A 56,799-nucleotide genomic window follows, 5' to 3' on the forward strand; every position below is an offset into this window, starting at 1 on the left:
TGTCCGTCGGCTGGCAGGCCGGCTACGAGGCGGCCGGCGGTCAGCCGACGAGCTGGGCGGCCCGCTGGTGCGAGACCCCCATCAGGTGGCCGACGTCCCGCAGCGTCAGGCCCTCGTCCCGCAGTACCCGGGCGGCCCGCTGGTTCAGTTCGGCGGCGGCACGGTTCGCGGCCGCGGCGGCGGCCCGCTGGTCCTCGGCGCCTCGCATCGCCTCCCAGAACGCGTCGGGCAGCACCGGGGCCACTTCGATGCCGAACGAGTCCTCCGGCAGCCCGGACAGGTAGGCGATCGCCTCCCGGATGTCGTCGGCCGCCTGGTCGAGACGGCGCACCTGGGAGACGGCGCCGACCTCGGCGCACTCGGTCACCCACCACGGGCCACGGCCGCGCTCGGCCGTGACCGTGAACGTTCTGCGGCTCATCGCCACCACCCCTTCCCGCCGAGTTCGTCGGCGAACTGGTCGAAGAACTTGCCCGCGGTCACGTCGTCGACCTCGTTGTGGCGGCCGAGGGTGCGGGTCGTGTCTCCGACTTGCACGGCAGTGTGCCGGGTCAGTTCGCGGGTCTCGAATCGGAGGCCCCGCGCCTTGGCTGCGGCCTTGATCTTCTTGAGCGCTGCCTTGCGATTCACGAGTTTAGTCTAGCCCGGACTTGCAGGACAAGTCAAGCCCGCACTAGCGGTATTCGAGAGGGGTTTCAATTGACCGCCAACACACTCGACCAGCTCGACCAGATCCCGGCACTCGCAGCCGAGGTCCTCCTCACCACCGGGGCGAAGAACCCCAGCGGACACGCCCCAATTCGCGGCCACCGCCAAGACGCGCCCCCAGCGCCCGCGGACCAACCCCGTGGTACCGTAACCTGACAGATGGCGGGCGGAGCACGCCCAGAAACCCGAGGCCCCGAGCACCACAAGCCGAGGCCTTCACCATGACAACCCCATGGCCTACGTCGTCGACCACATCCTCCCGCTCTCCGCCGGCGGACCCGACACCATCGACAACAAGCAGCCGGCGCATCGGGTGTGCAATCGCCAGAAATCGGACAAGGTTTCCGGGATAAGCACGTCACAAGCGATGCGGATGCCATTCGTGCGCGATTCGACATTCGCAGAGGGACCACAGGAGCAACGGGAACAGACTGGGAAACGAGCACGGGCCCAGGGGGGATCCCCTCCGGAGGGCCCCAGCGGGCATCTCCGGCCAAGGCGGTATCCCCCCGGGCCGTCCTGGTCCGCAGCCGGAGGTGATCCGCATGACGCTGGTCAACTCAGCCCGCCAGGGCAGGCTGCCGGGGCTGAAGCGGCTCCGTGACATGCTCGCGGCCCAGCTCGACGAGTGCGATTCGAACCGCGACTTCGCCGCCCTGTCGACACGACTCATCGACGTGCTCGCGCAGATCGACGAGCTCGAGCAGGCGGCAGGGAAGAAACCGGCTGCACGCAAGGAGACCGGACTTGACGAGTTCACGCGCCGGCTCGAGGAACGCCAGCAGGTTCGGCGTCGAGACGCCGCCAAGGGTCCGCGTCGCGCCACCTCGTCGCGGTGACACGTACGGAGACCTGGCATGCTCCCTCGCCTCCTCCTACGGCCTCATCCCGGATGACTGGCAGGAGCTCGTGTTGTCGGACTGGCTGCGGGTGCGGGCCGGGCGGTGGGTGTCGCTCGACTGCGGGCTCTCATGCCCGCGGCAGAACGGCAAGAACGCCATCCTGGAGGTGTACGAGCTGTTCGTCACGGTCGGGCTCGGCCGGCGGGTGTTGCACACCGCGCACGAGGTCAAGACGGGCAGGAAGCACTTCCGGCGGCTCCGGTACTTCCTCGGGGAGCGCGCCGCCGACCCGGGGGCCGAGTTCCAAGAGCTCAACAAGCTCGTGCGCGAGATCAGGAACGTGAATGGCCAGGAGGGGATCTACCTGACGAACGGCGGCTCGATCGAGCTCGTCGCCCGCTCGAAGTCGTCAGGGCGCGGCTTCACCGTCGACACGCTCGTGTGCGACGAGGCCCAGGAGCCGACGGACGACGAGCTGCAGGCCATCAACCCCTCGATCTCCGCCGCGCCGTCCGGCGACCCGCTCGGCGACATCGCGCACATCCTGGGCGAGCTCCTCAAGGACCCGATCGGGTACCCGAAGCGCAAGGTTGGGGGTTCGACTCCCTCTGGGCGCGCAACGAGGGGCCCGCGCGGATCCGCGCGGGCCCCTCGTGCGTCCCGGAGTCTTCGGTGCGCCCGGGGGCGGAGCGGTTCAGGCGGTGATGACCACCGCGTCCCGTCCGGCGTCGTGGCGGCGGGCCAGCGCGTGGCGGCGGCCGTAGCCGGCGTAGATGACCAGGCCGATCACCATCCACACGAGGAAGCGCATCCATGTGGCCAGTGACAGGTTCATCATCATGTACAGGCAGGCCAGTACCGAGACGATCGGCAGCACCGGCGAGAACGGCACCGTGAACGGGCGCTCCAGGTCGGGTCGGGTGCGGCGCAGGATCGGGACGGCCGCGCTGACCACGACGAAGGCGAACAGCGTGCCGATCGAGACCATGTCGGCCAGGGCCCGCAGCGGGACGAAGCCGGCCAGCGTCGCGACGAGGATCGTCGTGAGGAGGATGACACGGTAGGGGGTGCCCCACTGCGGGTGCACCCGGGCGATCGCCATGGGCAGCAGGCCGTCGCGGCTCATGGCGAAGGCGATGCGTCCCATGCCGATGATGTCGACGAGGATCACCGAGGTGAGTCCGCAGATGGCGGCGATCGCGATGAGCGCGCCGGCCCAGCCCAGGCCCACCGACTTGAAGGCCTCGGCCACCGGGGCGCCCTCGTCGATCTCGGTGTACTTGACCATGCCCGTGACGACGAGGCAGACCGCCACGTACAGGGCGGTGCAGATGCCCAGCGTGCCGAGCACGCCGCGCACCAGGTCGCGCTGCGGGTTCCTCGTCTCCTCGCCCATGTTGGCGACGACCTCGAAACCCGAGTATGCGAAGAAGACGACGGCGGCCGCGGTGAGGATGCCGGCCACGCCGAAGGTGGACGGCGAGACGCCGGTGACGGCCTGGACCAGGCTCGTCTCCCATCCGGTCCGGCCGTTCTCGGTCGTGGACACCGGGTCGGGAATGAACGGCCGGTAGTGCGCCGCCCGGATGAAGAAGACGCCCACCGCGATGATGAAGATGCAGATGGTCACCTTGATGATGACGAGGGCGTTCGTCACGCGCGCCGACTCCTTGGCGCCGATCATCGCGATGAGCCCGAGCAGCACCGCGATGAGGATGCCGCCCACGTTGACCGTCGACGTCTCGCCGAAGAGGGCGTCCGGAAGGTTGAACAGCGACTTGAGATAGCCCGACCAGCCTCGCGAGACGACGCCGGCGCCGAGCGCGAACTCGAGGACGAGGTCCCAGCCGATGATCCAGGCGAAGATCTCGCCGAGCGTCGCGTAGGCGTAGGTGTAGGCCGAGCCGGCGGTCGGCACGGTCGAGGCCATCTCGCAGTAGCACAGCGCCGCGAGCAGGGCGATGAGGCCGGCCAGTGCGTACGAGATGGTGACGGCCGGGCCCGCGTGGTCGCGGGCCTCGATGCCGGTCAGGGTGAAGATGCCGGTTCCGATGACCATGCCGATGCCCAGCCCGAGCAGGTCCCGGACGGTCAACCGGCGCTTGAGGACGCCGGGGGAGGCGGCGTCGGCGGCAGCGTCCTCGGACTGCTGGGCGATGATGTCCTCGATCGGCTTCAGACGAAGCACTCCATGTCTGCTCACCTGCTCACGGTAATGCCTTGACGTGAAGACATCTTCGCCGTCCACGTTAATTTCGGGGTCGGGGCGTGACCGAGGGCCGACGTGGAGGCCGGCCGGCTCGTGGGGTCGGCCGGCTCGTGGGGTGCTGGTTGGTGCCGGCCGGGGCCTGGACCGGCTCGTCCCCCTTCCGCTCCCACCTCGGTCTTGTGTTCGCACCTCGGACGTGCCCCGGGCGTCAACGTGAGGGTGAGATGGGAACGGACACGGAGCCGGTTCCGCGGGTGATGGGCGCCCCGGACGGGCGACCGGCCCTCACCAGTCGTACATGCCGCCGTCGCGCAGGCGGTTCACCGGCAGCGACCTCGGCTCGTACGGGTAGCGGGCCGCCGCCTCCTCGTCGAACTCGACGCCCAGTCCCGGGGTGCCGTCGAGTGTGATGACGCCTCCTTCGAGTCGGTAGTGGGGAGTGAAGACCCGCCAGGTGTCCTCGGGGTAACCCATGTACTCCTGCATGCCGAAGTTCGGGATCGTCCAGTCGAGGGCGAAGTTCGCGGCCTGGCCGATGGGGGAGATGTCCGAGGCCCCCTGAAGCCCCGAGCGGACGCCGTAGACGTCGGCGAGCGCCAGGATCTGGCGCAGGTGCGTCAGCCCGCCGCCGTGGGTGACGGGGATGCGGATGTAGTCGATGAGACGTTCGGTGATCGCGTGCTGGCAGTCGTGGACGCTGTTCCACACCTCGCCGACGGCGATCGGGCAGCTCGTGAGGGAGCGGACGGTGGCGAAGGCCCGCTGGTCCTCCTCGGGAGTGGGGTCCTCGAGCCAGAACATGCGGTAGGGCTCGAGCCGGCGGCCCATCCAACCGGCCTGGCTCGGACTGAGGCGGTGATGACCGTCGTGCAGCAGCTCGAAGCCGTAGCCGAGCTCGTCGCGGGTGGCCCTGATGAGTTCGGGCAGGAAGTCCAGATAGGCGCCGGTGTCCCACTCCTCGACGTCCGGAAGGACGCTGCTGGCCGGCTCGTACTCCTCGTCCCCCCTGGCGACGCCGTAGGCGGTGGGCACGCCGGGCACCTGCGCCTGGACGCGGAGGGCCCGGTATCCCTCGGCCAGCCTGGCGGCCGCGTCGGTGAGGGCCGCCTCGACGGTGTGACCGGTGCAGTGCGGGTAGGCGGTGATGAAGTCGCGGGCCCGGCCGCCGAGCAACCGGTGGACGGGCACCCCGAGGGCCTTCGCGTTGAGATCCCACAGGGCCTGGTCGATGGCGGAGATCGCCGACATCGTGACGGGTCCGCGGCGCCAGTAGGCGCCCCGGTAGCAGTACTGCCAGATGTCGTTGATGCGGCTCGCATCGGCCCCGACGAGGGTCGGGGCCACGTGGTCGGCGACATAGGACGCGACGGCCAGTTCGCGGCCGTTCAGCGTACCGTCGCCGTAGCCGACGAGGCCGTCGTCCGTGGCGATGCGCACCGTGCAGAAGGCGCGACCCGGCGAGCACACCAGGACGTCGACGGACTCGATCCTCATGGTTCTCCTCGTGAAACGATTGGTTCACCCAATGGAAAGCATAGTGCCCTCGGACCCGTCCGGCGAGATGGCCGCACCCACCTCCTCATCGGTCGGGCCCGGGTCGGGCGCGGCCTGGGCGTTACCCGTGACGGGGCGTGGTGGTGGCCCGGGCGCGCGGAGCCGGGGCGCCCTGCGCGGCGCCGCCAACATTCCCGGACGGTCTGGCCCGGGCGTGCGCGGCCGGGGCTCGGACCGGCGGCACATGGGGCGGAGTTTCCCGTTCGGACCTCGACGTGTGCGGTCGGGGTCACCAAGGGTCTCTGATCGGTGGGGAATCGGGGCGGGCCCGGGTCGGGCGGGGCCGCGCAGGATCATGCCCCAGGACGAGCGGCGCCCCGGCGGTCGTCCCTTGTCGGGCGTGCGCCCGATCATTGGCCTGGCCCCGTGACCGAGAAGCGCACGGCGGACGGGGGCGCGGCGGGTCCCGTCGCGTCGGCGACGATGCGGGCCGTCGTCCTCGAGGAGCCCGGACCGGCGACGAGGCTCCACGTGCGCGAGCTTCCGGTGCCCGAGCCGCCTCGGGGCTGGGTGCGCATCCGCGTGCGGGCCTTCGGGCTCAACCACTCCGAGCTCATGACCCGGCTTGGGCTGTCGGGCGATGCGGTGCACCTGCCGCGCGTGCTCGGCATCGAGGCCGTCGGGCAGGTCGACGTGGACACCACCGGGACCCTGGCGCCGGGCACGCGGGTCGCCACGATGATGGGCGGCATGGGCCGCGAGTACGACGGCGGCTACGCGCAGTACACCTGCGTGCCGGCCGGGCAGGCCATCGCCTTCGACTCCGGCCTGGACTGGGCGACGCTCGGCGCCGTCCCCGAGATGCTCCAGACCGCGTACGGCTCGCTCACCACCGGCTGCGACGGGCGGGAGGGTCAGAGCCTGCTCATCCGTGGCGGTACGACCTCGGTCGGCATGACCCTGGCGGTGCTGGCGAAGCAGCGGGGCATGACGGTGCTCGCCACGGCGCGCCGCCCGGAGAGCGTCGCTGGCCTGGTCTCGCTCGGCGTCGACCACGTGCTCGTCGACGGCGGGACCGTCGCCGCCGAGGCGCGGCGGCTCGTGCCCGGCGGTGCCGACTGCGCCGTCGAGCTGATCGGCGCCACGACCTTGCGCGACACCGTGCGGGCGCTGCGCCGCGGCGGCGCGGGGCGTCCCGGGGGCGTGTGCTGCTTCACCGGCATGGTCTCGCACGAGTGGTCGCTGCAGGACTTCTACCCCATCGACTTCCTGCCCAACGGGGTGCGGCTCACCGCCTACTCGGGCGAGGCCGCCGACCTGCCCGCCGAGGTGCTCCAGCGCTTCCTCGATGACGTCGCGGCGGGCCGGGTGCGCGTGCCGATCGGGCGGGTCATGGGGTTGGACGAGGTGCCGGCGGCCCACCAGCTGCTCGAGGACGGCGCCGCCGGCGGGAAGATCGTCATCGTCGTCTGACCCCGGCCCGCCGCGCCTCCCTCCGCGATCACGGCTCTCCCGTCTCCCGGTCCCGGCGTCCCCTTCTCGCCCCGTTCTCCCGCCCCGTTCGCACCGCACCTCCCGTCCTCCCGCTCCCGCCTCACTTTCGGTCCCCTGCGTTCGCACCGCACTTTTACGCTGACACCCGGGATATGTCCGAGGTGCGAGCGCAAGAGTGAGGTGGGGGCACGAATGTAGAGGTGCGAGCGGCAGGGCGACGTGCATCGCGCCTCCAGGCCGAACGCTCCGCAGACGACCGGCACGGGCCGGGTGGACGGGGATGCCCGCATCTTCCGGAGGGACGAGGGTGCTTCCGCGGGTGGACGGGGATGCCTACCCAGCTCCTGGAGCGCCGGCCCCGCCTGCGGTGCTCCCCCCGGGTGGACGGGGATGCCTACGCCGCTGATCTGGGAGCAGGGCATTGACCGGTGCTCCCCCGGGCGGACAGGAATGCCCGTGCCTGCCGAACGGCCCCGGGCCCGTAGGCTTGGGCCATGAGTGAGCGCAAGAGTGTTCTGGTCACCGGTGCGACCCGCGGCATCGGCCGCGCGATCGCCGAGGAGCTGGCCGGCGACTGGCACGTCGTCGTCGGCGGGAGGCGCCCCGATGCGGTGCACGCCCTGGTCGAGTCCCTGCCCAGCGCCGAACCCTTCATCGCCGACGTGCTCGACGGCGACGCCCTCGTCGCGGCCGCCGCGCCCATCACCGAGCTCGATGCCCTCGTCCCGTGCGCAGGGCAGACCACGCTCGGGCGCATCGCCGAGCTCACCCCCGAGCAGTGGCGCGCCGAGTTCGAGCTCAACGTCATCGCCCCGGCCCAGCTGACCCGCCTCCTCCTGCCGGCCCTGCGCGCCCGCAGCGGCCACGTCGTCTTCATCAACTCCGGCGGCGGCTTCCACACCCGCGGCAACGACGCCTGCTACTCGGCGTCCAAGCGCGCCCTCATCGCCGTCGCCGACGGCCTGCGCGCCGAGGAGGCCGGTGTCGTGCGCGTCACCTCGATCCACCCCGGCAAGGTCGACACCGACATGCAGGTGGCCATGCAGGCCGAGCTCGGCAACCCGTACGAGCCCGAGCGCTACCTTCGTCCCCACGACGTCGCCCGCACCGTGCGGCTCGCCCTCACGATGGACCCCGGCGCCGTCATCGACATGCTCTCCGTCAGACCCACCCGGTGACGCGGATCTGGGCCCACCGGGGCGCCAGCAGGGCCGCGCCCGAGAACACCGTTCCCGCCTTCACCGCCGCCGCGGCGCTCGGCGCCGACGGCGTCGAGCTCGACGTGCAGCGCACCCGCGACGGCCGGCTCGTCGTCTGCCACGACGAGCAGATCGACCGGACGAGCACCGGCCACGGCTGGATCCGCGACATGAGCCTGGCCGAGCTGCACCGCCACGACTTCTCGTGCGGCCGCGCCGACTTCGCCGGCACCCGCATCCCCACGCTCGACGACGTGCTCACCGCCCTGGCCGGCACCGGCCTGAGCGCGAACATCGAGCTCAAGAACTCGGTCGTGTCCTATCCGGGCATGGAGGCCGAGGTGGTCGAGACCGTCGAGCGACTGGGCTGGGGCGGCCGGGTGATCTACTCGTCGTTCAACCACGCCTCGATGCGGCTCATGGCCCGGATGGGCGAGCGCGTCGGCCTGCTCTACGACGAGGTGCTGCGGAGGCCGACCAGGTACGCCCTCGACCTCGGGGCCGCGGCGCTCCACCCCTCGGGGAGGGTCATGGCGATCGCGCCGCACACGGTGCGCAAGGCCCACCGCAAGGGCATCGAGGTCAACGTGTGGACGCTCGACCGCCCCGAGCAGGTGCGCGCCGCGCTGGCCCTGGACGTCGACGCGATCATCACGAACACGCCCGACGCGGCCCTCGGCGTGCGCGATGCAGCGGGCGGGAGCCTCCGGCCCGACAAGGGGACCCGAGCCAGGACCTCGGACTGTCAGCTGTCCCGGCGGCGCGCCTGACTGTCCCGGCGGCGCGCCAGTTCGGCGGCGCAGGCCGCCAGCAGGGGCTCCGGGTCGGGCGTCAGCCCGGTCATGAGCTGCACCTGACCGATGCCCTGGAAGACGAGCAGGTCGATGCCGTCCACGCTGACCCGGCCCGCCGCGGCGGCCGCCAGCGAGAGCGCGGACGGGTGGCGCTCGTAGAAGACGTCGAAGACGACCGGGGCGGCACGGACGATCCGCGCGGCCTCGGCGTCGGTGAAGTCGACCGGTGCGATCGACAGCAGCAGATCGGCCCGGTCGGTGCCCAGACCACCGGGGGCCGACAACTCGCCCCAGCCGACCACGTCGAGGTCGATGCCGTGGCGGGCGGCCACCTCGTCCAGGCTGGCGTGGGCGCGCTCAAGGCTGCGGGCGATGACCTCGGCGTGCCGGACGCCGATGCGGGACAGGGCGGCCAGCCCGCTGCGGGCGGTGGCGCCCGCGCCCACCAGGATCGCGCTGTCGGCGCTCGTCAGGCCGCGGTGCGCCAGGGCGCCCGTCATGCCGGGCACGTCCGTGTTGTAGCAGCGGTTGGACTCCCGGCGGCTCGTCCGCCGGGACCCGTCAACGGCGCCGAAGATGATCGTGTTCGCCGCGTCCAGCGCCGTGACGAGCGGTTCCGGTGTGCCGTGGGCGATGATCGCGGACTTGAACGGCATCGTCACCGACAGCCCCACCCAGCTGGAGTCCAGGCCGGACAGGAACTCGTCCAAGTGCCCGGGCTCGACGTCGATCGCCTCGTAGCTCCAGCCGCTCAGGCCGAGCGTCTCGTAGGCGGCCATGTGCAGGGCGGGTGACAGCGAGTGCGCGGCGGGGTGGCCGATGACGGCGCAGCGGTGCTGCACGGAAGCGGTCCGCTGTGCTTCCCGCCCGGTCATCGTGTCCCGCCCAGGCGCTCGTCGATCTCGGTGCGCAGCCGGACCTCGAGGCCCCGAGAGGCCCGCGAGATGTCCACCGCGTTGCGGCTCGGCCGGGCAGGGAGGGCCTCGCGGGCAGGGAGGGCCTCGTCCGCCCCGCCCTCGTCGACGACCGGCCGAAGGCTCTCGGCGATGCAGCCGCCGATGCGGGCCGGGTCGGCGGAGGCGTACGAGGCGCGGTCGTACGGGGCGCGCACCTGGTCGGCGGTGCCATGGGCGAGCGCGATCCCGTTGCGCCCGGCGAGGGCGAACTTCGACTCCGGTTCGGGGGTGCCCCCGGCGCGCGGGTGCGGTTCGGCCTTCGGCAGGCCGGCGACGAAGGGGCTGATGTGCATGGGTCAGGACCTCACTGTGGCAGAAGCGGACGGGTACCCGGACACAGACTCTACGCAACCGGACTCCCATCGGCCCGCGCCCTGACCGCGGAGTGGATCCTCCTCGGCCCCGCCCCGCGGTCCACGGGTTCAGTCCACCCCGGGGTTGCGGAACAGGCCGCACCCGAGGCGGCAAGAAGTGAATCGCCCCGCCCCGCACGCCTCCGCACCGGAGTCGACGACGGCATGGCCGACTACAGTTGGCGTGCACCCGGATCGCCTGCACAGCAGCCGCGACAACAGGAGGAACCCATGGCCACGTACCTGTGCCTCGTCGCCGGGCGCCTCGACGACGTGCTCACCAGCCTCATCGTCGACGACGAGTCCGGCGTCGTGCGGGTCGCCGGGCGCACCGCCACCGGCCCGCGCCCCATGCCCGTCGTCGTCGACGCCGCCCGCGCCCTGGTGCACGTCGGCAACGGCGGGGACCCGCACAGCATCACCACCGTGACCTGGGCGCCCGACGGGTCGACGAGCCCGGTCGCCACGGTGGACTGCCCGATCGCCCAGACCTACATGAGCGTCGTCGGCGACCTGCTCATGGCCGTCAGCTACGCCGGTTGCGAGTTGGCCTGCGCGCGCCTCGGCGCCGACGGGCTCGTCGACGCCTCCAGCTGGCAGGTGGTCCGCACCGGCCATCAGCCTCACTGCATCGTCCCCAGCCCCGACGGCCGGCACGCCTACCTGAGCCTGCTCGGCGAGGACCGCCTCGCGGGCTTCCGCGTCGCCGGAGGCCGGCTCGTGCCCGACGAGTCCCTCGGCGCCCGCCTCGACCCCGGGGCCGGGCCGCGGCACATCCGTCTCTCGCCCGACGGCTCCTCGCTCTACGTCACCGAGGAGTTCGGCGGGCGGGTCGTCCACCTGCGCCGCGACTCGGACAGCGGGGTGCTCGAGCCCAGCGGCAGCACCATGGACTGCGTCGCGCCGGAGGCCGGGCTGCGTCGCGGTGTCTTCGTGCCGCCCGGGCGCCGGCCCGCCGTCGACGAGTCCGAGCGCCGCATCTGGGGCTCCGACCTCGTCATCGCCCCCGACGGCGCCTGGGCGGTCGCCTCCGAGCGCCGCGCATCGACGCTCACCATGGCCGCCCTCGGCCCCGACGGACGCTTCGGCGCCCGGCTCGCACGGATCGTCACCCAGCCGCAGCCGCGCGGCATCGGCCTGATCGGCCCGCACCTGGTCATCGCGGGGGCCGAGCTCGGCGACGCGGCGAGCATCCACCGGGCCGGACCCGAGGGCCTGAGCGAGCTTGCCGTCGTCGACGGCCTGGGCGGGCCCGTCTGGATGGAGTCCGTTCCCCTCGACCCCGCGTGACGGGGAGCGCGAGTGGCCGCCGTGAAGCGGAGTTTCCTCACCGACCTCGGCCCAGCGTCCGGGATGCGCGGCCCCGGTGGGGTCGTCGACGCCGCCAGTGCGAGGCGCCGGCGGGGAACGCCCCGAGGGGCCGTGGTCGCGCGGGGCGCGGCGGCGGGTTCGTTCTGACCGGCAGCCCGGTGCCGGTCTGCCCGGCGACCGGATCGTCGTTCGCGCGCGCAGGGATGGGGTGCGGGCCGTGCTGATCGCGGCGGAGGTGAGTGCTCGCCGTTCGTGCGCGGGGATGGGGTCTTTTGCTCCCCGTCTCCCCCCAGCAGGGGGCCAGCCGATGATTCGCGCGCGGGGAGGGGCCCGCCTCAACGACGCACTCGCCGCCGAACGTGGCCCGATGATTCGCGCGCGGGGAGGGGGCGGGGTCGGCGTGGACGGCGGCGAGGCCGGTGCCCGATGATTCGCACGCGCGGGAAGAGGCCCTGGCCGACCAGAGGGGGGCTCGCGGACACTGGACGATGATTCGCATGCGCGGGGAGGGGCCTTGGCGGGGCCGGCGTCGTCGAGGCTCGCGCGCACACGCGCCGGGAAGGGCCCCTCGGGAGGCGGATGAACCGCTCCCGAGGGGCCCTTCTGCGGTGCCCGGTCCCCCTGTCCGGTGCATCGCCCGACCGACCAGGGCGTCCTGCCGGCCTCCGGTCGGGGTCGTCGTGCCGACCCTCGGTCAGGGCCTGCCAGCTGGTCGGTCGGTGGTCGGGACCTGCCGGCCGGTCAGTCGGCGGTCAGGGCCGCCGAGGGCGCGACCCGCACCGCCCGCGCCGCCGGCGCCAGCGAGGCGAGCCAGCCGGCCAGCAGGGCGACCGCCGCGATGAGGGCCAGCCTCGGCCACGGCACCTGGATGGCCAGGGGGATGCCGGGCGAGGCCAGCAGGGCCTTCGCCCCGGTGATCCCGAGAACCACGCCGAGTGCCAGCCCGATGACCGTCGCCACGGCGGCCAGCGTCACCGACTCCCAGCCGACCATCTGACGCACTTGGCCCTTCGTCATGCCCAGGGCCCGCAGCAGCCCCAGCTCCTGGGTGCGTTCCAGCACCGACAGGCTCAGCGTGTTGCCCACGCCGACCACGGCGATGATGACGGCCATTGCGAGCAGGCCCATGGCGACGAGCAGCACCGCGTCGATCATCTGCTGGTACTCGGCGCGCTGGGCGGCGCCGCTGTTGATCGAGGCGTTCTTCAAGGCGTCGATCTGACCGATACGGGTCGTGACCCGCTGGGCGTCCGCCTTGTCGGCGTAGCGCACCCAGGCGGTGTTCGCGGCGTCCGGCGACAGCTGCGTCATCGTCGCCGGCGTGACGACGAGGGCATCCGAGTACGAGGAGTCGACGTCGGCCGTCAGCTCGACGCTGCGGCCCTCGTGGCTCACCGTGACCCGCTGGCCGTCGGTGAAGTCGGTGTCGTTGGTGCGGAACGTGCCGTCGGCGAGACCCTCGTAGCGCTGCGGGACCCGCGAGATCCCGGCGGCCGCGGACGAGACGCCCACCACCTGCACGTCCCTGTTCGTCCCCTCGTCATCGGCCTGCGCCTGGACGGTGGGCACGAGCTCGGCGGCGGAGACGTCGGGGACGTTGCGGATCTGGTCGAGCACCTCGTCGCTCACGCCGTCCGGGGCCTCGACCACCGCGTCCTGCGGGAAGTGCGAGCCGAGCTCGCGGTCGACCGTCGCCTGGGAGCAGGCGGCGCCCACCGTGAGCACGCCGATGAGCGTGACGCCGACGAGCAGGGCGTTCGCCGTCGCGGCGGCCCGGCCGGGATTGCGGCGCGAGTTCGCGACGGCCAGGTCGCCGGGGACGCTGGCGCGCCGCAGCGGCGCGCCGATGAGCCTGGCGAGGGCCGGGATGAGGCCGCGGCCCAGGACGATGACGCCCAGGAAGGCCAGGCCCGCGCCCGACATGGCGGTGAGCAGGGTCGCCGTCCTGCGGGCCTCGTCGTCGCTCGTGCCCGCCGCGTGCCAGCCGGCGACGAGCAGGGCCGCGCCGACCAGGAGGAGCAGGCCGCCCAGTACGCCGCGGACGACGCCGAACCGCTTGGCCCTGGTGGTGGCCAGCTCCGGGTGGAGGGCGGCCAGGGGCGCCACTCCGGTGGCCTTGCGGGCCGCGCCGAGGCTCGACAGGAGCGTGATGAGGATGCCCACGACGAACGGCGCGACGAGGGCCCCGACACTCGCGGTGAAGGGCACCTCCATGGCGAACGCGCCCTGCCCGAGGCGCAGGAACAACCATGTCAGGCCGGCGCCGAGGACGACGCCGACGGCCGAACCGAGGGCGCCGAGCACGAGGGCCTCGCCGAGCACGGTGGCGAGGACCTGGCCCTTCGTCGCGCCGACGCAGCGCATCATGGCGAGCTGACGGGCGCGCTGGGCGACGAGGATCGAGAAGGTGTTCGCGATGACGATCACCGAGACGAACAGGGCGATGCCGGCGAACACGAGAAGGAGGTTCGTGATCGACTGGGACTCGCCGGTCAGCCGGTGGATCTCGTGCTGCATCTGCTCCTCGCCGGTGCGCACGGTGAGACCGCCGTCCTTGACGACGCCCAGATCGGAGAGGGTCGTCCGCAGGGCGGTGGGGTCGGAGCCCCGGACCATGAGGGCCTCGTAGCCGGGGATGCCGGTGATGGCGACGGCGCCGGTGTCGGTGGCGTAGACGTAGTCGCTCCGCGATGCGGTGTCGGAGTCGACGAAGCCGACGACGGTGGACTGCCGGGGCCCCTTCTCGTTGGCGTAGCTGCGCGTCGTGATCTGCTCGCCCAGCGTGATGCCGTAGCTGTCACGCATGTGGGTGCTGATGGCGACCTCCTCGTCGGACTGGGGCAGGCGGCCCTCGGCGAGGCTGGTCCCGTCCTCGAGGCGCGGCAGGTTGTCGACGCCGATCTGGGCCTGGGCCCCGGAGCTGGTGAGCACGGCGTAGCTCCGGTAGAGGGCGCGGGTGCCCTGCACGCCCGGGGCGCCGTTCACCGCGTCGATGACCGACTGGTCGATGACCGATTCGGAGGCGGACGAGGAGTTCCCGTCGTCGGGCGGGGTGATGACGGCGGCGGCGTCGCCGATCTCGCGGCCGGCGAGCTGACGCACCGAGGCGTTGAGCGAGGATCCGAACAGCAGGGCCGCGGTCACGAAGGCCACGCCGAGGACGATGGCGATGCCGGCGCTGAGCAGCCGGCGGGGCTGGCGCAGCATCAGTGCTCACCGCCCTCGGCCGGGACCGGCTGACCGGCGGCCTGAGCGGGACGTCCGGGCATCGCATGGAGGGGCTTGTCGGCGATGATCCGACCGTCGGCCAGCTGGAGGAGCCGGTCGGCGTAGCCTGCGGCGTGCGGGTCGTGGGTGACCATGACGATCGTCTGACCGAGCTCGTGGACGCAGCGCGTGAGGAAGTCGAGGAGCTCGTCGCTGGAGGCCGAGTCGAGGGCGCCGGTCGGCTCGTCGGCGAAGATGACGTCGGGGCGGGTGATGAGCGCGCGGGCCGCGGCGACGCGCTGGGCCTGGCCGCCGGACAGCTCGCCGGGGCGGTGTCCCAGACGCTCGGTGAGGCCGAGCACCGTGACGATCGTGGTGAACCACTCCTCGTCCGGCTTGACATGGGCGAGTTTGAGGGGGAGCAGGATGTTCTCGCGGGCGCTCATCGTCGGCAGCAGGTTGAACGACTGGAAGATGAAGCCGATGCGGCGTCGGCGCAGCAGGGTGAGCGCCTTGTCGTTGAGGGAGGTGGCGTCCACCTGGCCGATGACCACCCGGCCCTCCGTGGGGGTGTCCAGCCCGGCGGCGCAGTGCATGAGCGTCGACTTGCCCGAGCCCGAGGGGCCCATGATGGCGGTGAACTGGCCGCGCCGGAAGTCGACGGTCACGTGGTCGAGCGCCACGACGCGGGTGTCGCCCTGCCCGTAGACCTTCGTGAGCTGCTCGGTGTGCACCGCAGCCGTCGTCGGCTGCGCGATCGTTGTCGTCATGGTGATCCTCTTGTCGGAATGCTTTGCGACGAGGGGAATCACTCGCCGCCGGTGATCCCATCGTTCTCGGGCCCGGCGTGCCCGCACATCGGGCGCGGGGCGGGTTCGCGGTTCATACCGGGGAGGGAGCCGTCGTCGTCGACTCGTCCGATCGGAGGAGGAACGGGCGTCCGGGCCGACTACGGGGAGGAGGGGCCCTCGGCCCGATCGGCGTGGTCGGGCCCGACCACGCGCGCGTCGGCGGTGGCGCGCCGCCCGTCTCAGCCGCGGGGCTGGACCATCCCCGCGTCGTACGCGAAGACGACCATGTGCACGCGGTCGCGCAACCCCAGCTTGGCGAGGATGTGGCCCACGTGCGTCTTGACGGTGGCCTCGCCGAGGAAGAGCCGCTCGGCGATCTCGGAGTTGTTGAGGCCCTGACCGACGAGCGTGAGCACCTCGCGCTCGCGCTCGGTGAGAGCCTCCAGCCGCTCGCGGGCGCCGCCGCCCTGGTCGGCCCTGGGCAGCGTGGGTACGAAGCGCTCCAGCAGCCGCCGGGTCGCGCTCGGGGCGACGACCGCCTCGCCTGACGCGACGGCCCGGATGGCGGCCAGCAGCTCCGCCGGCCCGGCGTCCTTGAGCAGGAAGCCGGAGGCGCCGGCCTGCAGGGCCGAGTAGACGTACTCGTCGAGGTCGAAGGTGGTCAGCACGAGCACCTTCGTGTCGGTGGCTGAGGTGATCGACTCGGTGGCGGCCACCCCGTTGAGGTGAGGCATGCGGATGTCCATGAGGACGAGGTCGGGGCGCGCATCGGAGGGGGCTCCGACGACCGCGTCCACGGCGGCCCGGCCGTCGCCCACCTCGCCGACGACGGTCATGTCCTGCTGCGCGTCGAGCACCATGCGGAAGCCCGCCCGGACCATTTCCTGGTCATCGGCGAGCAGTAGCGTGATGATGTTCTCGGTCATGAGTTATTCCTCGTCAGATCGGTGATTCTGCTCAACGGGGCCGGCGCGCCGGGCCCTTCGGCGCCGGTGCGCCGATCGCTCGGCGGACCGTCCTCGTCGACCGGGATGATCGCGAGCACCTCGAAGCCCCCGTCGAGCCTCGGCCGCGCCGCGAGCGTACCCCCGAAGGGGGCGACGCGTTCGCGCATCCCGATGAGCCCGTGGCCGTGTCCGTCATCGGCGTCGGCGCCGTTCCCGTCGTCGCGGATGCTGATCATCAGGCCCGTGCCGGAGTGCGTGAGGTGCACCCAGGCGTGCGCGCCCGGCCCCGCGTGCTTGATCACGTTCGTCAGGGACTCCTGGACGATGCGGTAGGCGGCCGTCTCGCGGGCGGGGCCGAGCGGGGCGTGCGCCTCGGGGGAGCCGTCGACGGCGTAGTCGATGTCCAGCCCGGAGACCCGCGTCGACTCGATGAGCTCGTCGACCTCGTCGAGCAGTGGCTGGGGGGCCATCTCGGGCGCCTCGCCCTCGCGGAGCACGCCGACGAGCGCGCGCGTCTCGCGCAGCGCCTCGCGGGAGGTGGATGCGATGCGGGCCAGGGCCTCGCGGGCCAGTTCGAGCTTGGCGGCGGCGTCGCCGGGCTGGTCGAGCGCGTAGGAGGCGCCGTCGGTCTGGACGACGATGACGCTCAGCGAGTGGGCGACGACGTCGTGCATCTCGCGGGCGATGCGCGAGCGCTCCTGCTCGGCGGCCAGCTGCGCGAAGCGGTCGCGTTCGGCGGCGATGGCGTCGGCGCGGTCCTTGAGGGTGCGCACCGTCGTGAAGCGTTCGCGGGTGAAGGCGCCCAGGAGCCAGCAGACGGTGACCGAGGCGGCGAGCATCACGAAGAGGAAGGTCATGATGCCCACGACGTCGTGAGGGCCCGACCCGTCGCTCTGCGAGCCCACGGCGGCGCCCGTCGTCCATTTGATGGCCGCGGCGAGCGAGGCGGCGACGCCCAGGGCCAGCCACAGCCTGCGCGCCCGCTCGCTGCCGTAGGCGGCGACGGCGAACATCGCGATGAGCACGAAGATGTTCGGGAACATCGGGATGGGCACGACGGCGAGTTGCACCAGGTGGGGGACGACGAGCAGGGTGCACATGAGCGCCGGCCGCGTGCGGCGCCAGATGAGCGGTGCCGCGTACGAGACGCCCCAGGCGATCATGAGGACGTGGTTGAACGCGGTGCTCGGGAAGTAGCCGAGAGGATTCTCCTGCTCCTCCGCGGTGAAGAGGGAGAGCGTGTTGCCGAGGGTCGGCTGCACCAGGATGAGCGCCCAGATGACATCGCCCGCCATCGGGTGCAGGCCGAACCAGTTGGCAAGGCGTTTGATGATCCTCACGCGGCAAGACTACGGGCGGGCCCCTCGTCGCGGATCCACCCGTCGGTTGAGGCGGTGCGCGTTCGCGTGTCGGTCGGGGACGGGCCGGTCCTCCGCTCCCACCTCGTCGTCCCGTCTCTCGCCGTGTGCGTCCCGCCTCCCACCCCACTTCTGCGTTCGCACCCGGGTTGTGTCCGAGGTGGGAGCGCAGAAGTGAGGTGGAGCGCAGAAGTGAGGTGGGAACGACGAGGGTCGGGCCGGGGCGGCCCTCACTCGGCCAGGCCGTAGAGGCGGTCGCCGGCGTCCCCCAGGCCCGGGACGATGTAGCCGCGTTCGTTGAGCCGCTCGTCGATCGAGGCCACGACGAGCCGGCCGTCGACGTCGGTCGAGTCCATGAGCCCGCGCACGCGCTCGATGCCCTCCGGGGCGGCCAGCAGGCAGATGCAGGTGATGTCGGTCGCGCCCCGTCGGGCCAGGAAGTGCACGCAGCCCGCCAGCGAGCCGCCGGTGGCGAGCATCGGGTCGAGCACATAGCACTGGCGTCCGGACAGGTCGTGCGGCAGCCGTTCGGCATAGGTGGTGGGCTTGAGCGTCCGCTCGTCGCGGGCCATCCCGACGAAACCGACCTCCGCCGTCGGGACGAGGCGGGTGAAGCCCTCGAGCATGCCCAGGCCGGCGCGCAGGATCGGCACGACGAGGGGCTTCTCGCTGAGCCGGACGCCGGTCGTCGGGGCGACGGGGGTGGTGATCCCGGCCTGTTCGACGCGCACCTGACGGGTCGCCTCGTAGGCCAGCAGGGTCACGAGCTCGGCGACGAGCAGGCGGAAGGTCGGGCTCGACGTGCTCTCCTCGCGCAGGTGAGTGAGCTTGTGAGCGACCAGAGGATGATCAACGACGCGCAGTTCCACGGGCCCGAGTGTCCCATACACTTGGGTTACTCGGTGCGCGGGGCATGGGCGCCGAGCGGGGAGCCCCGGGCAACCGGTGCCGGCTGGGCCATACAGGAGGTCGACATGGCTGAGGACATGACGAGGGATTTCGACGACGACGAGGATGCCGAGGAGCTCGACAGCCTCGATGATCGCGACGACGCCGACCGTGGTGTCATCTCCGATGACTACGACGACCTCGACGACGATGAGGACGAGGACGGCCTCGACGATGACGACACGGACGACGATGACGACGAGGACGACTACGAGGACGCCACAGCCGACGAGATCGACTTCGTGGCGGCCCTCTACCGCGAGGACGGCGCCCCCGTCGTCATGCCGCTGTCCGACGCCTGCGCCAACGACCTCGACGAGCTGATCGCCCAGCTGCGCCGCATGCCGGGCGACACCGGCGCGGTTGGCGTCGCCAGCGTCAACGGCGAGTTCTTCGTCGTCGGCCGCTGTCGCGGGCGCCAGGTGCAGGTGCTGTTGTCCGACTCGCTGTCGAGCAACGACTGGCCGCTGGCCCGCGACGTCGTCGACTACCTCGGACTCGACGTGCCCGACGCCGATGACGACGACGAGGACTCCGAGCCGGTCGGCGACCTCGACATCCTGGCCGACCAGGGCGTCTCCGAGTTCGACATGGAGAACATCCTCGACGACCTCGACGAGGACTCCGGCGAGCTGGCGCACCGCGTCATCGAGAAGATCAAGTTCGCCCCCCAGTTCGACCGCGTCATCCACCTGTGAGGCCGGCTCCCGCGCCCGGGCGGCGGCGATGAGCCGCTGGGGCGCCGCCATGTCCGAGGCGCTGGCCGCCGCCCGCGATGCCGGCGCCGCCGGCGACGTTCCGGTCGGGGCCGTCGTCCTCGGGCGGGACGGCGCGGTCCTCGCGACGGCCGGCAACCGCCGCGAGCGCGATGCCGATCCCACCGCCCATGCCGAGGTGCTCGCCCTGCGCGCCGCCGCGAGGGCGCTCGGCCGTTGGCGGCTGGACGACTGCACGCTCGTCGTGACCCTCGAGCCGTGCACCATGTGCGCCGGGGCGCTCGTCGCGGCGCGGGTCGGGACCCTCGTCTTCGGCGCGTTCGACCCGCGGGCGGGCGCGGTGGCCTCGCTCTTCGACGTCGTGCGCGACCCGCGGCTGAACCATCGCCCGCAGGTCGTGAGCGGCATCATGGTCGGACCCTGCTCGGCCGTCCTCGACGGCTTCTTCGCCGACCGCCGCTGAACCGGCCGCCGTGCGCCCGGCGGCCCCGGTCCTGGCGGGCCCGGCACCGGGCCCCGGCCGCGCACGGGATTTGAGCGCGGGCCTCCCGGATCGGTATCGTTGCCCCTGGTGACGTGTCTGAGCGGCCGAAAGAGCTCGCCTCGAAAGCGAGTGTGGTGCAAGCCACCGAGGGTTCAAATCCCTCCGTCACCGCCACTGGGTCCCCCGCTCCGGCGGGGGATCCTCTGCGTGCCGGGCGAATCGTGGGCATGACGTGCAGTGGAGCCGATCTGTCAGTCGGCTCCGTCATCATGCGTCCATGACTGATGCCGATCGTGAACTCCAGGTCTTCGAGTCCGAGGACGGGATCCTGCTCTGGGGCGTGCCGGAGGCCCTCGCCCTGGTCGACGAGGACCCTGCTCTCACGACCCGGACGATCGGATCGTCCAGCCTCGTGGCGCGCCTCGGGACCGTGCTCGGCGGAACCAGTGCGCTGATGACCGAGAGCGGACGCTGGCTCCGGCTCGACGACGCCTCCGTCGCCTACGTCAGGCGGCACGGGGTGACGAACCTGTCCCGCGGCGTCCTGCGTACCCGTGATCTTGCCGGAGGCGAGGGAACCCGGATAGCCAAGCATCTGCGGTTCAGCAGCGTGAGTCTGGCCAACCCGGCAGGGACGGCGGTGCTGTCATCCATGGCGACCCAGATGGCCATTCAGCACTCACTCGAGCAGATGCAGCGGTGCCTCGAGCAGATCGACGTGAAAGTGGGTCGGCTCATCGAGGCGGACAGAACCAGGGTGATGAGCGAGCTCGACGGATTCGCCGGAGCTGTCCGCGAGGCTGAATCGCTCCGCGTCGCGACCGGTACGGTCTCAGCGACGACGTGGTCCAAGGTCGAGAACAACTCGACGCCGCTCAGGGCCCACCAGAGTCGGGCCATCCGGGAACTGAGGTCCTTGGCCGACGAGATCGAGGGGTGCGGAAAGGATGTGGACAGGCTCGCTGATGCGCTGACGCGCGCGGAGAGGGAGACCACGTTCTGGATGAAGGTTCTTGCGAGGACGATCCTCATCCAGGACGAGCAGTACTGCGTGGAGCTCGAACGAGTGGCCTCGGACACCCCGGACGAGCTCGAGGACCACCGTCGGGTCATCGTCACGGTGCGCAGTGAGCGGACCGCGAGCATCATCGAGGCCCTCGAGAGCATCAGCGGGTCGATCGCCAGGAGCGCCGAGTTGTCGAATGCCGGCTGTGTCATGAACCCCATCAACTCCGGCAGGGTGACCCGGCATGCGAACCGGGTCAACGAAATCATCGACGCCTTCGCCTCCAGAGCCGGTGTCGAATTGAGCGGTTCACGACAGCTCGACGGCAAGAAATGGTTCCGGGCCGTCGGGGGTATGGCCGGCGACGCGGCCGGCGGGGCATCGAGGCTCGTGCACGGCGTCGGGGCGCGCGCTGGCAGATTGCACACCGCTCTCGACGACGCCGTGGTGGCACGGGCGAACAGGATCTTGGACGAGCGCAGGTCCGAGGCCGAGCTCGAGAGGCTGCCGCCCGTACGCGAGGATGCGGCCGGGGACGGGGAAGATCCTCGGTCGGGCGGAACTCGTTCCATCTGACGGGTGGGGGACTCCGCCCCGCGCGGGCGGGGATGATCCCGCTGTTCCGCGTTCCATCTGGCGGGTGGGGAACTCCGAGGGGAGCCCGGTGGCCGCCGTCCGGTCGCCCCTCCCGGGCGGCGGCGCGCGGCGTTGAACCATCCTCATGGGGCGTTGAACCATCCTCATGGGGCGTTGAACCATCCTCATGGATCGGGGGCTCCGGTAAACTTGCCGCGCATGGTGCCGCTCCGTCGCACCGGTGCCCGGCCGGCCCGCGTCGCAATGGGCCGCCCAGGACGCGCCAACGGCGGCTCCGGCGCTGGTCATCGAATGTTTGGAGGCGGAATGCATGGCACTGGCTGAGTCCCGCGTCACGACTCGGCGCTCGCTGCCGGTCGGCATCTTCTCGGTGGTCGTCGCCATCGTGCTCATCACCATCGCCGTCATCTGGTTCCGGTTCGGCACGCCGACGACCTCCATCATCTGGATCGTCCTGGCCGTGCTCGAGATCGTCATCGCCGTCCTCATGCTGCGTCCCATCACCTTCCACGTCACCGTCGACGAGGACGGGGTGCGCAACGAGGGCCACGCCCCGTGGTCCATCGACCGCGCCAGCATCGCCAACGGCGGCGTCATCGCCGCCAAGCACCCGACGATCTGGGTGCGACCGGTGCCCGATGCCGCGCTGAAGCGCTCGCTCGGTTACACGGAGTCCACCATCGTCCCCGAGCGGAGCTACCTGGCCCCCGTCCGGCGCTCCCAGGCCGAGAGCCTCGCCCGCGCGCTCGCGTCGATCGGTCTGCAGGCCGGCCGCAAGGCCGTCCCCGAGGAGATCAACAAGATCGGCGCCTTCAGGGTCGGCTCCACCGCCATGGGCATGACCGGCGTCGCCGCCGCGGCCGCTGGCCCCGCGAGGGCGTCCGCCGAGCCGGACGAGGCCCCCGCGCACGCCATCGGGGCGGCCGGGGCGAAGACCGCCCCGGGTCGGGCGCCCGATCCCGCACCCGCCGCGCCGGTGGCGTCCGCCGAGCGGACCGCGATCATTCCCGCCGGGCGGACCGCGGCCGTGCCGGCCGCCCGGTACGCCGACGTCCCCGATGCGGCGACTCCCGACCAGGGCCCTCCCGCGGCTCCGGGCCCGGACCCTCATGCGCCCTCCGGCCGGTCCCCCCGCGCGGCCTCCGAGCAGGACGACGTCATCGAGGCCACCGAGCCCATCGGCTGGCCGGGCCCGTCCCGGTCCGGACCGCCGGACGGGGTGTCCGGGCCCCCCGCCGGCTCCGAGCCCATCGGCTGGCCCGTCGGGGCCCGCCGGGCCACCCCCGAGGAGGACGCGGCCTGGTTGTACGGGGACAAGGCCGCCAGCACCGTCGTCACCACCGAGACGCGGGCGCCGCAGCGGGCCCGGCGCGAGGGGCGGGCGGCCGTCCGCCGGCCAGGTGCCGGGCGGGACGAGTCCTACCATCCCCGTCGGGCCCGGCGCGCGGTCCTCGGGGCCGTCGAGGATCTCGAGGACGAGCGCCCCACCCGCCCGATGCGGGCCATCACCGACGACATGACCCGTGAGGAGGCCTTCGGCGCCGAGCCGGAGCCCTCCAGCTGACCCGGAGCAGACAGGGGGGAGGAGCCCATGGCCGCAGCGGACCTGACACTGCTCGTCGCCGCCGCCGTGGCGCTCGTGGCGATCGCCGCCGCCCGCCTGGGTACTCGTGCCGGGCTGCCCGCCCTGCTCCTGTTCCTCCTCGTCGGCGTCGCCCTCGGCAACGCCGGCTTCGGCATCCGCTTCGACGACGCCTCGTTGGCCCACGATCTGGGCTTCGTCGCCCTCGTCCTCATCCTCGCCGAGGGCGGTCTCACGACCTCCTGGAAGCAGATGAAGCCGGTCCTCGGCGTCGGTCTGTCCCTGGCCGTCGTCGGCTCGCTCGTGACCATCACCGTCGTCGGCCTGTTCGGCTACTTCGTCCTGGGGCTGCCGCGCGCCGTCGCCTTCCTGCTCGGCGCCGTCGTGGCGCCCACCGACGCCGCGGCCGTCTTCTCGGTGCTGCGCGGGGTGTCGCTGCCGCCCAGGGTGCGGGCGGCCCTCGAGACCGAGTCCGGCTTCAACGACGCCCCCACCGTCCTGCTGGTCATCGCCGGCACCGAGCTGGCGATGGGCAGCAGTCCCTCCGGCGGCATGCCCGGCCTGGCCGGCGAGGTCGTCGGCGAGCTGGCCATCGGCGTCGCCGCGGGCCTCGTGATGGGCTGGATCGGCGTGCAGTTCCTGCGCCGCCTCTCGTTGTCGAACTCCGGCCTGTACCCGCTGGCCGTCATGTGCTGGATCCTCGTCACGTACGGCCTGGTCGGGTTCATCCACGGCTCCGGCTTCGCCGCCGTCTACGTCTGCGCCGTCGCCCTGGGCAACGGGCAGCTGCCGCACCGGCACGCCACGAAGTCCTTCGCCGAGGGCATCGGCTGGGTCGCCCAGATCGGGCTGTTCGTCATGCTCGGCCTGCTCGTCCACCCCTCGACGATCAGCCGGCCCGACATCGGCGCCGGCGTCGCCCTCGGCGTCGTCCTGACCCTCGTCGCCCGCCCGCTGGCCGTCTACGTCAGCACCGTCTGGTTCGGCACCGGCTGGCGGCACCAGGCCTTCATGAGCTGGGCCGGCCTGCGCGGCGCGGTGCCGATCATCCTGGCGACCGTCCCGATGGCGGCCGGCATGCCCGGCTCCGACGTGCTCTTCGACGTCATCGTCGTCTTCGTCGTCGTCTTCACCTCGCTGCAGGCGCCGACGCTGCCGTGGATGGCCAGGCGGCTCGGCCTCGTCGACCCGCGCGCCGCGACCGACGTCGACATCGAGGTGGCGCCCTTCGACGAGCGCCGCGCCGACCTGCTGACCGTCAACATCCCCGAGGGCTCGCGCCTGGCCGGCGTGCGGGTGCTCGAACTGCGCCTGCCGCGCAATGCGATCGTCGCGCTCGTCATGCGCGGGGACGAGTCCTTCTCGCCCGACGGCGACACCGCCCTCGAGACGGGCGACCAGATCCTCGTCGTCACGCCCGCCGATCAGCGCGCCGAGGTCGAGGCCCGCCTTCTGGCCGTCGGGCGCCACGGCCGGCTGGCCGGGTGGACGCGCAGGTCCCGGCGCGCCTGACGGGCTCAGGCGCCGCCCGTCGCCGAGTGACTGGGCTGCGCGACCGGCAGGCAGGCGTGCCCCGAGGGGACGTCGATGCTCGTGGCCGCGTCGGCCCTGAAGCCCTGTCCCAGGTCGTCGGTGACGACGACGTCGACCAGCCCGTTCTGGCGGTGGTCGGTGGTGACCGTCGCGCCGGGGAAGAACGAGGCGACGAGCTGCATCTGCGGATCGTCGCCCGAGGCGCCGACGATGGTCGTGCCCTTGTAGTCGTCGTCGGTGTTGCTGGTGCTGTGGATGACGAAGCCGGCGCCCTTCAGCTGGTTCGCGACCGTCGTGGCCTGGCCCTTGACGGTGCCGGCGTTGTAGACGCGCACCTGCACCTGGCCGGTGCTCAGGCTCGTCAGCGCCGTGGTCTCGCACGCGCTCGCGGGATCGAGCGGCCCGGTGGCCATGCGGACGCCCCACCAGCCCGCGAAGGCGACGAAGAGGACGAGCACCACGAGGAGGACCGGTGTGTACCACTTGCGCATGGGATTGCCTCTCTCACGCCACCACGTCTCACATCACCACGGCACCCGCGCGCCCGCACCGGAAACTCCGCCGGCCGCGTCGCCGGCGGCGCGCGATGCAGTGCCTTGATCATAGACGCACCGGGGGACCGGGACGCGCGGTTCTCGGGCCCCGGGCCGTTCCGGGGAGCTGCTCGCAGGGGCGCGGCACGGGCCCGGGCCTCGTCGGACGCCCCGACGGCGCCGACGCCCTCGCGGGCCCCGCACGAACCCGGTCTTCCCTCCACCCGGTGAGCAGCGTAGGCTTGCCTCGGTTATTTCTCGGAGGCAACGGCCCGCCGTCGGCGGGTCACGGATGAGGAGGTTCGCAGTGTCAGCAACCACGACGACCGATCGGTGTTCCTCGGCGGACGGGATGGTTCCCCTGACGGCCCTCGGCCCCGGCGGCAGCGGCGTCATCGCGCACGTCGACCCCGATCTCGACCACTCGGTGCAGCACCGGCTGCGTCTGCTCGGATTCTGCGAGGGGCGCGAGATCTCCTACGTGCGTCGTGCCTTCTGGTCGGGCCCCATCGTCTTCCGGGTCTGCGACGTGCACATGTGCATCCGCGCGGAGCAGGCCGCCATGATCCGCGTGGCGGCGGCCTCCTGACCGCTCCTCCCGGCCCATTTCCCAAGAACCCGACCCCAGGTCCAGATGATCGCCCATGTCCACAGCTCTCAGCCACTGCGTCCCCGCTTCGCCCGCACCGGCCGGCGGCGCACCCCGCATCGCCCTCATCGGCTCGCCGAACGGCGGCAAGACCTCCGTCTTCAACCGTCTCACCGGCCTGCACGCCCGCACCGGCAACTACCCCGGCGTCACCGTCTCCCGGTCGGCCGGGGTGGCCCGCATCGGCGGTGACGAGTACAACATCGAGGATCTGCCCGGCGCCTACTCCCTCACCCCGATCTCGCCCGACGAACAGCTCGTCGTCGATCTGCTCAACGGAGAGGTCGAGGGCATCGGCGCACCGGACGGCCTGCTCGTCATCGCCGACTCCACCGCCCTGCGCCGCTCCCTGCTCCTGTTCGCCGAGGTCGTCCAGCGCCACATGCCGACGGCCCTCGTCCTCACCATGGGCGACGAGCTGAACCGTCGCGGTGGCTCGATCGACACCGCGGCGCTGAGCCGGGCGCTCGGCGTGCCGGTCGTGTCCGTCGTCGCCAACCGGGGCATCGGGATCGGCGAGCTGCGCGATCTCATCACCGGCTGGCGGGACTGGACGGTGCCGCCCGTCGACCCGCCCGCCGACACGACCGAGCTCGCCGGCTGGGTCGACTCGGTGCTGACCGACAGCGGCTACCGGGACCCCCACTCCGACGCCCGCACCGAGCGCATCGACCGCGTCCTGCTCCACCCGGTGCTCGGCACGGTCATCTTCTTCGCCGTCATGTTCGTCTTCTTCCAGGCGATCTTCACCTGGGCGGCGCCCCTGCAGGACGGGGTCGAGGACTTCTTCGGCTGGCTCGCAGGGATCGTCGGCGACCGCCTCGGGGACTCCCTGCTGTCCTCGTTCGTCGCCAACGGCCTGCTCGGCGGCGTCGGCAGCGTGCTCACCTTCGTGCCGCAGATCGTCATGATGTACTTCATCCTCGCCCTGCTCGACGCGGTGGGCTACATGTCGCGGGCGGCCTTCCTCATGGACCGGCTCATGAGCCGCTTCGGCCTCGAGGGGCGCGCCTTCGTGGCCGTGCTCTCGAGCTTCGCCTGCGCCATCCCGGGCGTCATGTCCACCCGCACCCTGCCGAACAGCCGCGATCGCATCGCCACGATGCTCGGCGTGCCGCTGGCCACCTGCTCGGCCAGACTGCCCGTGTACATCCTGCTCGTGGGCATCCTCGTCCCCGACGGAACCCGGGTCGGGCCCTTCAGCGGGCAGGGCGTGGCCATGTTCCTGCTCTACCTGCTCGGCGGCTTCTCGGCCCTCACCGCCTCGGCCGTCGTCAAGCGCATCACCGACCGCCGCAGCACCATCCTGCCGTTCTACATGGAGATGCCGCCCTACCGCATCCCCACCCCTCGCTCGGTCGGCATCGCCATGTGGGAGCCCACCAAGGCCTTCCTGCGCAAGGCCGGAACGATCATCCTCGTCACGACGATGGCCATCTGGGCGCTCACGACCTTCCCGATGCGCGGCGACGCCGAGCTGACGGCCGCCGGCGTCGACCCCGGCGACGAGGTCGCCGTCACCGCCTACACGATGGAGCACTCGGCCGCCGCGTCCGTCGGCAAGGCCATCGAGCCCGTCTTCGAGCCGCTGGGCTTCGACTGGCGCATCGACGTGGCCCTGCTCGGCTCGCTGGCCGCCCGCGAGGTCTCCGTCTCGACGCTCGGCCAGATGGCCGCGGCCCTCGACCCCGAGGACGACGCCGAGGTGGCCGACGCCCTCGACGGCTGGACCTACACCGCCGGCCCGCACGCCGGCGAGAAGGTGTTCACGCCCGCCACCACCGTCGCCCTGCTCCTCTACTTCGCCTTCGCCCTGCAGTGCATGTCGACGGTGGCGATCATGCGGCGCGAGACGGGCGGCTGGAAGTGGCCGGGCATCGCCTTCGGCTACATGTTCGTCCTCGCCTGGGTGATGGCCCTCATCGGCCGCGGCATCACCCTGCTCATCACGTGAGGGCCGCGGGCATGAGGATCACGAGGAGACGCCCGCCCCGATGCCCCGCCGCTCGTGCGGGGCGCGCGCCGGCCCCGGCGGTCATCCACCCCGAGCGCACCGGCGATCCCGCCGTGCTGCGCTGGGTCGTCCACGGCGTCGAGCTGCCCTTCGTCGGCCCGCTGCTCGGCGCGCCCGGCCTGGACGAGCTGCTCGGCGCGGAGCTGACCGCCGTCGAGGCCGTCCCGGGCGCCCTCCTCGTGACCGCCGCCCCCGGCGGCTCCTGGCGGGAGCTCGGCCCTCGGGCGCGCACCGCGCTCGTGACGGCCCTCGGCCGGATCGGCGCTTGGGCCCCCGGTCCCGGCGCGCGGCGCCTCGGCCCGGACGAGACCCTGCGCTGGTGCGCCCGCGAGCTCATCGACGGCCCCGTGGGCGAGATCGCCGCCGCGCACGGCGGTTCCATCGAACTCGTCGGCGCCCGCGACGGCGTCGTCACGGTGCGCATGCACGGGGCCTGCCGCGGCTGCCCGGCCGCCGTCCTCACGATGCGCCAGCGCCTCGAGACGCAGCTGCGCCGCCGGGTCCCCGGCATGCGGGCCGTCGAGGAGGCCTGAGGAACGATCCGTCACCGCCCTCGGCGGATGTGAGAAGCTGGGTGCCATGGCAGATCAGCAACTGTCCGCCGAGCAGGTGGACGGGATCCGTGACAGCTGCGCCTTCGGCGAGCCCGCCATCGACTTGGGCGTTCTCGGCATCGGCGGCGGGCCCGCCACCGATGCGCGCATCCGCATCCCGCTGAGGATGGTCGCCCGGCACGGCCTCATCGCCGGCGCGACGGGCACCGGCAAGACGGTCACCCTCCAGCTGCTCGCCGAGTCGCTCAGCTCCGCCGGCGTGCCCGTCCTGGCGGCCGACATCGAGGGCGATCTGTCGGGCATCGCCCTGCCCGGCGTCCCCGGCGACGGGCTCGCCGCCCGACCCGCCGCCGGCGCCCGGGCCGCCGAGGCCGAGGGCGGGCGGAGCGCCCGGCAGCCCCGGCAGGAGCCCGCCCCCGTCCAGGAGGCCCGGCGGGGCCGGCCCCGCCGGGAGAAGTCGGTCGTCGGGCAGGTCGCCGAGTCCTCGATCCTCGAGCGGTTCGCCCGTTCGGCCGGACGCGGGATCGTCCGCTCCCTCTTCGGCACGGGGCGGCGCCGATGAGCACCGCGCAGGGGCTCGCGGACGACTTCCGGGAGCGCTTCGGCCGGGCGCCGTCCGGCGTCTGGTCGGCCCCCGGCCGCTTCAACCTGGTGGGCGAGCACACCGACTACAACGGCGGCTTCTGCCTCCCGGTCCCGCTGGACCGGCGTACCTGGGTGGCCGCCGCCCCCCGCGACGACGGGCGCCTCCGCATGGTCTCCCTGGACGTGCCCGGCGAGGTCGACGTGCGGCTCGACGAGGTGACGGCCCACCGTCCCGGCGGCTGGGGCGCCTACGCCGCAGGCGTCCTGTGGGCGCTGCGGCGGGCCGGCCTGCCGGTGCGCGGCGTCGACATGCTCATCGGCTCCGATCTGCTCATCGGCGCCGGCCTGTCGAGCTCCGCCGCCCTCGAGTGCTCCGTGGCCGCCGCGGCCTCCGACCTGTTCGGCCTCGGCCTGCTTGCCGACGACGCGGGCCGAGTCGCCCTGGCCGTCCACTGCCAGACCGCGGAGAACGAGATCGCGCAGGCCCCCACCGGCGGCGTCGACCAGACCTCGGCGCTGCGCGGCGTGAAGGGCCACGCCCTCCTCATCGACTTCCTGAACCGGACGCTGCGCCCGGTGCCCTACGATCCGGCGAGCGCCGGGGTCGGCGTGCTCATCCTCGACACCCGGACCCGCCACTCGCTGTCGGCGGGGCACTTCGGCGACCGCCACGCCGAGTGCGACCGCGCGGCCGTGCTGCTCGGCGTCGACCTGCTGCGCCGGGTGGGCGTCGACGAGCTCCCGGCCGCCGAGGCGAGGCTGGACGACGTGCTCTTCCGACGGCTGCGCCACGTCGTCACCGAGAACGCCCGCGCCGTCCGCATGGCCGACGACCTCGAGGCCGGCGACTGGCGGGCCGTGGCCGAGGGCATGACGGCCGCCCACGTCTCGATGCGCGACGACCTGGAGGTCAGCGTGCCGCAGATCGACCTGGCGGTCGGGACGGCGATCGGGGCGGGGGCCTGGGGTGCCCGTCTCGTCGGCGGCGGCTTCGGCGGCTGCGTCATGGCCGTCGTCCCGCTCGACCTGGTCGGCGGCGTCGCCGGCGCCGTGGACCGGGCCTTCGCGGCGGCCGGCTACGACGCCCCCGACGGCTTCCTCGCGACGGCGGGCTCGCCCGCCGGACGCGACCTGTGACGGGCTGCCCCGGCCGGGCGCGACCCGTCCCACGGGGCAGCGGGGGCGCCGGTCCCACGGTCGTGCCCCGGGGCCCGGGGCACGACCCCGCTCAGGCCTGGGACTGGGGCTGATCGTTCGAGATGTTCGGGGCGTTCTGGCCCTGTTGTCCGTTCTGCTGGCCGCCGTTGTTGTTCTGCTGCTCGGTGGGCTGGCCGGCGGCCGTGGTCTGCTCCGCGGCGGTGGCCCCGCCCGTGGCCGTGGCTCCGCCGGTGGTTCCGCCGGTGCCGTAGTCGCCGTAGTCGCCGGTGCCGTAGCCGCCGGTGCCGTAGCCGCCGTCCTCCTCGTCGCCGCCGGTGCCGTAGCCGGTGCTGTGGTCCTCCTCGTCGGCGGTGGCCTGGCTCGTCGGCGCGGCGGTGGTCGTGCGGGCGGACGAGGCCGTGGCGGTCTGCGTCTGGGTGACGGTCTGGGACGGGCTCGGGGCGGCCGACCGGCGGCCCTGCGCCCAGGCCACGATGATGAGCGCGGCGAGCACCGCGATGATGATGACCGCCAGGACGATGCGCCTGTTCCGGCCCGGGTTTTTGCCCCCGGTCCGTCCTCCGCCGGGGCCGGCGGGCGGGCGGGCGCCGCCGCCGGTCGCCGCGGCACCGGCCACCGGGACGAGTGAGGGCGCCGTACCGGCGACGGTCGTCGCGTCCGTGCCCCCGGCCGTCGTGCCCGTGGCGCCTGCGCCGGCCGTCGTGCCCGTGGCCCCGGGGCCGGAGGCGGCCTCGGCGGCCGACGCATCGGCCGGGAGGATCCTCGTGAGGCCCTGCCCGTCGGCCGTCTGCGTCGCCGCGGCCCCGAGCGCCGCGGCGGACATGGCGACGGTCGCCATGTCGGTGCCGGGGCCGGCCGGGCGGGGAGGCTCGATGAGCCCGGGGGCGTCGGGGTCGCCGTGGATCGCGTTGAGGGCGGCGACCGTCTCGGTGGCGCTGGGCCTGGCCTCGGGGCTCTTGTCCATCAGCGCGGCGACGAGGTTCTCGAGCGAGACCGGAGCGTCCGGGACGCGCGAGCGCAGCAGCGGGGGCGTGTCGTAGACCTGGGCGCGGGCCACCGCCACGGGCGACTCGCCGGGGAAGGGGGGCTGACCGGTCAGCACGGTCATCATGAGGCAGCCGAACGAGTACATGTCGGAGTTCGGCCCGACGCGCTCGCCGGCGGCCTGCTCGGGCGACATGTACGCCGCCGAGCCGATCGCCGTCATCGTGCTCGTGAGGGCGGTCGCCTGCTGGTCCGCCAGGCGTGCGATGCCGAAGTCGACGAGCTTCGGCGTGCTCGTGAGCTCCTCGGACGAGAGCACGACGTTGGCCGGCTTCACGTCGCGGTGGACGACGCCGAGGCGGTGGGCCGAGCCCAGCCCCGCGGCGACCTGGGCGAGCAGCGGGACGGCGGCCCGCCAGTCGATCGGGCCCCGTTCCGTGACGATCGACTGCAGATTGGGGCCGTGGAGGAACTCCATGACGATGTAGGCGCTGTGCCCGTCGACGCCGGAGTCGTAGATCTGGACGATGCTCGGGTGGTTGAGCCCGGCGGTCGCGATCGCCTCGCGGCGGAAGCGCGCCTCGGTGCTCGGGTCGGCGCTCGTCGCCAGGTTGATGGTCTTGATGGCGACCTCGCGCTGCAGGGTCGTGTCCTGGGCGCGCCAGACCTGACCGATGGAGCCGGCGCCGATGCGCTCGACGAGCTGGTAGCGCCCGTTGCTCAGGGAGGCGATGGACCCGTCCCCGTCCGCCCCGGCCTCGCCCGCGACCGGCATGGGGCGCGTCGTCCGGGCGTCGTTCTGGCCGGTGCGGGAGGAAGGGTTGCCGCTGAGCGGTTCATCGGTGCTCACAGGTCCATTGTTCCTCATCTGCCCGCACACGGGCGATGGGTGTCATGAACCCGACTTGTGCGGGCTGGGACTCTGGGCGGTCGAGCCCGACGAGGGCGAGCTCGCCGCGCCCCCCGCCGTGGGGCTCGCCGAGGCGCTGGGGGCCGCGGCGACCTTGATCGTCACCTGGTCGGTGCGCGAGTACAGCTGGTTGGCGGCCACCGACTGCTCGAAGACCGTGCCGGCCCGGTACTGGGAGCTCTCCACCTCCATGACCTGGACGTTCGTGAAACCGGCGCCGGCCAGCGCCCGGACGGCCTCGTCCTCGCTCATCCCCGAATCCGAGACGTCGGGCATCCGGGAGCGGCCGGTGGCGCGGTAGAGCGTCACCGTCGAGTCCGGGTCGGCCGAGGTGTTCGCGCTCGGGCTCGTCGCGATGATCTTGTCGGCGACGTCCGTGGTCTTCTCCCGGTCCTCGGTGGCGTCCTTCGTCACGACGTTCGTGAAGCCCGCCGCGCGCAGGGCGTCGCGGGCGTCATCCTCGTCCATGCCCGTCACGTCGGGGATCGTGCCGGCCGCGGGGCCGTCGTTGATGACGATGACGACGGAGGAGTTGACCGGCACGGTCGTGCCGTCGGCCGGGTCGGTGCTGATGACCTGTCCCTTCGTGGCGGAGTCGCCGTTGGTGTGCTGCACCTGCGGGTCGAGGTTGTAGTTCTTGAGCGTCGAGACGGCCTGCTCCTGGGTGAACCCGATGACGGCCGGGACGGTCGTCTGCTGGGCCTCCCGGCGGAGCTCGCGCAGGCGGATGCCGCCGTAGACGAGGCCCACCGCGATGAGCGCGAGGATGATCACGAGGATGACGGTCGGCGTCGTGACGCGGCGCTTCTTCTTCGTGGCGACGCTGCCGGTGTCCTGCTCCTCCTCGGCCGGCAGGGCGCGCGCCGGGCGGGTCGGTGCGGCGGGCAGCGCCACCTGGGTGGTGTCGGCGGCGATGGCCGGCATCTGCGCGGTCGCCTGCTGGCCCTCGAGGACGCGCGAGATGTCCTCGCGCATCTGCCGGGCCGTCTGGTAGCGATCGTTCGGGTTCTTGGCCAGGGCCGTCATCGTGATGGCGTCCATGGCCCCGGTGACCTTGGGCGCCAGCGTGCTGGGCAGCGCCGCGGTCTCGCGGACGTGCTGGTAGGCGACCGCCACGGGGGAGTCGCCGGTGAACGGGGGACGGCCGGTGAGCAGCTCGTAGAGGAGGCAGCCGGCCGAGTAGATGTCGGAGCGCGAGTCGACGGTCTCGCCGCGGGCCTGCTCGGGGGAGAGGTACTGGGCGGTGCCGATCACGGCGGCCGTCTGCGTCATCGTCGCCGACGTGTCGGTCACCGCGCGGGCGATGCCGAAGTCCATCACCTTCACCTGGCCGGTGGGAGTGATCATCACGTTGGCGGGCTTGATGTCGCGGTGGATGATGCCGTGCTTGTGCGAGTAGTCGAGGGCGTCGAGCACGCCCCGCGTGTAGCCGAGGGCCTCGGCGGGCTCGATGGTGCGCCCGTCGCGCAGCATGTCGCGCAGGGTGCGCCCGCCCACGAGCTCCATGACGATGTACGGCACGACGACGCCGGTCGCCTCGTCCACCTGGCCGCCGGTGTCGTAGACGGAGACGATGTTCGGGTGGTTGAGCCCGGCCGCGGACTGGGCCTCGCGGCCGAAGCGAGCCTGGAAGGTCGGGTCGGTCGCCAGGTCGATGCGCAGCCGTTTGACGGCGATGTCGCGGCCGAGCCGCACGTCGCGGGCGCGCCAGACCTCGGCCATGCCCCCGCGGCCGATGATCTCCTGGAGCTCGTAACGGCCGCCGAGCACGGTGTTCGCAGCGGTCATCGCTGATCTCCTCCCCTCATCGCCTCGTCGCGTCGTGGGTCTCGGGGCCGGCCCCGGCGGCTCGTCCCCCCGGTCGGGGCCGTCATGATGCGAGCGCCTCGAAGACGGTGCGCGCCGCGACGGTGGCATTGCCGGTGGCGGTGCCGGACTGGTTGGGGTCGGCCAGGAAGACGGCGAGCGCCACATGCGTCTCCTGGTCGAAGCCGGCGAACCAGGAGTAGGCGCTGGCGCCGGGCATGTTCTCGGCGGTCCCGGTCTTGCCGCCGATCGTCTGCCCGCCGATCTGCGTCGAGGTGGCGGTGCCGGACTGGACGACGTGGATCATCATCTGTTGCATCGAGGACGCCGTCTGCTCACTCACGGCCCGGCGGACCGTCGTCGGGCCCGTCTCGGAGATGACGTTGAGGTTCGCGTCGCGCACCTGGGAGACGGCGTACGGCTGCATGACCTGGCCGCCGTTGGCGAGGGTGGCGGCCACCGAGGCCATCTGCAGCGGGGTGGCCGACACGTCGTACTGGCCGATGGAGCTCATGGCCAGCTGGGCGTTGTCCAGGTCCGACGGGAAGACGCTCGTCGCCGAGTTCACGTCGCCGCCGAAGGACGCGTTGAAGCCGAACTTCTCGGCCTGCGCGCGGACCTTGTCCTGGCCGAGGGACATGCCCAGGTTCGCGAAGGCCGTGTTGCAGGAGACCTGCAGGGCGTGGTCGATCGTCGTCGTGTCGCCGCCGCAGTTCGTGGAGTTCGGCAGTGTCGTCGTCGAGTTGTCCAGCGGCAGCGTGGTCGGCGACTCGACGGTGCTGTCGGCGCCCATGCCGTCCTCGAGGGCGGCCGAGGCGACGACGAGCTTGAAGGTCGAGCCGGGCGGGTAGATCTCCTGGGTGGCGCGGTCCTCCAGCGGGCGGCCCTCGTCGGAGTTCAGCCGGTCCCACGCGGCCTGCGTGCTCTCCAGGTCGGTGCTCGACAGCTCGTTCGGGTCGTAGCCGGGCGTCGAGGCCCAGGTCAGGATCGCTCCGGTCGTGTAGTCCATCGCGATGACGGCGCCGGTGCGCCCGCCGAGCGCGTTCGAAGCGGCCTGCTGGGCGTTCGGGTCGAGCGTCGTCTGGATGGTGGCTCCCTGCGCCGGGGTGCCGCTCAGCTCGCCGAGGATGCGTCGGAACAGCTGCGAGTCACCGGTGCCCGACAGCTCGTCGTTGTAGGTCTGCTCCAGCCCGGTGCGCCCGTAGATGTACGAGTAGTGGCCGGTGACCGGGGCGTAGAGCGGCCCGTCGGAGTAGTTGCGCTGGACGCTGAAGCGTCCGCCCTCGACCGGCACCGTCTCGGCGACGGCCGTCGTGCCGACGAGGATCGAGCCGCGCGGGGCGTCGAACTGGGCGTCGACGACGCGCCGGTTACCCGGGTCGGACAGCAGACCGGCGGACCGCCAGGCGTAGTTGACAGTGACATTCACCAGGAGGGCGAGGACCATGAGGGCGGCGAAGACCGAGACCCTGCGCAGTGCCTTGTTCATGATCCCACCTTCCTGATGAAGGCCGTCGGGGCCTCGGCCAGGTCGGCCTCGGAGGTCTCGTCGGGGACCCCCGCCGGGGCGCGCCCGGCGTGCGAGACCTGCATGAGGGCGGCGATGATCACCCAGTTGGCGATGAGCGAGGAGCCGCCCTGCGAGAGGAAGGGCGTCGTGAGGCCGGTCAGCGGCAGCAGCCGGGTGACGCCGCCGATGATGGCGAAGACCTGCAGCGCGAAGGTGAACGACAGGCCGCCGGCGAGCAGCTTGCCGAAGACGTCGCGCGCGGTGAGGGCGGCGCGCAGGCCGCGGGCGATGATGAGGCCGTAGACGACGATGATGGCCATGAGCCCGATCAGGCCGAGCTCCTCGCCGAGGGAGCTGGCGATGAAGTCGGACTGGGCCAGCGGCACGAGCGACGGGCGTCCCTGGCCCCAGCCCCGCCCGAACAGGCCGCCCCAGGCCATGCCGTACTGGGCCGAGATGATCTGGCCGTTCTGCCCCGGATCGGAGAACGGGTCCAGCCAGGACGAGAAGCGCACCTGGACGTGGTACAGGAATCTGTAGGCGAGGACGCCCGCGCCCCCGAAGAGCACGACGCCGATGACGACCCAGCGGGCCTGGCTGGTGGCCACGTAGAGCATCATGACGAACAGGCCGAAGAACAGCAGCGCCGTGCCCAGATCGTTCTCGAAGACGATGACCGCCACGGCGGCCAGCCACATCACCATGATGGGCAGCAGGTCACGGCCGCGGGGCATGCGGAAGCGGCCCCAGCTGCGCCCGGCGAGCTGGAGCACGTCGCGGTGCTCCGCCAGGTAGGACGCGAAGGCGAGCGTGAGGATGATCTTGGCGATCTCGGCCGGCTGGAAGCTGAAGCCCGCCAGCGAGATCCAGATGCGCGAGCCGTTGGCCTCGTTGGCCGACGAGGCCAGGCCGGGCGTCAGCGGCATGAGCAGGAGGAGCAGGCCGGCCAGGAAGAGCACGTAGGGGTAGCGCTGCAGGTCGCGGTAGTCGCGCACGGCCCAGAGCACCGCGACGAACAGGCCGATGCCGATGGCGGTCCACAGCAGCTGGCCGTTGACGAGGGTCGAGACCGGCTCGTCCTGGTCGAGGCGGTAGATCATCGCCAGGCCGAGGCCGTTGAGCGCCAGTACGCACGGCAGGATCACCGGATCGGCCCACGGGGCGCGCAGTCGCACCGCCAGGTGGGCGACGAGGCACAGGGCCAGCCAGCCGCCGATCACCCACGGCAGGTTCGCCGGAAGGGCGCCGCTCAGGTTGATGGTCGTCATCATGAAACCGCCGAGCCCCAGGAGCGCGGCGACGACGACGAGCGCCAGCTCGACGTTGCGGCGCTTGCGGTAGACGATCGTGGGCCCCGTGCCGGTGCTGCTCATCCGCAGTCCTCCGGGCTGACCGATCCGCTGATCGGGATGGACGGTGGCTCGGAGGGGCCGGACGAGCCGCTCGCCGACGCCGAGGGGGAGGCGCCGCCGCTCGGCGTCGCGCCGCCCTGGCCCTCGTCGGGCGCGGGCGAGCTCTCGGCGCGCTGGGCGATGCAGACCCGGGCGAGCTCGTCGAGGTAGTCGGCCTGGCTGCGGGCCTGGTCGAGGGAGTCGGCCTTGATGTCGGAGCCGTTGACCTTCTGGCGGTAGTAGCTGGGCAGGTCGGCCACCCTGGTGTCGCGCCGCTCGACGAGTCCGCCGAGCCCGTGGCCGGCGATCGTGTCGGGAATGCCCTTGTAGATGGCGACCTGCTCGCCCGCCGGGGCGATGTAGTACTGGCCCATCGCATAGCGCCAAGCCCCGAACAGCCCTCCGGCGAGGACGACCAGGGCGATGAGGACCGAGATGATGACCGACCAGTGGCGTCGTCGTCGCCCGATCATCGGCGTGTAGCGCACGTCCTCGCGGGCGTCGGGGTCGATGAGCCGGGGCCCGTCCGCGTCCTGGTCGTCCCCGCCGGGCCGGACGGCCCTCGTGCCGGATGCGCTGAGGACGGCGGTGGTCTCGTTCGCGCCGGACGGCGGCTTGATGCGGGGCACCTCGACGGTGGAGGCGGCGCCGATCATCGTGCCCGGCCGCGCGTCGAGCTCCTCGGAGGCGGGGACGACGTCGGTGACGATGATCGTGATGTTGTCGTAGCCGCCCGCCTCGTGGGCGGCCTGGGTGAGCGCCTCGACGGCGGCCGCCGGGGTGCGCTCGCGCAGCAGTCGGCGGATCTGGCGGTCCTCGACGAGGCCGCACAGGCCGTCGGAGCAGAAGAGCAGCCGGTCGCCCGCCTGCACGTCGACGAGGCGCAGGTCCGGCTCGTGGGCGGGCTGGCCGTTGAGCACCTTGAGCAGCAGCGAGCGGTGCGGGTGCACCGCCGCCTCCTCGGGGGTGATCTTGCCCTCGTCGATGAGCGACTGCACCCACGAGTGGTCGTGGGTCAGCCGGGTGAGGGAGCCGTTGCGCAGCAGATAGCCGCGCGAGTCGCCGATGTGGGCCAGGCCGAGCTGGGTGCCGCTGAACATGGCGCCGCAGACCGTCGTGCCCATGCCCTCGAGTTCCGGATCGGCGTTGATGAGATCGGCGAGCCGGTCGTTGGCCCGCGTGAGGATCCCGGCCATCGCCTCGAGCATCTGCTCGCCCTCGTGGCGGGTGTCGCCGCGGGCCAGTTCCTGGATGGTCGCCGCGCTGGCGAGGTCGCCGGCCGCCGCGCCGCCCATGCCGTCGGCCACGACGATCATCGTCGGCGAGGTGTAGGCGGAGTCCTGGTTGTTCTTGCGCACCAGGCCGATCTCCGAGTGGGCGCTGGTGTCGAGGCTGAGACGCTCCCGCCCGGCGGTCTCCGGCGTCCCCTCGGCGGGCGGGCGGGCATCCCCTCCGGGCGCGGGCACCGCCCGGTGGGTCCTCGTCGCGTCCTCGTCGGGCGTCCTGGTGGTCTGGGAATCGGTCACGGATCAGCGCTCCAGTTTCAGTTGGGAGCGTCCGATGCGTATCACGTCGTTCGGCCCCACGAGGGTGGGCTCGGCGATCTTCGCGCCATTGACGTAGGTGCCGTTGGTGGACTGCAGGTCGGTGATGACCCACCGGCCGGCGGAGTCCTGCCACAGCTGGGCGTGATGGCCGCTGGCGTAGTCGTCGTCGATGTCGAGGACGCAGTCGACCGAGCGTCCGATGCTGATCTCGCCGTCGAGCGGCACCTCGGTCCCGGTGCGTCGGCCGGCGATGACGGCGAGCCGGCTCGGCCCCTTGCGGCGCCTGCGACGTGCCGCGGGTCTGGCCCCGGTCGGGCCGGGGACGTCGGACAGCTCCGCAGCGGTCGCCGTGCGGCCGAACAGGTCCGTCCTGATGGTGTTCGTCACGAACAGGATGAACAGCCACATCAGGGCCAGGAAGACCACCTTCAGGGTGGCGGCGAGGATGGTGCTCACGTCACGAACCTGCGGGGGAGTGCACGAGCATGCGCGTCGAACCGATCTCTATGCGCGAGCCGTCGTCGAGGCGGCAGTGCTGGATGCGCTGCCCGTTGACGACGATGCCGTTGGTGGAACCCAGGTCCTCAATGGCGATGTCGAGCTCGCCGTACTCGTTCTCGCCGATCCGCACCCGCGCGTGGATGCGCGAGACCCCCGGGTCGTTGATGCGCAGATCGGCCTCGGTGCCGCGTCCGATGGTGAAGCCGGGCGGCATGAGGGGGTGCCGCACGCCGTTGACCTCGAGGACGAGGGGCGCGCGGCGGATCATCGTCGAGGAGGCGGCGCCGTTCGTCTCGGCGACGGTGGCGACGGCGGCGCTGGTGATCTCGAAGTGGCCGGTGCTGAGCGACTCGTCGAGCAGGTACTCGATGTTCACCGGACCGTCGAAGACGTAGTGGCGCTCGGCCGCGTGGGAGCGCAGATCGGGGACGATCTCGGCGTTCAGCGTGCGCGAGTAGGGGGCCAGCCGGTCGTAGTCGTGCTGGGACAGGTGCACCTGGAAGTCGTTGGGGACCAGGCGCTTGTCGCGCGTCAGAAGCCGCGCCTCGGCGTCGAGCTCGCGCTGCAGCCTGGAGGCGATCTCGACGGGCTGCACGTCGCCCTTGAACGCGCGGGCGAAGACGCCGTTGACGGCGCCCTCGAGCTTCTTCTCGACCTTGTCGAACAGACCCACGTGCTCCTCCAACCAAGACGCCGGTGCGGCTCACCCTCTGCGAATCCTAGTGCGGAGCCCTGTGCGCGGCCCAGTTCCGTCGTCCGGCCTGCAGCGCCGGTTGAGACTTGCCGGGGCCCGCCGGGACTCGCCCGGGTGGGTCAACCGTAGCCGAGGGGGGCGGGCCGTGCAGCGGGCACGACGAAGTGCGGATGGGTCGGGCGGGGCCGCCCCCTGCCCGACCCATCCGCACGCGCAGCGGCGGCGGGCATCACCCCGGTGCCCACCGCCGCGGGTCCGTCACGGCGCGTGCGTCGCCGTGGTCATCCGGTCACCCTCGCGTGGTAGCCGTTCAGTCCGCTCACCTCGTTGCCGCTCGTCACGCCGTTGGCCGTCACCGTCGCGGTGTCGGCGTGCTCGCTGCCGGCCGTGACGCCCGACAGGTCGGCCGTGCAGGTGAACTCCCCGCCGACCTCGAACGGCCCGGACCAGACGGTGCCCGTCGTGCCGTCGGGGAAGGCGCAGGTGAGGTTCGAGACGGTGGCGTCGCCGGTGTCCACCGAGTCGTCGATCCGCACGTTCTGCAGTTGCTCCTCGCCGGTGTTGCGGACGGTGAGGACGAGCCGGGCGGCGCCGTTCGCGCTGGTCAGGTCGGCGGCGTCGGCCGCGGTGTCCGCATCGTGGCCGTCGGCGTCCTTCGCATCGATCGAGACGGCGTCGCTGATGAGCCTGCCGCCGCCGTTCGAGGCCCGGACCGACGCCCGGCGCGAGGGCAGCGCAGTGCCGTCCTGGTCGCCGGTGAGGGTGGCGGAGTAGCTGCCGTTGAGATCGTCGATGACGATCGGGAGGCGGACCCGGGTGGCGACCGGCGTGTAGGTGCCGTCGTCACCGGCGGGGGTGGTCACCGTGGCGGTGTAGCTGCGGACGGTGTCCGAGCAGGAGGTCTCGGTGACGTTCATGACCTCGCTCTCGTCGGTACCGACGGTGCCGCTCGTGAGGTCGCTCGGGTTGCCGTTCTGATCCCTGGAGGTGTACCAGGACCAGTGCAGCGGAGTGCCGCAGTCGTGCCGCTGACCGGAGCCGGCCTCGAGGGTGTCGGTCATGGTGAAGGTCGAGGTCGTGGGGCTCGTCGCGCCGGCCTGCCCCACCGCGGGCTGCTGCGAGACGGCATGGATGCGCAGGGTGTCGGCGCCGGCCTGGTTCCCGGCATCGGAGTACAGCCACGTGTCGAGCGAGGTCGGCAGCGCGTCGCAGTTCTCGCACCGGGTGACGTTGACGGAGATCGGGGTGCGGACGCCGTTGACGTCCCAGTCCGTCTGGACGACCTGGCCGGGGGCCACGGTGTTGTCCAGACTCACCGCGAGATAGGCCCGCAGGGTGAGTTCGCCGGTCGCGGCCATGTCGACGCCGGTCTGGTTGAAGGTGACGCGGGCGGTCGTCACGTCGCCGACGGTGGTCACGTCCATCGTGGCGACCCGGGCGCTGCCGTCGATCGACTGGATCGGGTAGCTGCGGTCGCCGGTGACGTCGAAGGCCGGGGGCACCGTGATGTCGAGGTGGTCGCCGACGCAGGACGGCTCAACGGGTCCGATGAGGTTCGCGAGGTAGCTCTGGCCGCCGTGGTAGCTGGTCGCCGCCGCGCCCGAGCTCGTCGTGAGGGAGAGGTTGAGCGTGCTCGCGTCGAGGGCGCTCGCCGTGCACGAGGCCGTGTCCGATGCCGTGCCGGAGGCGTCCGGTTCCGCCTGGGCGGCTGCCACGGGGGCGGGCAGGGCGAGGGCGATCGCCGCGAGGGCGATGCCCGCTCGTGCCAGGGTGTGCGGTGGTGTCACGTCGGAACTCCTCTGCCGTTGCTGTGCCGTTGGCGTGCGGACGCGCACGAACCCTCCGGGTGGGCGTCCCTGGATGGGCCGCCCCGGGGCTGCTGTGCCCTGGTGGGCCACGTCCTCCGGGACGCGCCCCGATGGGCGGTACGAGGTGCGCCTGCCCGCCGGGTGGATGAGCTCAAATCTAACGGAGGATTCTGAGGAATCATACCTTTTTCACAGCTTGAGCTCAGCATTCTCCCCTTTCTGCGGGTCGGCCCGGAGATCCTCCCCGGTTTCCCGGGAGAAGAAGGTGCTCCACAAGCGCGAACAGGATGATCGGGGCCGTGGATGAGGTCCCTCGGGGAGAGGGCTCGATGGGGCCACTGGCATCACTGGGGTGACGGCTTTCTCGGCTTCTTCGGTGCTGGGCCCGGTGCTCCCTCGGAGGGGCGCTGACGCGCCGCGAGCTGACGCCGATGACTCCGCGGGGCGGCGCCGGCGGACGGCCGCCTCGCGCTGCGACCGGCCCGTGACGCGACCGGCAGTGGCCCCGCGCCGAAGACGCGATGAGGGGCCCGGAACGGGTCCGGGCCCCTCTCGGGCCGGGGCCGGGGTTCGGGCCGGTCCCGGTTCTGGTTCGCTCAGCGGCGACGACGACGAATCGCGAGGGCGGTGCCGCCCGCGGCGGCGGCCACGCCGACGCCGGTCAGACCGACCAGCGTGTCAGAGCCGGTGCGGGGGAGCCGGGTCGGCTTGCTCGTCTTGGTCTGCTGGCTGGGTGCGGTGGGGGCGGAACTGCTCGTGCTCTGCGGCGCGTTCGGGGCGGCGCTGGTCGGTGCGGAGCTCGAGGGGGCCGTGTCAGACGGGGTGGCGCTGGAGCTGGAGGAGGTGGTGCTCGAGGGGGCCGCGCTCGGGGTGGCAGTGCCTGAGGGGGTGCTGGTGGCCTGCTGGTCGGCGGACGTGCTGTCTTCGGAGCTGGCACTCGTGGAGGTGCTGGACGACGCCGTGCTGGAGGATGCCGCGCAGGTGGGGGCGCTCGAACTCGAGGATGCCGTGCAGGGGGTGTCCGGCGTTGCGTTCGAGGCGGACGGCGACGTGCTGGAGGAGGCCGCGCAGGTGGGGGCGCTCGAACTCGAGGATGCCGTGCAGGGGGTGTCCGGCGTTGCGTTCGAGGCGGACGGCGACGTGCTGGGGGAGGCCGTGCAGGTGGGGGTGCTCGGCGTCTCGGAGGGAGCCGATGTCTCGTCGGGCTGGGAAGGAGTCGGGCACTGGCACTGGCACGGGTGTTGCTCGTGGCATGCGGGCCTGGCCGGGCCCGTGGCGGCCTGAGCCGTCCCCGCTCCGGCGAGCAGGACGATGCTGGACGCCGCAGCGGCGAGGGTGATCTTGGTTGTCTTCTTCACGTCGGACTCCTATTCAGGGATGAACGTGCGCGTCCGCGTCTGCGCAGGAGTCGGAGAACCCGGCCCTGCTCGGTCCGTGCCGTGATGATCCGGAGGATGGCGGGGGTGCGCTCGTTCATCGGGGGTGAACGCGAACCAATGTAGCCAAAACATGGGGAAAAGTTAAGTGATTCACAGTTTTGCACCCCGGAGCGCACAGCGCACGCACATCCGGGGGCCGCTCAGGGGCTCCGGCGCCGGAGGCGGCAGGGGCCCGGAGCGCAACGCTCCGGGCCCCTGCGGTCCAGTGGTGCGTCCGATCGGGTCCGTCAGCACCCTTCGTGCACGGCCACGCCGTCGGTGGTCCCGTCCGAGGCGCTGTCATCGGCGAGTGCGCGGGTGCCCGTCGCATCGTCGGCGGGCGCGTCGGCGGCGCCCCCGGTCGTCCCGTCGGCGGTCGAGGCTCCCCCGGCGGTGCCGGCGGCCTGGGGCGAGGGGTCGTCCGTCGCGGGGTCCGCTGCGGCGATGCCCGACGCCGTGGGCAGCGCCAAGGCCAGGGCCAGCAGGCCCAGACCCGCCTTCCCGAGCCCGCTCATGTCCCCTCCTGGTGTCTCCTCCTGGGGTGAGGGGTGGGACACGGCCCGGTGGGCGAGAAGGCCCGCGAAGCCGTGACGGAACCGCAGCCATCCCCTTGAAGAAGATGCTCTCGTACTCGTGCCTCGGGGCTGCTGCGCGCCCCGATCTGCGCCGGATCCCCTCCTGACGAGGGCTTCTGGTGCAGATCGCGGGGCAGGGCGGCCCGCCGGCGCTCCGGCGGGCCTCGCTCCCGGCGAAGAGGATTCCCTGACGAGGGACGACGCCTGAGGAAGCGCGCCCGGCGAGACGCGATGAATTCCTTCGGGCCCCGGTCCCGTCCGGTCCCGCGGCTCAGTTCCCGGCCCGGGTCGGCGGCTGCGGGTCCTGGCCGAAGATGGCCGCCAGTTCCTGCACCGGGGCCTTCGGCCGCCGGTTCTCGTCGCACAGGCCGTTGGTCTCCTGGCCCGTGTCGGTCAGTTGCGTCCAGCAGTAACCGCCCAGCGCGTCGCTCGCCCGCACCGCTGCGACGAGCTCCCCGATCCGTCGTACGAACCGACCGCGCGTGCGCACGGTCGAGTAGCCCCAGCCCCGTCCGCCGTCCGGACGGAAGTCGACGCCGCCGAACTCGTCGAGCAGGACCGGAAGATCGACCGGTTGGTCCGAGCCGACGACGACGAAGGCGCGTGCCGGTCCGAGCACGCCCGGGGCGATCCAGCGCTCCATCTGGCGGCCGCGGTAGCGCAGCCGCAGGCGGGCGGGGTTCGCGTCGTAGTCGTGGACGGTGAGCAGGTCCGAGTCGACGTGGTGCCAGCCGTCGTTCGACAGGGCCGGCCGCGAGGGGTCGATGCTGCGCGTCAGCCGCGCGAGCGCCGCGGCCGCGCGGGCCTGCTCGGGGCGGCGGGGGATGTCGGGGAAGCCCCACGACTCGTTGACCGGCACCCAGCAGACGATCGAGGGGTGCCCCTGGTTCGCCCGGACGACCTGCGCCCACTCGCGCCGCAGTCGGCGCACCGCCTCGGAGTCGAAGTCGTGGGCGGCGCCGATCTCGCCGAAGACGAGCAGGCCGAGCCGGTCGGCCCAGTGCAGCAGCCGCGGATCGGCACTCTGCTGGTGGATGCGCATGCCGTTGAAGCCCAGACGCAGGACGAGCTCGGCCTCGTCGGCCAGGGCCCGGGCGCTCGGGGCCGAGAACAGGGAGTCGGGCCAGTAGCACTGCTCGAGCACCTGCCGCAGGTAGACCGGCCGTCCGTCGAGGGTGAGCGCCCGGGGCGTCCTGCCGATCTCCCGCAGCCCGAGGTAGGAGGACACCAGGTCGTCGCCGACGGCGACGACCGCGTCGACGAGCTCCGGGTGCTCGGGGCCCCAGCGCAGCCCGGCGCCGCCGGGGACCGTCAGCCGCACCGTCGTGATCCGTTCGCGGGCGACTGCCGAGGCGCGGGCGAGCGGCCGACCCCGGTGGGCCAGGCCGAGGCGCAGCGGCAGTGGCCGTCGTGGGCGGCGGTTCAGCTCGATGACCGCCGTCACGGCCTCCTCGGCGGCCGGGGTGCGCCAGAGGATCCGCCGCACGTGCACCGGCGGCACCGACTCGATCCACACCGGCCGCCAGATGCCGGTGGAGCGCTGGTACCAGATGCCGGCGGGCTCGTCGCGCCAGGTCTGCTTGCCGCGGGGCTGACTGCGGTCGTGCGGGTCGTCCCAGGCGCGGACGACGACGGTGTGCGGGCCGCCGCCGGTCAGCGCATCGGTGACGTCGAGGGCGAAGGGGCTCTGCCCGCCCTCGTGGGAGCCGGCCTCGACGCCGTCGACCCACACGATCGCGTGGTAGTCGACGCCGCCGAAGTGCAGCAGCAGACGCCGCCCCGGCCGATGACCGGCCGCCGCGAGCCGCTCGGCCGGCAACGCGATGCGGTACCACACGACGGGGTGCGGGCGCTCGTCCGCGATGCCCGAGGCGCGCGACTCCGGCGGAAAGGGCAGGGTGATCGTCCGGTCGAGGCGCTCGGGACGCTCCCACCAGCGCTCGTCGAGGCCGACGCCCTCGTCGTCGGTGGCGAAGCCGGCAGGGCCGTCGAGCGGGGCCCACTGCGGGCGCACGAGGACGGGGCGCGGGTGGTCGCCGTCCTGGCGACTGGGTCGCAGCCGGGCGGCGAGCTCGGCGGGGTCCTCGCGCATCGGCCCCTCCTCCCGCCCGGTGGTTCTGGCGCCCGGTGGTTCCGGCGCTGTCGCGGTGGCGGCTCGGCCCGCCCCTGTCGGAACCAGACTAATCCGCCGGTCGTAGGGGCGTCCCGGATTCTTCCGGCGGCGCCGCGGGGAGGCCGTTCGTCACAAGAACCGTACAGAGGGTTCACAGGAACAGCACTGATCCGGCGCCCACGGTGGGGTCATGAGCACCGACAGGAGCAGTACCGGCAAGAGCGGCATCGGGAGGAACGGCGCCGGCCGTCGTCCCGGCATCCGGCGTTCCCTCGAGGCCCTGGGCCTCGCCGCGGCGATCGCCCTCGGCGGTATCACCGTCATCAGCCCCGAGGAGGCCCATGCGGCCGGGATCAGCCGGCCCCTGGTGATCCAGCCGAGCCCCGTTCAGGCCCAGACTGTCGAATCGACCGACGACGAGCAGTGACCCCGCGCGGCGTCCTCCGCGCGGGCCCTCATCCCGTCCACTGGTCCGCGAGGATCGTCGCCGTGTTGATCACGGCGACGGCGAGCCCGGCGGCGACGAGCGGCCAGCGCCACCGACGGCTGCCCAGCGCGGCTCCCATCGCCAGGACGACGGGGAAGCAGTCGAGCCCGTTGCGGGGCAGGGACAGGAGCACCGGCCCCCGGCACAGGCTGTACAGGGTGAGCCAGACGAAGACCGCCCATTCGGCGCGGCCACGGCGCAGGCACCACCACAGGGCGGCGCAGAAGACGACGAGGAAGACGAACTCGAGTCCCTGCTGCCAGGCCACCGCGCGAGTCTCCGCAGCGCCGATGTGCCGGGCGCTGGCGACCAGGACGCGGCCGAACCAGGCCGAGCCGCGTCCCCAGCCCAGCTCCTGTGCCGTCATCCAGTAGAAGACGTCCCCGGTGCGGGCCCACAGATAGCCGAAGTACGCCAGCGGCGCGCACACCGGGATGCCCAGGCCGAGCAGTCGTCGCCACCCGACGCGGGGGCTCGGCCCGCCGTCGTCCGGCCGGCGGAGCATCATGACCGCGAACATGATCACGACGAACAGGCCGTTCACCCGCACCGCGCAGGCCAGTGCCGTCGCAGCGATCGCCCACCACCAGTGCCGGTGCCGGGCGAGGTACCAGGCCGACAGCGTGCACAGGCCGAAGAGCGCCTCGGTGTAGGGGGCCATGAGGAAGAGCGCGTACGGCCCGAGAAGATAGGCGGCGGCCGCCGCGTGCGGGCTGATGCGCAGCTCCTCGCGGGCGATGCGCGCGAGGAGGACGGCGGCGCCGAGGGCCGCCAGCCAGGTGACGACCGTCGCACCGGCCACGGCCGTGTCCACGTCGAGCCTGCCCAGACCGATGGTCCGCGCGGCGACCCGCGAGAGGAACGGGTATCCGGGGAAGAAGGCCTCGTCGTAGGCGTTGACGCCGTTGTCGGGGGTGAAGTAGCCGGACTCGGTGATGCGCAGCAGGTGCCCGGCGTCGAAGCGCACGTAGGCGTTCAGCGGCCACGGCCCGCCCGCCGAGGGCCGCACGGCGCGCCCGGCCGCGCCGAGGGCCGCCGCCAGGGCGAGGAAGAAGGCCCGGCTGAGCGCCCACCAGAGCGCGCCGGTGCGCAGGTCATCGCGCCATCGGAGCGCATCACCGCGGATGCGCGGTGCGGGGACAGCGGTCATGACGCGTTCGGTTCCTCGGATCCTCGGGGCGGTCGGCCCGGCGCGGGCCCACCCAAGGATAAGGCCCGGCGCCCTCCGGCGCCCCGGGACGGCCCTCTCAGCAACCGGGGACGATCCGCCCTGCGGCCGCGCACCGCGCGAACCAGGCGTCGAGCCCGGCGCGGCGCTCGTCGATGCGGGCCAGTTCGGCCATCATGCGGCGGTTCTCGATGCGGATGCTCTCGTTGCGCTCGTCGATGCGCCCGTTGGCGGCGCCCAGACGCTCGTTGCGGTACGGGATGACGACGATGTTCACGGCCAGGACGACCAGGCCGCCGAGGAGGAGGGCGGCCGGAACGGTCGCGACGAGGCGGCCCGGGTTCGTGCCGGCGCCAGTGGTCAGCAGGACGGCGAGGAGCGCGGCCTCGACGGCGGTCGCGCAGCGCAGCGCATGGCGGCGGGTCCACGGGGCCCGCGCCGCGAGGTGCGGGATCGGGAAGCGGATGCGGTCCTCGATCATCCGGCGCTCCATGTCGAGTTCGGCGACGGCCCGCGCATGGACGGCGCCCGGCCGCCTGTCGCTGTGCGGCGCCGCCGTCGTGGTGGCGCTCGTGCGGTGCAGGATGCCGCTGCTCATGGTCGCTTCGCTTCCCCCTGTCCCGGACGGGTGGTCGTCGTGCGGGATCGTCCGCCGACGCCCCGCCGACGAGGCCCTCACAGGTGATGAATAGCACGGATCGGGTCGTGGGCGGAGCGCGTCGGGCGGCCCGCGGCGCTCCCCGGGGCCCGCCGCATGGCCGGACGGGTGATGAAGTCCCTGACCGGGCGGTTTGCTGGGAAACGGCTGTGACTTCCTGGCAGGATGCTGAGAAGCGCCCCTGATCGATCCCCGATCATCGGAGGGCGGCGGCGATCCGGGCGATGTCGGCCGGCCGCGTGCGGCAGCAGCCGCCGATGAGGCGGGCTCCCGAGGCGAGCCAGCCCGGTACGAGGCGGGCCCAGTCGACCGGGGTCCGGGCGGGCCTCCAGCGGCGGGACCGGGCGTCCCACGCCTCCCCCGAGTTCGGGTAGCAGACGAGCGGCTTGCCGGTGCCGGAGGCGAGCGTCTCCAGCGCGGGGGCGACGAGGGCCGGCGCGACGCAGTTCACGCCGACCGCCGCCACCGTGTCCTCCTCCTGCGCCCATCGGGTGGCTTCGACGAGGGGCGTGCCGTCGGCGAGGACCACCGGGCCGCCGTCGCGGCGCACCTGGAAGCAGACCCACGCCGGGCGGTCGGTCTCGGCCGCGATGAGCCCGACGAGTGCGCGAGCCTCGTCCAGCCGGGGCATCGTCTCGACGGCGAGGACGTCGACGCCGGCCTCTGCGAGGGCGCGGACGCGCTCGACGTGGAAGACGCGGTACTCGGCGGGACTCAGCTCGTAGGTGCCCGTGTACTCCGAGCCGTCGCACAGGTACGCGCCGAAGGGGCCGATGCTGCCGGCCACGAGCGCGCGTCGCCCGGGGCGCCGGTCGGCCCGGTCCTCGACGGCCAGGCGGGCGAGCTCGGCGGCGTCGCGGATGAGCCCGCGCGCCTGGGCCGGTCGCGCCCCGGCATCGGTCAGGCCGAGCACGGACGCCTGGTAGGTGTTCGTCTCGATGACCCGGGCGCCCGCGTCGAGATACGCGGCGTGCACTGCGCCGATCGCCTCGGGCGCCGAGTCGATGGCCGCCGCCGACCACAGGCTCTCGTGCATCGGCACGCTCCGGGCCTCCAGCTCGGTGGCCATCGCCCCGTCCAGGACGACCGGGCCCGCCGCGAGCAGATCGGTGAAGGAGCCCATGGCCCCATCCTGCCGCGCCGCCGTCCGTCCCTCTCCGTTCGGGGCCCGTCCTCCTGCGCCCGCATCAGCCCTCTTGTCCTGTGCCCTGTCGTCCGTCCCTCTCCCGTTCGGGGCCCGTCCTCCTGCGCCCGCATCAGCCCTCTTGTCCTGTGCCCTGTCGTCCGTCCCTCTCCCGTTCCCACCTCATTTCCGTGTTGACACCCGGGTCGTGCCCGAGGTGCCGACGCAGAGGTGAGGTGGGAGCGGGGAGGTGAGGTGGGGTGCGAGCACGGAAGTGGGGTGGGAAGCGGTGAGGGGGACGAGGGGGGCCGGCCGGTCGTCGGTCCCGTCCCGTGCCCCGTCTGTCCCGTCCCGTGCTTTCGGCGGTGCTCCCGGTACCCTGATCGCGGGTCCGTGCGGTGGGCGCGGGCCGCGAATCTGAGGTGGTCGACGATGAGCAGTCCCGTGAACGGTGGATTCGCCTGTTTCAACTGCGGGCTCCTGCTGGCTCCCGACACGGCGCGGTGCCCGCGCTGCGGGGCGCCGCAGCCGGGGCGCGCGAACGGATGCCCTGGCGCCGGCCACCCGAGTCACGTGCCGCCCGCCGAGCCCCTGCACCCGGCCGTCACGGCGATCATCACCTTCTTCTTCGGTCTCTTCGGCCTCATCCCGTGCCTCATCAGCACGAGCCGGGCCAAGCGGCTCAGTCTCCCCACGAGGCCCCACTGGCTGGCCTTCTGGATCCCCGAGCTCGTGAGGGTGTCCATCTACGTCATCGTGGCCATCGGCATGATCGCCGGCGTCGGCATCCTCGCCGGCCTGGCCCCCCGGAGCCCGGGCGGCTCCGGCGGCGTCGCGCCGAGTTCGTCGTACTCGTACTCGACGACCGCTCCCAGCGCGACGAGCTCGTCGGCGCTCGGCTGGCCCGCGGGCGCCGTCGAGTGCTCCTCGAGCGTCGCGGCCGGCAACGACCGGACCAGCTGCGAGTTCGCCCTCAACGTCGCCGACGCCTGGCAGCGGAGCGACAGGGCCTCGACCCAGACGGTCGAGGCCTACAGCCCGGTGACCAACGAGAAGTACACGATGGGGTGCGCCACCGTCGCCGGGTACACGACCTGCTCCGGCGGCAACGGAGCCGTGGTCTACATCCGGAGCTGACGGCGGTCCGCCCGAGACGAGAGGGGCGGGGGTCGGGGCGCGGTCGCTGGCGGTGCCGTGCCCGGCGGCCGTGACCCCTCCCGACGGGGCCATCGACAAGTCAACGGGCCGGGCGCGGCCCGTCCCGATCGTCCGCACGGCGCGGGCGGGGCCTACCCGAGGGAGGCGGCCAGCCGGTCGAGCACGGCCGTGGCCGCCTCGAAGCCGTCGGCGTCCTGGGCCGCCATGGCGACGAGCACCCGCTGGCCCGCCGGGTTCGTGTACCAGCCGAGCTGGCGCGCCATGTAGCCCCCGGCGGGCGAGGGGCCCCAGCCGCTCTTGTGGACGGCGCCGGGGCGCGAGCCGATGCCCCAGGCCTGGGCGGGATCGACCCGGCCCATGTCGGCGATCACCTCGTCCGCCCCGTCGAGGCAGGGCAGCTGGGAGAGGAAGCCGACCTGGGCGTCGGTCGTCCACTGGGTCTGCCCGAAGATCGAGAAGCCGGCGGCGAGCTGCTCGGCCGGAACCGTCGTCGTCCCGTCCCCCGCCCGGCGCAGCACCTGCGTGACGGCATCGGCCCGTTCCGCGTCCGTGCCGCCCAGGGACATCCACAGGGCGTCGGCTGCGCTGTTGTCGGACTCCTCGAGGGCCAGGGCGACCGAGTCGGCCTGCGCCTCGCCCTGGCCGGAGTCGATGACCGCCAGGGCGAGCGGGATCTTCGAGGTGCTCCAGGCCGGCAGGTCCTCGAGGGCGCCGGCGGTCCGGATGCCCCCGTCGGGGGCGTACCAGCTCATCCGCACCGCCGCGCCCGAGGCCTCCGCCGCCTCGACGACCGCCCGGATGCCGGCCTCGTCCCCGTCCGGGGGGCCGAGCCCGCCGGTGTCGCAGCCCTGCGGCAGGGACGCGCCCGCCGCGTCGGACCACGCCCCGGACGGCGTCGCCGCCGTCGAGGACGCGGGGGTGCTCGTCGCGGGCGCTGCGGCGCAGCCGCACAGGCAGACGGCGGTGAACGCCGCGGCGAGACGGCCGCCGAGCGTCCTCGCGCGGCCTGCGGCGCGGTTCGACGAGCCGTGCCCGCGCGGGAGGCCCGCCGAAGGCTCAGGCGGTCGCATTCGGCAGCCAGACGCTGGACCAGCCGATGAGCGGTTCGCCCCAGCCCGCCGACGGTGTGTCGAGCGAGATCATCCCGACGCCGCCGTTCGCCGCGCCGTTGGAGTAGATCATGCCGTTGCCGGCGTACATGGCCACGTGGCCGTAGGGATTGCCGGCGGGCGTGCCGTCGTACCAGACGAGGGCGCCCACGGGGATGTTCGAGGTGTCGTGCTGCATCTGCCCGGCCGCCTCGATGGTGGCCGCGGCGTCGGTGGCCGAGTTCACCCCGGAGCTGGTGTAGCCGTAGAAGGCGGCGACGAGGGCCAGGCACATGTTCCCGTAGTACATGTTCCCCTCGAGCGACCGGGCCGTGGACACGGCCTCGTCGACGCTGTACGGAGCGATCTGCCCGGGCGCGATGTTCGCCGTGAGCCAACTGGCCCCCGCCTCGACGCTGGACCGGGCGGCCGCTGCGGCGGAGGCGGCGGCAGCGGCGGCGGCCTCCTCGTCGCGGGCCTGGATCCGCGCGGCCAGGTCGCCCGCCCGGCCCTTCAGCGTCTCGTCGTCGGACACCGCCTGGTCGACGAGCTCCTGGGCCGTGGCCAGGGCGGCCTGGTTCGCGTCGACCCTCGTCTGGACGGTCGCCGCGGCGTCGGCGGCGGTCCGGGCGGCGGTCCGGGCGGCGTCGAGCTGTCCGACCGCGTTGTCGCGGGCGGTCTGGGCGTCGTTCTCGGCCGTCACCAGCGCGTCCCGCTTGGTCTGGAGCTCGTCGAGGGCGTCCTGGTAGGCGTTCACCTTGGTCTCGGTGGCCGAGAAGGACTGGTTGGCCCACTGGACGCGGTTGCTGATCCGGTTGGTCGATCCGTCGCCGATGAGCAGGGCGATGCTCGTGAGCCCGGTGCTCTGCTGGGCGGCCTGGCTGGCGACCATGCCGACCTCCTGCTTGGCCGTGTCGACCCGCGTCTGGGCGGCATCGACCTCGCTCTGCGCGGCCTGCCGGTTGTCCTGGGCCGTGGTGAGGGCGGCCGATGCGGCGTCGGCGGCGCTCTGGGCGTCCTGCTGGGCCCGGTTCGCGGCGTCGGCGGCCTGCTGGGCGCCGGCCAGCTCGTCGCGGGAGGCCGTGAGGGCGCTCATCGCCGCGTCGAGGGCTGCGTAGCCGTCGGACACGGCGCCGGACGAACCGGCGATCTGGTCCTGGAGCGCGGCGTACTGGTCATCGAGGTCGTCGGCGCGGGCGCTCGCGGCTCCCTGGGCCAGGAGCAGGGCGGACGCCACCGCGACGGACAGCGCGACTCGTGCGGGACGCCACCGGCGGTGCCCGGCACGAGAAGCCGTTTTCGAGTAAAGGGGAAGGTCCCGATTCACGGTTCTCTGCTTTCTGTTGTTCGTGGGAGCGCGCCCGGCCCGGTCGGGCCTGCGGCGCGCTCTCGCGGTCGCGACGGTCACGCGTCACCCGCGCCCACGGGCGCGGAGAGTGGAGCGGCGCGACGAGCGCCTCAGGATCACGATAACTGCCGAGGCCACGAAGGGGAAGCGGTCCGCGCCGGGCGCGGCGCATCCGGAGGGCGCGCCCTCCGGATGCGGGCGGCGTCGGAGCCCGGGTTGCGCCGCCCGTGCTGTCGGCGGGACGCGCCGTCGAGTCCCTGCGCGTCGTTGAGTCTCCCGATGGCGGTGCAGCCGCTCGGTGCTCGGGACGCATCGTACTGAGTCGTCGTCGGTGCTGGCGGGCCGCTGCCCCCTGCTCGTCCTGACGACGGCAATGGGATATGGTGCTCGCGTCATCGAGTGCTCGCAGGAGCAGGGAATCCGGTGCGAGGCCGGAACTGACGCGCAGCGGTATGGGTGACGCCGGATCGACGATCCACTGGGCACCACGGCCTGGGAAGGACGATCCCGGCGGGCGAGCCCGAGTCCGAAGACCGATCGGTGACGCGTCCCGAGGACGGGGCGCAGGCAGCGGGTGCCGCGCATGCACCCCGACCTCGAAGGAGAACCGCCATGGGGCGGACCATTCCCCCTGCCATCCGCATCGGTACGGTCATCGGCTGCTGCGCGCTCGTCGCAGCGGGCTGCTCGTCGGGCTCGGCGGGCGCCGGATCCTCGTCCGCCCCGGCCCCGGTCCAGGCCGGCTTCCCGCTGACGATGACCCGCTGCGGCCAGGAGCTCCACTTCGACGCGCCTCCCCAACGCGCGGTGACGATCAACCAGGCCTCCACCGAGATCCAGCTCGCCCTCGGGGCCGGCCCGCAGATGGTCGGCACAGCCGCCTGGTCCGACCAGGTGCTCGACGAGTACGCCGACGAGAACTCCTCGATCGAGCAGCTCGCCATGAACTACCCGTCGCTCGAAACGGTGCTCGACAAGAACCCCGACCTGGTCACCGCGGCCTTCGAGTACACCTTCACCGACGAGGGCGTCGCCCCGCAGTCGAAGTTCGCCGAGCTCGGCATCCCGGCGTACCTGCCCGAGTACGAGTGCACGATCGTCGACAACAACACGACCGGCCGGCGCCTGACGATGGACGACATCCACCAGGAGATCCGCGACCTGGCCGCCATCCACGGCGTACCAGAGCGCGGCGACGAGCTCGTCGGCGAGCTCCGGGCCCGCATGGACGCGGCCGCGAGGACGGCCTCGGATGCCGGCTCCCGGGGCAGGACCGTCTTCTACTGGTACTCCTCCAACGAGGCCCCCTACAGCGCGGGCGGCATCGGGGCCCCGCAGATCGCCGCCGACACCGTCGGAGCCACGAACATCTACGCCGACTCCGACGAGGAATGGCCGCAGGTGAACTGGGAGGACGTCGCGGCCAAGAACCCCGACGTCCTCGTCCTCGGCGACCTCAAGCGCGCCATGCAGTCCGGGGACACCGCCGACGACAAGATCGCCCACCTCGAGTCCAACCCGGTCACGGCCCAGATGGACGCGGTGCGCAACAGGCGCTACGTCATCGTCCCCGGCTCCTCGCTCGACCCGTCGATGCGCACCGTCGACCTCGCCGAGGCCCTGGCCGGGGCCCTCGCCGAATCCGGCTGACCCGCACCCATCTGCACCATCGCCGCCCGCGCCCGCCCGGCTCCGCGAGCGCGCGACCGGGACGCCGCCCGTGCCACGGCGTCCCCCGTCCACCGGGCCATCGCAAGGAGGAACGAACATCATGCGCATCCGCACCCCGCTCATCGGCCTGGCCGCCGCCTCGCTGCTGCTCGTCGGCTGCTCGGGCAATGCCGGCGACTCGTCCACGCAGTCCGGCTCGGCCGCGGGCGGCTTCCCGCTGACCATCACCAACTGCGGCCACGAGCTGCACTTCGACAAGGCCCCCGAGCGCACCGTCTCGCTGAACCAGTCGTCCACCGAGATCCAGCTCTCCCTCGGCGTCGCCGACACGATGGTCGGCACCGCCACGTGGACCGATCCGGTGCTGAGCAGTCTCGAGGCCGAGAACGACGAGGTCCCGCGTCTGGCCGACAACAACGCCTCGTTCGAGACGGTCCTCGCGGCGAGCCCCGACTTCGTCTCGGCGTCGTTCCCCAACACGCTCGACGACACCGGCTCGGGCTCCTACGCCAGCTACGCCAACCTCGGCGTGCCCGCCTATCTCGCCCCGAACCAGTGCGAGAAAGGCGACAGCGGGGACGGCGACTCCGAGAGGTCCGAGGTGCTCGCGATGGACGACATCTACCAGGAGATCGACGACCTGGCCGCCATCCACGGCGTGCCCGACAAGGGCAACGAGCTGGTCGACTCGCTGCGGGGCCGCCTCGACGCCGCCGTCTCCGGCGCGAACGTCGACGGCGGCGAGGTGAGCGCCGCCTTCTGGTTCGCCAACTCCGAGTCCCCGTACGTCGCCGGAGGCACCGGCGCCTCGCAGATGATCTCCAACGACCTCAAGGTGACGAACGTCTACTCCGACGACGCCAAGGAGTGGCCGCAGGTCAGCTGGGAGGACCTGGCCGCCAAGAATCCCGACGTCCTCGTCCTCGGCGACCTCACCCGCAAGTCGCAGACCGCCGAGACGGCGCAGGCCAAGATCGACTACCTCAGGTCCAACCCGGTCACGGCCCAGATGGGCGCGGTGCGCAACGACCGCTTCATCATCGTCGCCGGCGGCGACATGAACCCGTCGATCCGCACCGTCGACCTGGCCGAGAAGATCGGCGCCGGTCTGAAGCAGTACGGGCTGCGATGAGCCCGCGGCCCATGGCGCGCTCCGGGCGGTTCAACGCCGGGCTCGTCACCGCCGTCGGCGTCGTCCTCCTCGCAGTGTCGGTGGTGACGGCCATCACCTTCGGCCCCGCCGACCTCGGTGTCGGCCAGGTGTGGTCGGTGCTGGCCAGCAGGCTGCACCTGGCCGGCGATCCGGGCCTCACGACGCTCCAGGTGGCGATGGTCTGGCAGCTGCGCCTGCCGCGCGTCCTGCTGGCCGCCGCCTGCGGCGCCTCGCTGAGCATCTGCGGGGTCATCATGCAGTCGCTGCTGCGCAACCCGCTGGCCGAGCCCTATCTGCTGGGCGTCTCCTCGGGAGCCTCGACCGGTGCGGTCCTCGTCCTCGTGCTGGGCGTCGGCTCGGCCCTCGGCCTGTCGGGCGGCGCCTTCGTCGGCGCCCTCGGCGCGTTCGCGATCATGCTCGCCCTGGCCGGACTGGCCGGCGGGACGACCGACAAGATCGTGCTGGCCGGCGTGGCCGTCACGCAGGGCTTCTCGGCGCTCACCTCGTTCATCATCATGGTCGGGGCCGACGCGAACACGACGCGCGGCGTCCTGTACTGGCTCATGGGCTCCCTGGCCAGCGCCTCCTGGACCGACGTGGCGCAGACGGCGGCGGGCTTCGCCGTCATCATGGTGCTGGCCCTGGGCATGGCCGGTTCGCTCGACGCCTTCACCTTCGGCGAGCGCCAGGCGGCCTCGCTGGGGGTGGCGGTGCGGCGCACCCGGGTGACGCTGCTCGTGCTCACCGCCCTGCTCACCGCGGTCGTCGTGGCCTCCAGCGGGGCCATCGGCTTCGTCGGCCTGGTGCTGCCGCACATGGCGCGCATGCTCGTCGGCTCGCGGCACCGCGGGGTGCTGCCGGTCTCGGCGGTGCTCGGCGCGATCTTCCTGCTGTGGGCCGACACGATCGCCCGCTCGGCGTTCGCCCCGCTGGAGGTGCCGGTCGGCGTCATCACGGCGATGGTCGGCGTGCCCGTGTTCGCCGTGCTGCTGTCGAGGAGGAGGGGTTCCCGATGAGGCTCGAGGCGAAGGGCGTCGGCTGGTCGGCGGGCGGCACGGTCATCATCGACGGCATCGACGTGACCGCCGTCCCCGGCCACGTGCTGGGGCTGCTGGGGCCCAACGGCGCCGGGAAGTCGACGCTCATGAACGTCCTGGCGAGGCTCGTCGCGCCCGACCACGGCGAGTTGAGCCTCGACGGGCGCGACTACTCGCAGTGGGGCCGCCGCGAGATGGCCCGCACCCTCGTGGCCGTGCAGCAGCAGGCCACGACCGAGCAGGACGTGATCGTCGAGGACGTCATCGACCTGGGGCGCATCCCGCACCGCGGCCGCTGGTCCGGCATCAGCCGGCACGACCGCGGGGTCGTTCGACGCGCCGCGCGGCAGACGGGCGTCGAGCAGCTGCTGCAGCGCCACTGGCAGTCCCTGTCGGGCGGCGAGCAGCAGCGCGTGCAGATCGCCCGGGCCTTCGCGCAGGAGGGCCGCATCATGCTGCTCGACGAGCCGACGAACCACCTCGACATCGCCCACCAGCTCGACATGCTCGACCGGGTGCGGGCGACGGGGCTGACCGTCGTCGTCGCCCTGCACGACCTCAACCTGGCGGCCGCCTACTGCGACGAGGTGCTCGTGCTCCAGGACGGGCGGGCCGTGCACTACGGGCCG

General features: G+C 72.6%; 50 protein-coding genes, 1 tRNA gene, 1 pseudogene and 1 riboswitch (1 of these 53 cut by a window edge). Of the genes and pseudogenes, 24 read left to right on the forward strand and 28 right to left on the reverse strand.

All coding sequences use genetic code 11. From position 1 onward, the window contains the following. Positions 1–40: 40 nt before the first annotated feature. Together K336_RS0103675 and K336_RS0103680 are read right to left on the reverse strand one after the other, a co-directional pair. The gene (locus tag K336_RS0103675; protein WP_043150238.1) at positions 41–421 is read right to left on the reverse strand and encodes a hypothetical protein; all 381 of its coding nucleotides are present in this window, start codon (positions 419–421) and stop codon (positions 41–43) included. Continuing rightward, positions 418–630 (reverse strand): hypothetical protein, encoded by a 213-nt coding sequence (locus K336_RS0103680; protein ID WP_021797894.1) that lies wholly within the window; start codon positions 628–630, stop codon positions 418–420. The genes K336_RS0103675 and K336_RS0103680 overlap by 4 nt, the downstream gene beginning before the upstream one ends. Before the next feature lie 310 nt (positions 631–940). Here K336_RS0103680 and K336_RS20075 point away from each other — a divergent pair, with 310 nt between their 5' ends. After that, positions 941–1,312 carry an HNH endonuclease gene (locus K336_RS20075; RefSeq protein ID WP_081660548.1) on the forward strand — a complete coding sequence of 124 codons (372 nt, stop codon included), beginning with the start codon at positions 941–943 and terminating at the stop codon, positions 1,310–1,312. Continuing rightward, on the forward strand, positions 1,254–1,547 hold the full coding sequence (locus tag K336_RS0103690) for a hypothetical protein (RefSeq protein ID WP_021797880.1): 294 nt from the start codon (positions 1,254–1,256) through the stop codon (positions 1,545–1,547). The genes K336_RS20075 and K336_RS0103690 overlap by 59 nt, the downstream gene beginning before the upstream one ends. Before the next feature lie 697 nt (positions 1,548–2,244). Here the strand turns inward: K336_RS0103690 and K336_RS0103700 are convergent. Both K336_RS0103700 and manD read right to left on the reverse strand, forming a co-directional pair. After that, complete coding sequence (locus tag K336_RS0103700) at positions 2,245–3,753, reverse strand: amino acid permease (protein ID WP_028706314.1); 1,509 nt, start codon at positions 3,751–3,753, stop codon at positions 2,245–2,247. Between the two features lie 291 nt (positions 3,754–4,044). After that, positions 4,045–5,253: a D-mannonate dehydratase ManD gene (gene manD / locus K336_RS0103705; protein ID WP_028706315.1), complete on the reverse strand. Its 1,209-nt coding sequence runs from the start codon at positions 5,251–5,253 to the stop codon at positions 4,045–4,047. A gap of 426 nt (positions 5,254–5,679) precedes the next feature. Here manD and K336_RS19655 point away from each other — a divergent pair, with 426 nt between their 5' ends. From K336_RS19655 to K336_RS14195, 3 genes are all read left to right on the forward strand, one after another. Continuing rightward, positions 5,680–6,726 carry a zinc-binding dehydrogenase gene (locus K336_RS19655; protein ID WP_233418713.1) on the forward strand — a complete coding sequence of 349 codons (1,047 nt, stop codon included), beginning with the start codon at positions 5,680–5,682 and terminating at the stop codon, positions 6,724–6,726. Positions 6,727–7,241: 515 nt separating this feature from the next. Beyond that, positions 7,242–7,925 (forward strand): SDR family oxidoreductase, encoded by a 684-nt coding sequence (locus K336_RS0103715; RefSeq protein WP_021797905.1) that lies wholly within the window; start codon positions 7,242–7,244, stop codon positions 7,923–7,925. Then, positions 7,922–8,716: a glycerophosphodiester phosphodiesterase family protein gene (locus K336_RS14195; RefSeq protein WP_081660550.1), complete on the forward strand. Its 795-nt coding sequence runs from the start codon at positions 7,922–7,924 to the stop codon at positions 8,714–8,716. Before K336_RS0103715 ends, K336_RS14195 begins: the two co-directional genes overlap by 4 nt. On the opposite strand, the gene K336_RS0103725 is transcribed toward K336_RS14195, so the two are convergent. Together K336_RS0103725 and K336_RS0103730 are read right to left on the reverse strand one after the other, a co-directional pair. Beyond that, positions 8,692–9,582, reverse strand: coding sequence for a shikimate dehydrogenase family protein (locus K336_RS0103725; protein ID WP_028706317.1), 891 nt, complete (start codon positions 9,580–9,582; stop codon positions 8,692–8,694). The two genes, K336_RS14195 and K336_RS0103725, sit on opposite strands and share 25 nt — an antisense overlap. A 29-nt stretch (positions 9,583–9,611) precedes the next feature. Further along, positions 9,612–9,989: an adenosine deaminase gene (locus K336_RS0103730; RefSeq protein WP_021797900.1), complete on the reverse strand. Its 378-nt coding sequence runs from the start codon at positions 9,987–9,989 to the stop codon at positions 9,612–9,614. Between the two features lie 291 nt (positions 9,990–10,280). Here K336_RS0103730 and K336_RS0103735 point away from each other — a divergent pair, with 291 nt between their 5' ends. Beyond that, positions 10,281–11,339 carry a lactonase family protein gene (locus K336_RS0103735; protein ID WP_028706318.1) on the forward strand — a complete coding sequence of 353 codons (1,059 nt, stop codon included), beginning with the start codon at positions 10,281–10,283 and terminating at the stop codon, positions 11,337–11,339. A 762-nt stretch (positions 11,340–12,101) separates the two neighbouring features. On the opposite strand, the gene K336_RS0103740 is transcribed toward K336_RS0103735, so the two are convergent. The 5 genes from K336_RS0103740 to upp form a co-directional block, all read right to left on the reverse strand. Continuing rightward, a complete protein-coding gene (locus K336_RS0103740) occupies positions 12,102–14,567 on the reverse strand; it encodes an ABC transporter permease (protein WP_028706319.1) in 2,466 nt (821 codons plus the stop codon). Next, a complete protein-coding gene (locus K336_RS14200) occupies positions 14,567–15,337 on the reverse strand; it encodes an ABC transporter ATP-binding protein (protein WP_028706320.1) in 771 nt (256 codons plus the stop codon). Before K336_RS14200 ends, K336_RS0103740 begins: the two co-directional genes overlap by 1 nt. Before the next feature lie 260 nt (positions 15,338–15,597). Continuing rightward, the gene (locus K336_RS0103750; RefSeq protein WP_028706321.1) at positions 15,598–16,284 is read right to left on the reverse strand and encodes a response regulator; all 687 of its coding nucleotides are present in this window, start codon (positions 16,282–16,284) and stop codon (positions 15,598–15,600) included. Next, a complete protein-coding gene (locus K336_RS14205; protein ID WP_021797875.1) occupies positions 16,281–17,645 on the reverse strand; it encodes a sensor histidine kinase in 1,365 nt (454 codons plus the stop codon). Before K336_RS14205 ends, K336_RS0103750 begins: the two co-directional genes overlap by 4 nt. Positions 17,646–17,893: 248 nt before the next feature. Next, positions 17,894–18,532: a uracil phosphoribosyltransferase gene (gene upp / locus K336_RS0103760; protein WP_028706322.1), complete on the reverse strand. Its 639-nt coding sequence runs from the start codon at positions 18,530–18,532 to the stop codon at positions 17,894–17,896. Between the two features lie 105 nt (positions 18,533–18,637). Between upp and K336_RS0103765 the strand changes: the two genes are divergently transcribed. The 6 genes from K336_RS0103765 to K336_RS0103790 all read left to right on the forward strand — a co-directional run bounded on the left by K336_RS0103765 (position 18,638) and on the right by K336_RS0103790 (position 24,508). After that, on the forward strand, positions 18,638–19,309 hold the full coding sequence (locus tag K336_RS0103765) for a tRNA adenosine deaminase-associated protein (RefSeq protein WP_081660553.1): 672 nt from the start codon (positions 18,638–18,640) through the stop codon (positions 19,307–19,309). Positions 19,310–19,358: 49 nt separating this feature from the next. Further along, entirely contained in the window at positions 19,359–19,790 is a 432-nt protein-coding gene (locus K336_RS0103770; protein ID WP_028706324.1) for a nucleoside deaminase, read from the forward strand. A gap of 107 nt (positions 19,791–19,897) precedes the next feature. Then, positions 19,898–19,985, forward strand: a tRNA-Ser gene (locus K336_RS0103775). Positions 19,986–20,088: 103 nt separating this feature from the next. Then, the gene (locus tag K336_RS0103780) at positions 20,089–21,393 is read left to right on the forward strand and encodes a hypothetical protein (RefSeq protein WP_028706325.1); all 1,305 of its coding nucleotides are present in this window, start codon (positions 20,089–20,091) and stop codon (positions 21,391–21,393) included. Positions 21,394–21,724: 331 nt separating this feature from the next. Further along, positions 21,725–22,978 (forward strand): hypothetical protein, encoded by a 1,254-nt coding sequence (locus tag K336_RS0103785; protein WP_028706326.1) that lies wholly within the window; start codon positions 21,725–21,727, stop codon positions 22,976–22,978. Positions 22,979–23,005: 27 nt separating this feature from the next. Further along, a complete protein-coding gene (locus K336_RS0103790; protein ID WP_028706327.1) occupies positions 23,006–24,508 on the forward strand; it encodes a potassium/proton antiporter in 1,503 nt (500 codons plus the stop codon). A gap of 5 nt (positions 24,509–24,513) precedes the next feature. Here the strand turns inward: K336_RS0103790 and K336_RS0103795 are convergent, their stop codons facing one another. Then, positions 24,514–25,020, reverse strand: a complete 507-nt coding sequence (locus K336_RS0103795; RefSeq protein WP_028706328.1) for a LytR C-terminal domain-containing protein — start codon at positions 25,018–25,020, stop codon at positions 24,514–24,516. A gap of 349 nt (positions 25,021–25,369) precedes the next feature. Between K336_RS0103795 and K336_RS14210 the strand changes: the two genes are divergently transcribed. The 5 genes from K336_RS14210 (at position 25,370) to K336_RS0103820 (ending at position 30,001) form a co-directional block, all read left to right on the forward strand. Further along, positions 25,370–25,651, forward strand: coding sequence for a FeoA family protein (locus tag K336_RS14210; protein ID WP_233418714.1), 282 nt, complete (start codon positions 25,370–25,372; stop codon positions 25,649–25,651). A gap of 127 nt (positions 25,652–25,778) precedes the next feature. Beyond that, positions 25,779–27,665 (forward strand): ferrous iron transporter B, encoded by a 1,887-nt coding sequence (gene feoB, locus K336_RS0103805; RefSeq protein ID WP_028706329.1) that lies wholly within the window; start codon positions 25,779–25,781, stop codon positions 27,663–27,665. 11 nt (positions 27,666–27,676) lie between these two features. After that, positions 27,677–28,258 (forward strand): NifU family protein, encoded by a 582-nt coding sequence (locus tag K336_RS0103810; protein ID WP_051245374.1) that lies wholly within the window; start codon positions 27,677–27,679, stop codon positions 28,256–28,258. 46 nt (positions 28,259–28,304) lie between these two features. After that, positions 28,305–28,841 carry a helicase HerA-like domain-containing protein gene (locus K336_RS0103815; RefSeq protein WP_028706331.1) on the forward strand — a complete coding sequence of 179 codons (537 nt, stop codon included), beginning with the start codon at positions 28,305–28,307 and terminating at the stop codon, positions 28,839–28,841. Beyond that, positions 28,838–30,001 (forward strand): galactokinase, encoded by a 1,164-nt coding sequence (locus tag K336_RS0103820; protein WP_028706332.1) that lies wholly within the window; start codon positions 28,838–28,840, stop codon positions 29,999–30,001. The genes K336_RS0103815 and K336_RS0103820 overlap by 4 nt, the downstream gene beginning before the upstream one ends. 91 nt (positions 30,002–30,092) lie before the next feature. Here K336_RS0103820 and K336_RS14215 read toward each other — a convergent pair whose 3' ends face one another. The 9 genes and pseudogenes from K336_RS14215 to K336_RS20080 form a co-directional block, all read right to left on the reverse strand. Then, positions 30,093–31,856 (reverse strand): serine/threonine-protein kinase, encoded by a 1,764-nt coding sequence (locus tag K336_RS14215; RefSeq protein ID WP_051245375.1) that lies wholly within the window; start codon positions 31,854–31,856, stop codon positions 30,093–30,095. A gap of 42 nt (positions 31,857–31,898) precedes the next feature. Then, on the reverse strand, positions 31,899–33,704 hold the full coding sequence (pknB, locus tag K336_RS0103830; RefSeq protein WP_028706333.1) for a Stk1 family PASTA domain-containing Ser/Thr kinase: 1,806 nt from the start codon (positions 33,702–33,704) through the stop codon (positions 31,899–31,901). 82 nt (positions 33,705–33,786) lie between these two features. Further along, positions 33,787–35,211, reverse strand: a complete 1,425-nt coding sequence (locus K336_RS0103835) for a peptidoglycan D,D-transpeptidase FtsI family protein (protein WP_028706334.1) — start codon at positions 35,209–35,211, stop codon at positions 33,787–33,789. After that, a complete protein-coding gene (locus K336_RS14220) occupies positions 35,208–36,605 on the reverse strand; it encodes an FtsW/RodA/SpoVE family cell cycle protein (RefSeq protein WP_021797746.1) in 1,398 nt (465 codons plus the stop codon). The genes K336_RS0103835 and K336_RS14220 overlap by 4 nt, the downstream gene beginning before the upstream one ends. Continuing rightward, entirely contained in the window at positions 36,602–38,149 is a 1,548-nt protein-coding gene (locus tag K336_RS14225) for a PP2C family protein-serine/threonine phosphatase (RefSeq protein WP_021797748.1), read from the reverse strand. Before K336_RS14225 ends, K336_RS14220 begins: the two co-directional genes overlap by 4 nt. 3 nt (positions 38,150–38,152) lie before the next feature. Further along, complete coding sequence (locus K336_RS0103850) at positions 38,153–38,626, reverse strand: FHA domain-containing protein FhaB/FipA (RefSeq protein WP_021797744.1); 474 nt, start codon at positions 38,624–38,626, stop codon at positions 38,153–38,155. A 1-nt stretch (position 38,627) separates the two neighbouring features. Beyond that, complete coding sequence (locus K336_RS0103855; protein WP_021797739.1) at positions 38,628–39,344, reverse strand: FhaA domain-containing protein; 717 nt, start codon at positions 39,342–39,344, stop codon at positions 38,628–38,630. A gap of 302 nt (positions 39,345–39,646) precedes the next feature. Further along, complete coding sequence (locus tag K336_RS0103860; RefSeq protein WP_021797741.1) at positions 39,647–41,152, reverse strand: hypothetical protein; 1,506 nt, start codon at positions 41,150–41,152, stop codon at positions 39,647–39,649. A 617-nt stretch (positions 41,153–41,769) separates the two neighbouring features. Then, positions 41,770–41,859 (reverse strand): annotated as a pseudogene (locus K336_RS20080) (LPXTG cell wall anchor domain-containing protein); the annotation flags it as partial. 22 nt (positions 41,860–41,881) lie between these two features. Between K336_RS20080 and K336_RS19660 the strand changes: the two are divergent. Further along, the gene (locus tag K336_RS19660; protein ID WP_233418715.1) at positions 41,882–42,457 is read left to right on the forward strand and encodes a hypothetical protein; all 576 of its coding nucleotides are present in this window, start codon (positions 41,882–41,884) and stop codon (positions 42,455–42,457) included. A gap of 382 nt (positions 42,458–42,839) precedes the next feature. Here the strand turns inward: K336_RS19660 and K336_RS0103870 are convergent, their stop codons facing one another. Both K336_RS0103870 and K336_RS0103875 read right to left on the reverse strand, forming a co-directional pair. After that, entirely contained in the window at positions 42,840–43,106 is a 267-nt protein-coding gene (locus K336_RS0103870) for a hypothetical protein (protein ID WP_021797745.1), read from the reverse strand. A gap of 331 nt (positions 43,107–43,437) precedes the next feature. Beyond that, positions 43,438–45,258 (reverse strand): glycoside hydrolase family 2 protein, encoded by a 1,821-nt coding sequence (locus K336_RS0103875; RefSeq protein ID WP_021797747.1) that lies wholly within the window; start codon positions 45,256–45,258, stop codon positions 43,438–43,440. 211 nt (positions 45,259–45,469) lie between these two features. On the opposite strand from K336_RS0103875, the gene K336_RS0103880 reads away from it, so the two are divergent. Beyond that, on the forward strand, positions 45,470–45,706 hold the full coding sequence (locus K336_RS0103880; protein ID WP_028706337.1) for a hypothetical protein: 237 nt from the start codon (positions 45,470–45,472) through the stop codon (positions 45,704–45,706). A gap of 28 nt (positions 45,707–45,734) precedes the next feature. On the opposite strand, the gene K336_RS0103885 is transcribed toward K336_RS0103880, so the two are convergent. The 3 genes from K336_RS0103885 to mmuM form a co-directional block, all read right to left on the reverse strand. Next, the gene (locus tag K336_RS0103885) at positions 45,735–46,916 is read right to left on the reverse strand and encodes a mannosyltransferase family protein (RefSeq protein WP_028706338.1); all 1,182 of its coding nucleotides are present in this window, start codon (positions 46,914–46,916) and stop codon (positions 45,735–45,737) included. Positions 46,917–47,013: 97 nt separating this feature from the next. Next, complete coding sequence (locus K336_RS0103890) at positions 47,014–47,532, reverse strand: hypothetical protein (RefSeq protein ID WP_028706339.1); 519 nt, start codon at positions 47,530–47,532, stop codon at positions 47,014–47,016. Positions 47,533–47,788: 256 nt separating this feature from the next. Beyond that, entirely contained in the window at positions 47,789–48,715 is a 927-nt protein-coding gene (mmuM, locus tag K336_RS0103895; RefSeq protein WP_028706340.1) for a homocysteine S-methyltransferase, read from the reverse strand. A 432-nt stretch (positions 48,716–49,147) separates the two neighbouring features. On the opposite strand from mmuM, the gene K336_RS16785 reads away from it, so the two are divergent. Next, positions 49,148–49,852, forward strand: a complete 705-nt coding sequence (locus tag K336_RS16785; protein WP_123826127.1) for a hypothetical protein — start codon at positions 49,148–49,150, stop codon at positions 49,850–49,852. Between the two features lie 152 nt (positions 49,853–50,004). Here the strand turns inward: K336_RS16785 and K336_RS14235 are convergent, their stop codons facing one another. Continuing rightward, positions 50,005–50,943, reverse strand: coding sequence for a hypothetical protein (locus K336_RS14235; protein WP_051245376.1), 939 nt, complete (start codon positions 50,941–50,943; stop codon positions 50,005–50,007). Next, complete coding sequence (locus K336_RS14240) at positions 50,930–52,198, reverse strand: coiled-coil domain-containing protein (RefSeq protein WP_043150214.1); 1,269 nt, start codon at positions 52,196–52,198, stop codon at positions 50,930–50,932. Before K336_RS14240 ends, K336_RS14235 begins: the two co-directional genes overlap by 14 nt. A gap of 490 nt (positions 52,199–52,688) precedes the next feature. Further along, positions 52,689–52,865: riboswitch (cobalamin riboswitch) on the forward strand. A 56-nt stretch (positions 52,866–52,921) separates the two neighbouring features. On the opposite strand from K336_RS14240, the gene K336_RS19895 reads away from it, so the two are divergent. The 4 genes from K336_RS19895 to K336_RS14245 all read left to right on the forward strand — a co-directional run. Then, positions 52,922–53,959, forward strand: coding sequence for an ABC transporter substrate-binding protein (locus K336_RS19895; RefSeq protein ID WP_043150215.1), 1,038 nt, complete (start codon positions 52,922–52,924; stop codon positions 53,957–53,959). A gap of 121 nt (positions 53,960–54,080) precedes the next feature. After that, positions 54,081–55,112 carry an ABC transporter substrate-binding protein gene (locus K336_RS0103930; RefSeq protein ID WP_028706342.1) on the forward strand — a complete coding sequence of 344 codons (1,032 nt, stop codon included), beginning with the start codon at positions 54,081–54,083 and terminating at the stop codon, positions 55,110–55,112. Next, positions 55,109–56,149: a FecCD family ABC transporter permease gene (locus tag K336_RS0103935; RefSeq protein WP_081660558.1), complete on the forward strand. Its 1,041-nt coding sequence runs from the start codon at positions 55,109–55,111 to the stop codon at positions 56,147–56,149. The genes K336_RS0103930 and K336_RS0103935 overlap by 4 nt, the downstream gene beginning before the upstream one ends. After that, positions 56,146–56,799, forward strand: partial view of an ABC transporter ATP-binding protein gene (locus tag K336_RS14245; protein ID WP_021796598.1) — the 5' portion only. The gene runs 180 nt beyond the window's last position; the window shows 654 of its 834 coding nt (coding positions 1–654); its start codon is at positions 56,146–56,148; the stop codon falls past the right edge of the window. Before K336_RS0103935 ends, K336_RS14245 begins: the two co-directional genes overlap by 4 nt.

The sequence above is a fragment of the Propionibacterium acidifaciens DSM 21887 genome (assembly GCF_000426605.1).
Taxonomy (GTDB): domain Bacteria; phylum Actinomycetota; class Actinomycetes; order Propionibacteriales; family Propionibacteriaceae; genus Propionibacterium; species Propionibacterium acidifaciens.

Bases quoted from the DNA above. Each gene is read 5' to 3' on its own strand.
- K336_RS0103890 (WP_028706339.1), bottom strand. From the start codon at position 47,532: ATGAGCAGCGGCATCCTGCACCGCACGAGCGCCACCACGACGGCGGCG.
- K336_RS0103810 (WP_051245374.1), top strand. From the start codon at position 27,677: ATGAGGATCACGAGGAGACGCCCGCCCCGATGCCCCGCCGCTCGTGCG.
- K336_RS0103795 (WP_028706328.1), bottom strand. From the start codon at position 25,020: ATGCGCAAGTGGTACACACCGGTCCTCCTCGTGGTGCTCGTCCTCTTC.
- K336_RS0103765 (WP_081660553.1), top strand. From the start codon at position 18,638: ATGGCTGAGGACATGACGAGGGATTTCGACGACGACGAGGATGCCGAG.
- K336_RS0103735 (WP_028706318.1), top strand. From the start codon at position 10,281: ATGGCCACGTACCTGTGCCTCGTCGCCGGGCGCCTCGACGACGTGCTC.
- K336_RS0103740 (WP_028706319.1), bottom strand. From the start codon at position 14,567: ATGCTGCGCCAGCCCCGCCGGCTGCTCAGCGCCGGCATCGCCATCGTC.
- K336_RS0103935 (WP_081660558.1), top strand. From the start codon at position 55,109: ATGAGCCCGCGGCCCATGGCGCGCTCCGGGCGGTTCAACGCCGGGCTC.
- K336_RS0103730 (WP_021797900.1), bottom strand. From the start codon at position 9,989: ATGCACATCAGCCCCTTCGTCGCCGGCCTGCCGAAGGCCGAACCGCAC.
- K336_RS0103885 (WP_028706338.1), bottom strand. From the start codon at position 46,916: ATGACCGCTGTCCCCGCACCGCGCATCCGCGGTGATGCGCTCCGATGG.
- K336_RS0103690 (WP_021797880.1), top strand. From the start codon at position 1,254: ATGACGCTGGTCAACTCAGCCCGCCAGGGCAGGCTGCCGGGGCTGAAG.
- K336_RS0103815 (WP_028706331.1), top strand. From the start codon at position 28,305: ATGGCAGATCAGCAACTGTCCGCCGAGCAGGTGGACGGGATCCGTGAC.
- K336_RS14235 (WP_051245376.1), bottom strand. From the start codon at position 50,943: ATGCGACCGCCTGAGCCTTCGGCGGGCCTCCCGCGCGGGCACGGCTCG.
- K336_RS16785 (WP_123826127.1), top strand. From the start codon at position 49,148: ATGAGCAGTCCCGTGAACGGTGGATTCGCCTGTTTCAACTGCGGGCTC.
- K336_RS0103820 (WP_028706332.1), top strand. From the start codon at position 28,838: ATGAGCACCGCGCAGGGGCTCGCGGACGACTTCCGGGAGCGCTTCGGC.
- K336_RS0103870 (WP_021797745.1), bottom strand. From the start codon at position 43,106: ATGAGCGGGCTCGGGAAGGCGGGTCTGGGCCTGCTGGCCCTGGCCTTG.
- K336_RS0103790 (WP_028706327.1), top strand. From the start codon at position 23,006: ATGGCCGCAGCGGACCTGACACTGCTCGTCGCCGCCGCCGTGGCGCTC.
- K336_RS0103780 (WP_028706325.1), top strand. From the start codon at position 20,089: ATGACTGATGCCGATCGTGAACTCCAGGTCTTCGAGTCCGAGGACGGG.
- mmuM (WP_028706340.1), bottom strand. From the start codon at position 48,715: ATGGGCTCCTTCACCGATCTGCTCGCGGCGGGCCCGGTCGTCCTGGAC.
- K336_RS14200 (WP_028706320.1), bottom strand. From the start codon at position 15,337: ATGACGACAACGATCGCGCAGCCGACGACGGCTGCGGTGCACACCGAG.
- K336_RS0103930 (WP_028706342.1), top strand. From the start codon at position 54,081: ATGCGCATCCGCACCCCGCTCATCGGCCTGGCCGCCGCCTCGCTGCTG.
- K336_RS0103835 (WP_028706334.1), bottom strand. From the start codon at position 35,211: ATGAACAAGGCACTGCGCAGGGTCTCGGTCTTCGCCGCCCTCATGGTC.
- K336_RS19895 (WP_043150215.1), top strand. From the start codon at position 52,922: ATGGGGCGGACCATTCCCCCTGCCATCCGCATCGGTACGGTCATCGGC.
- K336_RS0103770 (WP_028706324.1), top strand. From the start codon at position 19,359: ATGTCCGAGGCGCTGGCCGCCGCCCGCGATGCCGGCGCCGCCGGCGAC.
- K336_RS14220 (WP_021797746.1), bottom strand. From the start codon at position 36,605: ATGAGCAGCACCGGCACGGGGCCCACGATCGTCTACCGCAAGCGCCGC.
- K336_RS20075 (WP_081660548.1), top strand. From the start codon at position 941: ATGGCCTACGTCGTCGACCACATCCTCCCGCTCTCCGCCGGCGGACCC.
- K336_RS0103675 (WP_043150238.1), bottom strand. From the start codon at position 421: ATGAGCCGCAGAACGTTCACGGTCACGGCCGAGCGCGGCCGTGGCCCG.
- manD (WP_028706315.1), bottom strand. From the start codon at position 5,253: ATGAGGATCGAGTCCGTCGACGTCCTGGTGTGCTCGCCGGGTCGCGCC.
- K336_RS0103880 (WP_028706337.1), top strand. From the start codon at position 45,470: ATGAGCACCGACAGGAGCAGTACCGGCAAGAGCGGCATCGGGAGGAAC.
- pknB (WP_028706333.1), bottom strand. From the start codon at position 33,704: ATGACCGCTGCGAACACCGTGCTCGGCGGCCGTTACGAGCTCCAGGAG.
- K336_RS0103715 (WP_021797905.1), top strand. From the start codon at position 7,242: ATGAGTGAGCGCAAGAGTGTTCTGGTCACCGGTGCGACCCGCGGCATC.
- K336_RS0103785 (WP_028706326.1), top strand. From the start codon at position 21,725: ATGGCACTGGCTGAGTCCCGCGTCACGACTCGGCGCTCGCTGCCGGTC.
- K336_RS0103750 (WP_028706321.1), bottom strand. From the start codon at position 16,284: ATGACCGAGAACATCATCACGCTACTGCTCGCCGATGACCAGGAAATG.
- K336_RS0103875 (WP_021797747.1), bottom strand. From the start codon at position 45,258: ATGCGCGAGGACCCCGCCGAGCTCGCCGCCCGGCTGCGACCCAGTCGC.